This window comes from Deltaproteobacteria bacterium, from assembly GCA_022340465.1.
Classification (GTDB): Bacteria; Desulfobacterota; Desulfobacteria; order Desulfobacterales; family B30-G6; genus JAJDNW01.
The window spans coordinates 1-57,671 of the sequence record JAJDNW010000030.1 but is presented as its reverse complement, the minus strand read 5'-3'; the positions used below and the strand labels follow the sequence as shown (position 1 = coordinate 57,671).

Here is a 57,671-nt window from a genome sequence, read left to right as displayed (position 1 = left end):
CTGCCCCAAATAGTGCTCGTTGCCGCCCGGGTCTTGCACGACTACCCAGGCCCAGTCGTTGTCACCGAATGTTATGGCCATTTAAAAAGCCTTTCTTTAATTTAGCGCTTTAAAATAGTGTTTGATCTTCTCCACGGCCTTCAGGATATCCTCACCGTTCACGTCCAGGTGGGTCACCATCCGGATGGGATTCCCCGCGTTAATCAGAATGCCCTCCTCGAGAAGGAATGTCCGCAGTGACGCCGCATCCCCTTTTTCCATCCCGACAAACACCATGTTGGTCTGCACCTGGGCGGGGTCAATCCGTAATTCCTGCAGCTCGGATAATTTCCGGGCCAGAAGCAATGCATTCTCATGATCCTCCTGCAGGCGTTCCACATGCGCCTCCAGGGCCACAATGCCGGCCGCGGCAATGATGCCCGCCTGGCGCATGCCGCCGCCGAGCATCTTCCGCCACCGTCTCGCCTTCTTGATCAAGCGGTCGGAACCGCAAAGGAGGGAGCCTACCGGAGCCCCCAGCCCTTTGGACAGGCAGATGGATACGGTATCGAAATGGCGGGCGATGTCCGTAGCGGGCACCTTCTGCTTTACGGCCGCATTAAACAGGCGCGCCCCGTCCAGATGGGTCCCCAGCCCGAATTTTTCGGCGGTCGCTTTTGCCGCTTCAAGGTATTTCAGCGGAAGCACCTTTCCCCCCTGGGTGTTTTCCAGGCATAAAAGCCTTGTCCGGGCGAAATGGAAATCATCGGGTTTTATGACCTGGGCCACCTTCGCCAAGTCGATGGACCCGTCCGGTTCGAAATCGAGGGGCTGCGGCTGCACGCTGCCCAAAACCGCGGCACCGCCGGCCTCGAACCGGTACGTGTGCGCCTGCTGCCCGACAATATACTCGTCGCCCCTTTGGCAATGGCTGAGGACCGCCATCAGGTTGCTCTGCGTCCCGCTGGTTGCCAGAATGGCCGCCTCCTTCCCCAAAAGGTCCGCGGCCAGGGCCTCCAGGCAATTCACTGTCGGGTCGTCCCCGTAGACATCGTCCCCGACCTCGGCTTCGGCCATGGCACGGCGCATCGCCGCCGTGGGACGTGTCACCGTGTCGCTGCGCAGATCGATCCTATTGTAATTTTTCATTTTTTCTCATCAATCCATGTCCTAATATGAAAAATTATTACATTTCATATTTTTCCTTTAGGCGCTCCAACTCGGTTACATACTGATTCCGATACACCAAGGACCGCTGACTGCCTATTTCGTAGTAGGACACGTCGATAAATGGACGGATGTCGATACCGGACGGATTCAACATCTCGTCATTGGCCCGGTCCAGCACCAGCACCGCATAATAGCTCATCAGCACCCTGATTTTAGAATCACGGCGAAGGAGGTAACTTCTTCCTGCCAGCGTATTCAGAAAATACCCGCTGTATTGATACCACACCTCCAGCGAGGGCACTTTAACCGCTTTGTTGGAGCAGCGTTTTTCCGGAAGCGAGTAGATATAGAAGATGGCAATCACCGACTCGATGATGTCCTCCTCGTTTTTTATGATCTCTTCGATGATCCGGATGCGCTCCCTGCCCAGCACACGGTACAGGTGCGTCACATTGCGGATCAGGCTGACCAGATCCTCCATTTCCCCGGTCAACATCGGCGGTGAATCGGAAAGGGCCCGCACAACCTCGCGGAAAAGTCTTAGGGGACCGCCCGGACCCTTGTACTTCCCCATATACGGCTGCTTTTCCAGGTACTTGAAAAAAGTCATGATCTGCGCTTCCAAAGCCCCGCAGTCCACCTTGGTGTCGTAGGACAGGTATTCGGTTCTGTCACCGAATATCTCGGACAGCCTTTTCTCCGGCAGCTCGTCCGTGGACTTCCGGTTCAAGGCCTCGGCCATGGTGGAAACCTGCTCCTGGAGCCGGGCGAGCTTCTCGGAGCATGCGGCGCGCTCCTTGACCAGCGCCTGTTCCACCTTTCCGCGATGCCATTTTCCGATCACGCTGTATCCCAAAAATAAAATGATCCCCGCTATCAGAACCACAACGACGATTTTCACCGACTTTTCCATACGACACGTCCTCTCCCGATAACGGCCGGCCCTGGGGTGTGCGGACAAGACCCCTTTCGGGGTGCTGAAAGGGTCGACACCTCTGCATATATAAATTCTAAATCCAAATATCAAATGGCCTGATGACAAAAACTGAAGCCGAACCGCCGATACCCTACCTCTATGTTTGGCTCAATTGAATTTAGGTCATTCAATATTGTTCAGGATTTCGGATTTCGTGTTTGGGATTTTGCTATCCCTATTCCCGGCTCAGCCAGATATCCCCGACCTGTCCCGGAGAACCAGGATTTCAATACCCGGTTAAAAATAGGCTATCGCGTTTTGGATGTCAAATAAAAAGCCGCGATCTATTCTGTTGACATCATTGAAATAAAATTGATAAAATTCTTGTTTGGACTCGACGGGGAAGGGGTGAGCGATTAAAAAAAAACGCCGTCGCCCCTCAAGAGGCGATTGCACCGGAACAGCAGACACATCCCCTTCAAGCCTGTCGTGGGGATGTTTCATAGCGAAGGTTATACCCATGAGAATAGTTACCCGGCCGGACTTTGACGGTATCGTATGCGCCGTGCTTTTGTATGCGGCGGAGAATATCGATACGCCGGTCAAATGGGTTTCCCCCAACGACATGCAGAAATGCAGGGTCGACATTCGACGGGGCGATATCATCGCCAACCTGCCTTACAACGAAAAATGCAGCTTATGGTTCGATCATCATTTTTCCAACAAACTCAGGCATGCCGTTCCCGGATCGTTCCGCATCGCCCCTTCGGCCGCCGGAATCATCTTTGAATACTACCGAAACCGCTTGACGCATGATTATGCCGATCTTGTCCGTGAAACCGACAAGATAGACGCCGCGCAGTTGACGGTAGATGAGATCCGGCATCCTGAAAGGTATCCGTATATCCTGTTGTCCATGACGATTCACCCGCACCTCGAGCACGAAAAACCCTACTGGAATCGTTTGGTGGGCTTGTTGCGCAGCCGTACCATCGATGAGGTTCTTGACGACACGGAAGTCAGGAAGCGCTGCGACGAGGCTATCAGTGAAAATAAAACGTACCGGGCATTGCTCCAAAAATATACCGCCACCCGGCGGCACGTTGCGATTACCGACTTCCGACCCCTGGGGCAAACCCCCTACGGCAACCGGTTCCTGGTTTACTCCATGTTCCCCGAAACCTCCGTAAACGTTAAAATTGGCTACGAGGAAGCCGACAGGGAAACCGTGGTCGTCAAAGTGGGGCACAGCATCCTGAACCGAACCTGCAATGTCAATGTCGGACAGATGCTTTCCTATTTTGAGGGAGGCGGGCATAAGGGTGCCGGTGCATGCCGGTTTCGCCATGATCTATCGAATCAGTATCTTCCCCAAATAATTGATATTCTGATGGAAAACGATCCCGATGGCGGTCTCGTCGCCAAAACCCAACGGAGTGGACATGACCGCCGCCGGTGTGGAGACCGCCGTAAAAGCCGCTCCGCCGCCTGGAGCGAATCCGGCAAAACGGAGCGGCGCAAAGGGTCCGACCGAAGGACCGCCGGTGAACAACGTGCCGGATGGGAACGCACGGACCGATGGCAGAGCCGCCCTGTTGTCGAATAGCCGCCGATATTGTCAGAGACCCGGGCTTCAGACGCACGTTCCCGAGGCTGAAGCCCCGCATAAAAGATAAAGGAAGGTCCCGTGAAAAAAGAGATAGAAGAGATCCGCCCAAACCTGTTCAGGCTGCAAATCCCCCTGCCGGACAGCCCGTTGAAATACCTGAACGCCTACGTCGTCAAATCAAACCGTCGCAACCTGATAGTGGACACCGGTTTGAATCGCAGCGCCTGCTTGGCAGCCATGCAGGCAGGACTGCAAGCACTCGATATCGACATCCACGAAACCGATTTTTTCATCACCCACCTGCACGCCGATCATTTCGGCCTGGTGGCCAGGCTGGCGACTGAGGACAGCCGCATCTACTTCAACCGCCCGGATGCCGAATTGATCGAATCCTGGGAAGGCTTCGGCCCCATGATCGCCTTTGCAGGGCGAAACGGCTTTCCCCAGGAGGAGCTCAGGTCGGCCCTGGAGGCCCACCCGGGCCATAAGTTCGGCTCTTCCTGGGTTCCCGACCTGAACATTTTAAAAGACGGTCAAACCATCGACGTGGGAGACTATCATTTTCAGTGCGTGGAGACCCCGGGCCACACCCTGGGGCACACCTGCCTGTATGAAGCCTCGGAAAAGCTGTTTATCGCCGGCGACCACATGCTGATTGACATCACCCCCAACATTCAATGCTGGGATGACACGCATAATCCCCTTAAACTTTATCTGGAAAGTCTGGACAAGGTGTCTGGGCTGGCGGTGGATATTGTCCTCCCCGGCCATCGGCGCGTCTTCACCCATTTCCGGCAGCGCATCGGGGAACTGAAGCAACACCATCGGGAGAGGCTCGAGGAAGTGCTGGCAATCGCAGGCAATGGAACCCCACGGACCGCTTTTTCAGTAGCCTCGAAGATGAAGTGGGATATCAAGTCCGAATCCTGGGAGGCGTTCCCCGTCGCACAGAAGTGGTTTGCCACCGGCGAAGCCATTGCCCATCTGCGCTACCTCGAGGAAGAACGAAAACTGCAGCGTCACGAGAGTGAAGGCGTGGTCATGTTTGACCAAAACAGGTAGCGCCGCTGGCCGGCCCCAAACACTGTCAAATGATCAAGTTAAAACCCGCATATGTAGCGCAACGTTTCAACCCTGCCGTGCGCTTAGGCTATATAGCCGAGGCGCCCCCATCCACCATCAAGGTCTGCCCGGTGATAAAATCCGCGGCCCCGGAGCACAGGAACAGAATCGGGTGGGCCACCTCATCCGGTTCCGCGATTCTGCCCAGTGGAATGGTTTTGACAATCTCCCGGTGCATATCTTCATTCGACCAGAACGGCTCGCTGAACTTGGTCCGAACCATCGCCGGCGCCACGGCATTCACCTGAATATTGAAGGGCGCCAGTTCCTGGGCCAGCACCTTGGTCATCATTTCCATGGCGGCCTTGGCAATGCCATAGATCCCCATGGCGGGCGCGGACCTGTGCGCCGCCAGTGAGCTTACACTGACGATTTTCCCGCTTTTTTGCTCGCGCATGATCTGCCCGGCCCGCCTTGAACACAGAAACGCCCCGTTGAGGTTGGAATCGATGATTTTCTGCCACAGAGACGGGTCCGCGTCGACGACAGAGGTAATTATGTTCATGCCGACGTTGTTGATGAGGCCGTCAAGACGGCCGAAGGCATCCAGGGTGCGATCGAAGAGGCGGTCAACATCCTCGGCCTTGGCAACGTGCGCCGGCAGGGCAACCACGCGGTCCCCTCCGTTCAATTCGGCGACTGCCCTGTCGAGGCCCTCCTGTTTTCTTCCGCAAACGACAACCTTCGCATGCTGTGCCAGCAGCATCTTCGCCAGGACAAGCCCGATGCCCCGCGTCCCCCCGGTTACAACGTAAACATTATCCGCCAATCCATAGGTTATATCAGCCACGGCCGCCTCCTCCATCTGAATTTATGCCTCACTTTCCGCTTTTCGACAATCTGTCCTCCGGCATCCGACCGGTTGAGCGTTGAATTATGCGCCGTGTGATGGTAGCCTAGTAAGGGTTACCAGTCAACCGGCAAAGGAGAAAACCGGTAAGGCTCATCCGGCACTATCAGCCTCCCGTGACCATGTGCGGACACATCCACGAGCGCCCGGGTTTCAAGCGGCCGGGCAGAACAACCCAGGTCGTCAATCGTTCCATGGGAGGGGACGGCCAACGGGCCGTGCCGCATGCCATCGCTGGAGACATGCGACATCTGGCGGTAATATTTTTATAGTGTCCGCTTGACAATTAAAGGGGTTCTATTATTTAACCGCATTATGGAAACAAACAACTGCATACCGATCGTCATCGCTACCCGCAACCGGGGAAAGACCGCAGAAATAAGAGATCTTTTAAAGGATTTTCCCATACAGATCAAAAACCTGGATGATTTCGGCCCGATCCCTGAAGTGGAGGAAGACGGTGAGACCTTCGACGAGAATGCCTATAAAAAAGCGAGCGTTACCGCCAGAATCCTGGGGCTTCCAGCCATAGCCGACGATTCCGGCCTGATGGTCGAAGCCCTGAAAGGCGCCCCGGGCGTTCACTCGGCACGCTTTGCCGGTCCGGAGGCTACCGACCGGGAGCGCTGCCAAAAGCTGCTCGAGGCGATGCAGGACGAAGAGAACAGGAACGCCGCCTTCGCCTGCGTCATTTCCTTTGCCGTGCCCACCGGCCCGGCGTTGACCTACGAGGCCCGATGCGAAGGCGTGCTTACCCGAGAGCCGCAGGGTGAAAACGGTTTTGGCTATGACCCGATCTTTTTCTTTCCGCCGTTGCAAAAAACATTCGCTCAGCTCACCCGGGAGGAAAAAAGCCGTGTCAGCCACAGGGGCAAGGCCCTCAGGGAACTTGAGGAAGAATTCGACAAGGTGATGAAGTGGCTGGAAATCCACATGCCCGTGGATCAAAAATTCAACTGCATGGAGTGATTGTTACAGGAGAACACCTATGGAACGCGACAAGAGGGGCATCGATATAGTAAAACGTGTCGGCGGCATCCGCAATTACGACGACGCCATGGCATTTTTTAAGGACAGGCTGGACCCGGAGCATCTCATCCGGTTGAAACCGATCACCAACCCCGACATCCTCATCAACATTGCCAACGCGGCCGTCATGTGCGATCCGGACGCCGTTTTCATCAACACCGGCTCCGAAGAAGACCGCCGATTCATACGCAACATGGCATTGGAAAAAGGCGAGGAAGCCCCCTTGAAAATGAAGGACCACACCATCCACTTCGACCTGAAGGACGAACAGGGAAGGATTATCGACAGGACGTATTACATCGCCGACCCCGACGAGCAGATCAGTTCCCTGGCTAACCGCATGGAACGTGCGCAGGCCCTGGATGAAATCGGCCGGATCATGACCGGCATCATGCGCGGCATGACAATGGTGGTGGGCTTTTACATGCGCGGCCCGGTGGGCGCGCCCGTTTCGAATCCCGCCCTCGAAATTACCAGCTCGGCCTATGTTTCCCACAGCGCGGAAATCCTGTACCGCAACGCTTACGCCCAGTTCGATCAGGAAGTGAAACGCCTGGGTCACTTCTACACCAATATTCACAGCGAAGGCCTCAATCGGCCCGAAGACCTGCCCAGCGCACGCGTCTTCATGGACCGGCGGTACAGAACCACCTTCAGCTTCAACTGCACCTATGCGGGCAATACCCTGCTCTTGAAAAAAGGAAATCACCGTTTCTCCGTAGACAAAGCCGTCTATGAAAATAGGGGCGTCGAACTCTCCGAACACATGTTCATCACGGGTATCGATGGGCCCGGCGGACGCACAACATGGTGCACCGGCGCCGCTCCAAGCGGGTGCGGCAAAACGACAACCGCCATGGCCGGCACCCATTTCGTGGGTGACGATCTTGCCCAAATGTGGATAGCCGAGGACGGCGGCATTCGCTCCGTTAATCCCGAGTGCGGCATTTTCGGCATTGTCGAAGATGTCAATCGGGAAGGCGATCCCATGTTGATGGATATCCTGCGCAACGAAGGCAGTGAAGTGATCTGGTCCAACGTACTCATCGATGCCGACGGCGTGCCCCACTGGGTGGGTAACGGCGAAGCCCCACCGGACAAGGGCACCAATTTTCAGGGAGACTGGTATCGGGGTAAAAAAGATGCCGGCGGCAAAGAAATTCCCATGTCCCATCCCAATTCCAGGTGCACGGTCGCATCCACATCCCTGGCCAACTACTCGGAGATGGCGGAAAACCCTTCGGGGGTGGAAACGCGGGTGATCACCTACAGCGGCCGGGACAGCGACACCATGCCGCCTGTGTGGGCAGCTAAAAATCCCGACCACGGCGTCGTTATCGGCGCCTGCATCGTGTCGGCGGCAACCGCGACGGAAGTGGGCGCCACGGGCGTCAAAAGAGCACCGTGGGCCAATGCACCCTTTATACCCGGCGCGCTGGGAGATTATATGGACGCCCAGTTCAAATTCTTCAACAGCCCGAAACTGGCACCGGACAAAAAGCCTGTCATGGCGGGTTTGAACTACTTCCTCACCCACGAAGCGCGTGGCGGAGAATCCAAAAAACTGCTTGGCGAAAAAAAGGACGTGAAAGTATGGCTGGCCTGGCTTGAAAAAAAGGCCCACGGCGATGTAACCGTCATACCGACACCCATCGGTGACTTGCCAAAATATGAAGACCTCAGGGATCTCTTTGCCGGCATTATCGACAAGGAATACACTCAAGAGCTTTACACGCGGCAGTTTTCACTCTACATCGACAACATCGTCGGCAGAATCGACCTTCAGACGGAAGCCTACAGCAGGGAAGAAAATATTCCGGAAAAGCTGTTCGAAGTCCTGGAGGAACAAAAAAGTGGTCTCCTGGCGCTTAAAACGACGTACGGCCCCGTCGTGACACCGGAACAAATGATGAAGGGATGAGCGGGCACTGACTTCCCGCTCAACGCCATCATGGTTGCGAAGGATTTTGACACCGACGCCAGCAGCCATCTCAAATGCCGATCCGACCTGTCAAATCCGGGACAATGAAACCAAGCCGCTACCCCTCCATTCTGCAATCCGCCTTGAGCCCGCGCATGCTGGTCGCCCTGCTGATGGGGTTTTCTTGCGGGCTTCCCCTGCTTTTGACCATCACGGTCCTCCAGGCCTGGATGAAGGAGGAAGGTGTCGATCTGACGCTCATCGGTATCATGGGGCTGGTCGGTCTTCCCTACACCCTGAAGTTTCTGTGGGCTCCCCTTTTAGACCGCTTTACGCTTCCCCTTTTCGGCCGGAGAAGAGGCTGGCTCTTCCTATCCCAGTCGGCCCTCATGCTGTCCATTTCGACCTTGGGATTCACCAATCCCTCGAGGGCACCCTGGATGGTCGCGGCGGTGGCCTTTCTGGTAACCTTTTTCAGCGCCAGTCAGGACATTGTCGTCGATGCCTACAGGCGGGAGGACCTTTCCGATGAAGAGTTGGGCCTCGGCTCATCACTGTATGTCAATGGATACCGGGTGGGCATGCTGCTCGCCTCCGGCGGCGGCCTGATCCTGGCGGACCATATTTCCTACGCCATGGTATACCAAATCATGGCAGCCTGCATGCTTCCGGGAATTCTTGTCACGCTGCTGGCGCCTGAGCCGGAACTGCCTGAAGGCACCCCGCAAACCCTCGTTGAAGCCGTGATCGCCCCCTTGACCGAATACTTCGGCCGCCGGCAGGCCGTTTCGATTTTGGCCTTCATCCTTCTCTACAAAATCGGCGACACCATGGCGGCCGCCATGACCACGCCGTTTTACCTGGATATCGGTTTCACCAAGACCCAAATCGGTGCCGTGGTCAAACTGTTCGGTTTCTGGGCCACCATCGGCGGCGGCATCCTCGGTGGTGTGCTCATGCTGCGCACTGGTATCAACCGCTGCCTCTGGATATTCGGCATCCTGCAGGCGCTTTCCACATCGGGGTTCGCTCTGCTGGCGATGATCGGTAACAGCATCTCGGGGCTGTCCGCGGTGATCGCCTTTGAAAATCTCAGCTCCGGCATGGGGACGGCCGCCTACGCGGCCTACATGGCCAGCATCACCAACAAAAAATTTACCGCCACGCAGTATGCGCTTCTGAGCAGCCTCATGGGTATACCCCGCGTGCTGGCTGCGGCGCCTACCGGATACATGGCCAAACATTTCGGTTGGTTTGCTTTCTTTCTCCTATGTACCGGACTCGCCGTCCCGGGTCTTGTCCTGCTTGGCCGAATTGCACCGTGGAAGGCGGGGGGCGGCTCGTCACCCGACAGCTGAAACCGTGGCATATTTTCCATTTGCCTATCTGTCCGTGCCTCTGGTAGTATAAAAATAATACGGCATCTTTTGTATGATAGCGACGTAATCGCATTTTACCTCACAGGCCGGGAAAGCCTGAGAACTTCGGACAAGGCGACCTGCAATGCCCGATAACAAAAAAATCACACCCGCCGGGCGGCGTGCAATGATACTCCGGGAAAAAAGGCGAACACTGATGGGGCGTTCGCCGGAAAAGGCCGTGGAAGCGATCCTGAACGCCGAACGGCCGGTGGAGCTGGTGCATTCCTTTCCGGAGGAGGATCTCTACCTCCTGGTCAACGAAGTCGGCCACCAGGACGCGCTGCCCATCCTGGCCCTGGCGTCCGCCAGACAATGGGAATATATGCTGGACATGGACGTTTGGAAGGGCGACACGGTCGAACCGCTGGCAACCACCAAGTGGTTCAGCGTTTTGATGACCGCGGACCCCGACCGTTTTGCCCGCTGGTGTTCCCGTGAAAAAAAGGTGTTCACCGAACTTTTTCTCCAGCGCAATATCGACGTCGCCACCCGCGAGGAAGACCAGGATCCGGCCGACCTGGGCAAGGATTTCATTACCATTGACGACGTGTTTTATTTTCGGGTTAAAAACCTCCCGGCCGAATACGCCCCGGGGCCCGGGGCCGAATCCGATACCGAGGTCGAGTCCGAGGCCGATGCTGCTTACGAGCGACTCAAGGAGCAACGCGATACGTTTTTTCCGGAACTGCTTCAACGGATCGCCACGCACGACGTTCAACTGTATCGTGATCTTCTGCTGGAGGCTGCCTCGGTGATACCCGCCGAAACCGAAGAAGCGCTATACCGAATGCGCAATGTCAGATTGGCGGAAAAGGGCTTTTTACCACTGGAAGAGGCCGTCGGCGTTTACCAGCCCATCGACCCTCAGGACCTTCGCGGACGGCCGGTCAAATACATCGAGCGGGGGGGTGAGCCCTTGCTGTCCGCCCCTCTTTCCGTCGGCGCCCTTCTGGAAAAGGACGGCCCCTTTAGCAAAGCGCTGGCTGAAATCGACCGGAGCCGGGTCGCCATGCAGCTGCAGTCCGAAATTGCGGGTCTGTGCAACAGCATCATCGTTGCCGACGGAAAAACGATTCATACCCGGGAGGAACTCGGTGAGATCGTAAAAAAAGCCTGCGGATATATCAACGTCGGCCTCGAAAGCCTCGAAGACAACCACAGGCAGCTGATACAAACCTATCCGCTGGCGGATATTTTTCGTGTCGGCTTCGGACGGGCCCTGGCCCTGAAGTGGAAGGCAGATGCCTGGCAGCGGGGCAGCTGGTATGCTCGGGCAGGCCTCCCGCTGCATTTCTGGGGGGAAACGCTCATGGGGGTTGTCGGCGGGCTTTTGATTAAAAAACCGCTTTTCTTCGACAACTATGCCACCGGCACCGTTTACCGTGAGTTTCAAACCTGCGAAGACATCCGTCGTACCGAAGAAATGCTCGACAGAACCATATCTTTTGACAAGCTTTTCAGCCGGCTTTCCCTAGAAAAAATTTCCGGGCATGCCGGATCCCTTTTGAACTACAAGAACCTCCTTCTGACCCTTTGGACCGCCCACAGTCAGGGGCTGAAGGAATACCCCGCCGTCATTTCCACAGTGCCGTTGGATGTTTTCAAAACCTTTTTCGAGCAGCTGTGGGATATGACTTCCAACCCACCGACCATCAAACCCGCCCGAAAAAACGACTTCATGGGGTGGATCTCCTCTGCCAGCGGACTTTCGCGGGATACGCTGGCCCAAGAGCTGGGGAGCGCCTTCGAGGAACTCTTTCAGGAAATCGAGGAGAATTACGCCCGGGTATCGGCAAAGAACATAGACCCGCGTTTTATGCAGTTGTTCCGGGTGGCGGCGCCCTGAACCGCTTCGGCGAACCCACCCTCCGGCTGCCGTTTCATTTTTTTCCCGATTGCTTTACGGGTACGGACGGGAAAAGGGACGGGTTGGTGTGCGGCAGAAATTTGGCGGCGCTGAACCGGTTCATGAACTCCTGGTTCACGTTCAGTTCAAGATAGGTGATCCGGTTCCGTATCTCGTCGATTTCCTCCAGACTGTCCGGACTGGTCAGAAGCCGGGCGGCCCCTTCAAGCGAGCTGTTGCCCAGCACCTTGAAGGCCTGCCGGGGAAGATCGGGAAGCATCCCGATGGAAATGGCTGAAACCGGATCGATAAATGAGCCGAAAGTGCCGGCCACATAGAAGGTGGACAGGTCCCCCGGCAGCATGCCGACGGAATTCGTGATCGTCTCCAGGATGGTGTACATGGCCGCTTTGGAACGCACCAGGCTGTCGATGTCTGCCTGGCTTACCGTGAGATCCCGGCCGGTGGCCGACCGGTCGGCCGGGACAACCACCAGCGAAGGCACGCCGGCCACATCCTGCAACAGCTCACCGCAGACGGCCGGATCGAACTTTCCCCTGACGTCCAGCATTCCGGATAGAAACAGTTGGGCTGCCAGATCGATCAGGCCGGATCCGCAGATCCCCTTGGGCGGCGTGTCGCCGATGGTAGCAAGGTCGAATCCGCCTGCTTCCGGATCTATTCTCACTTTATCGATCACCCCCGGCCCCGCCATCATTCCCATGCGGGTCACGCCGCCCTCCAGCGCCGGGCCGGCCGCCCCGGCACAGGCGATCAGCCAGTTCTCGTTCCCCAGCACGACTTCCGCGTTGGTGCCCACGTCCACCAGAATGCCTGTTTCTTTTTGCCTGTGCATGCCCGCAAACAGTATTCCCGCAATGAGGTCTCCGCCGAAATAGCTGCCGATGTTCGGGTAGATAAATATTCTGCCGGAAGGGTTGACGGCCAGTCCCAGTTCCGATGCCCGCAGCATTCCCGGGCGGTTGGTTACCGGAATGTAGGGTTCCCGGATGATCCAGCGCGGCTCCAGCCCCATGAACAGATGGGTCATGGTCGTGTTGCCTGCCAGGGAAACCATGAAGATATTTTCCGCTTCCCTGCCGCATGCCCTGCAAAGACTCGCAATCTCCAGGTTCATCCCGTCGACGACGAGACGCTTGAGCGTCGACAACCCCTCCGGTTCCTCGGCATAATGGATTCTTGCCAGAATGTCCGGCCCGATGGCAATTTGAGGATTGTCGAAGGAGCGTTCGCCCAGCGATTCCCCAGACAGGAGGTTGACAAGTCTCAAAACAATCCGGGAAGTTCCCAGGTCCACGGCCAGTCCCATCGGCGGCCGAGAATCCCCGGGCGGGAAAAGTCCCGTCACCAGCCAGCCGTCGGCGTCTCGGGCCACAACACACCCGGCACTGTATTCCCATTCCCGCAGAAGAAAAGGCAGTTTTTTTAAAAGCGGCAGGTCGATCGCAACCGCACGCGATGCGAGCTTCCCCTTCAACCCCTCTATCAGCCGACCCCCATCGGATGTGTTGTCGGCCAGCGACGGTGGCTGCAGTTCGACGTGTGTGACCCAACCATCTCGAAAGACCGGTTTTTGCACCGCCATAACGCAATTCCTAAAAAGGTAAGCCCGAATAGTCCTAATGGATATTCGGGCTGGCTCCGTTGAAGCCTCATGTCCTCATTTTTTTCCGGCGGGCAACACCTCAACGTTGCAACTATGGGGTCATAACTCGAAAGTCATGTCGCTTCCCACCGCAAAGCACTCGAATGTCTTCCCCTGATCGGCAATGCGGCGCCGGCACACGGTAACGATCTCGTCCATGTCGTCATCCGAACGGTCCTGATTCAGGTGAAACAGCCCCAGCTTCTTCACATTTGCATGGATGGCCAAATTCAGCACATCGGCATAGGACGAGTGCCCCCACTCGATGTATTGCTCATACTCTTCGGGGGTGTATTCGGCATCGTGAATCAGGAGATCGGCGTCAGCGCAGAACTGCGCATAGGTCTCCTTGGTAAGGCCTTTGGGGTGGACATATCCCAACTCATTGTCCGTCAGGAAGACGAACGTTTTTCCGTCTTCTATAAACTTGTACCCGCGTCCGCCGTTCGGATGGCTCAGGTGGATGGGAACCACTTGCACCGAGCCGATTTCAAAGGATTCCGGACAGCCTTCCTCGTAGGTAAATTCGGCGCTCAGATCGGAATATTTGACAGGAAAATTCGGCGGTGTGAGAATCCTGGTGATCATTCTTTCCGCATACGAACCCGAGTAAGGGCACCGGAAGGTCTTTATGCGCGTTTCCCCTTCGTATAATGGTTTGAAAAAGGGCAATCCCATGAGGTGGTCCCAATGGGCATGGGTGAAAAGGAAGTTGAAGGTGTCGCAGGTTTCATCGATCAGCTTGTTTCCCAAACGCCTGATCCCGGTGCCGGCATCAACGATGATGATGTCATTACTGCGGGTTCGAATCTCGAGACAGGTGGTGTCGCCACCATACTTGATGTACTCTTTTCCCGATACAGGTATCGACCCTCTGGAACCCCAGCACGTAATAACCATTAGTTCCCTTTCGGTGTTCCTGAACGCGTTGAACGGCTTACAAGGTGATACGTCATCCTGTCATTGGATGCGGCCGAGATAGGTGTGCCATATTCCGCCGGTGTCCCATTTCTTGATAATTGCTACAGGCAGGCTTCCCAAGCTCCGTTCAATTTTTTCCGCCTGGCTGCGCAGAAGACCGGATAGAATGAAAAACTCGCCCGACAGGAACCCCGGATTTCTGATCAGGCGCTTCATGACATCGTAATGAATATTCGATATCACAAGATCACGCGTAAAGTCCATAAAATTTTCGGCATCCCCTTGCACCACCAACACCTGTTTATCCATACCGTTCAACACGACGTTGCGTCTAGTGGTGCGGGCAGCCAGCCGGTTCAGATCCACGGCAAGCACTTTTTTGCTTCCCAGGCGGACTGCCGCCAGGGCAAGCACGCCGGTTCCCGTACCTATGTCGAGAACGGTTTCCGGCACCTTCAGCCGACTGACCATGTCGAGCGCCTCGAGGCAGTCACGGGTGGTGGGGTGGGAGCCGGTTCCGAACACGACCCCCGGATCCAGAAGGACCTGCCCGGATTTCGGGAGGGATCCGGTACGGGATTCCGGCCGGCAGCAGGAAGATACGTCGTACCAGGGCGGGACGACGGTTATGCGCCCGACGCTGAACGGTGTGACAGGCTCTCCGTGCCAGTCGTCATAGGACATGTGAAATCGGTCCAGTACGGTGAGCTGCGGTTCGTTGTCAATCAGCCGGTCGACAACCGCTTCCGAAGGAGCGGAAAAAAAAAGAAATGCATGCCCGCCCTCTTCCCAGTTACCGATGAATTGATCCCCGAAGAAAGCATCACCGGCCCTGACGCATCCCTCGAGATAATAAATATAAAGATCCCCGTAAGGATTGCCTGCCGGATCATTCATGCGGGTGCTTGGGCAGCTGATCCAGGTACCAATCCATTGGCTCCAGCAGTTGGAATCCCATTGCCGTCAATTTCTTTTTGACGCGCCCCACATTGTTCGTCAGCAGATAGGGAAAAACAGCCCTTTTGTCTTCCTCCCAGTAGCGGGCCACCAGAATGCTTCCGAATGAAATGTTTTCTTCGGTGATGGCATCCACGATCTTTTTCATCTGTCCGATCTTCTCCTCCACCAGGATGCACAGCAGGGTCCCGGGCTCTCCGATGCCCAGAACGTTGGTAAAGGCTCTCAACAGGTCGCGGACGGAAATGATGCCTTTCAGCTTCCGGGTCTCATCCACCACGGGGAAAGCCCCCACGCGCTTCTGCTGGATCATCAGCAACGCATCCTGAATGGTATCCGCAGGAGAAATGGTAAGGGGATCCGCGGTCATGATATCCCGGATTTTGAGCGCTTCGACCTTCTCCCGCTCCGCGGCGCAATCGGCGTCCTTGGACAGGCTGTACGGGAGAACACTCCTGATGTCACGGTCGGTGACGATTCCCACGAGGGTGTGATTTTCATCGATAACCGGCAGGTGGCGGATCCCGTGTCTGGCCATTTTTTCCCGGGCATCGAAAATACTGTCGCCGCCCGTTATGGTTATTACCTCACTTGTCATTGACCTGCTGACAAACATGTCGTCCTCCAATGATATATGGTTGTTAGTCTATGAACGGCGTATGGTACATTCCCTGCAGCAAGTGAAATCGGTTCAAATCCCATCATGTTTGCACAGGACTTTTTGCTCCGGGTTATCCGGGCTGGATTCATGCTTCCAACAGTGCCTTCACATGATTGGCCGCCAGTTCCGGGAGCCGTTTGAGGCTGTAGCCCCCTTCCAGGACCGATATCAGCCGTCCCCCGGCGTATTCCGCAGCCAGTCTCAGAGCGGTTTCTATCAGCCAGGTGAAGGCGTCCGTGGACAGTTTCACATCCGACATGTCATCATCCACATGGGCGTCGAATCCGGTGGACACCAGGATGACCTCGGGTCGAAACCGTTCAAAGGCCGGCAAAAGGTCCCTTTTGACGTAATGAGCGTACTCTTCATCGCCGTGGCCGGGAAGAACCGGGGTGTTCTTGGTAAATCCCTCCCCCTCGCCGCTGCCTTGCTCGAATTCCCTTCCCGTGCCCGGATAGGAGAAGGATGGATGCTGGTGTATTGAGTAGTAAAAAACAGTCGGATCCTTTTCGAATATGTGCTGCGTGCCGTTGCCGTGGTGGACGTCGAAATCGATGATCCCCACCTTGCCGACATGCCATTGCTCTTTCAGGTAGGTTGCAGCGATGGCCACGTTGTTGAAATAACAGAACCCCATGGCCTCCCCGGCTTCGGCGTGGTGACCCGGCGGCCTGACCGCACAGAAAGCATTGTCGATCTCCTCTTTCATGAGCATGTCGGCCGCATTCATGACACCGCCGGCCGCCAGCAACGCGGTTTCAAACGTTTCCGTACACATGGTGCAGTCGGGCGTGTCCATGGTTTTCTGGCCCGCATAGCATACCTCTTCGAAACGGCGGATGTATTCGACGGTGTGCACCGCTTCGATCCAACGCAGGTCTGCCGGCCGGGCTTCTATTTTCAGGAGTTTGGGAAGAAACCCGGCCTCCTCTATGCCTCTGTAGATGGCCTGGAGCCGTTCAGGAACTTCCGGGTGGAAAGGGCCAGTGTCATGCAAAAGATAACGCGGATCAAATAGGAAACCTGTTTTTTTCATCTCTCACCCAGCCGGTTGTGGTCAATCAATAGGTTTGAAGATTGGAACGCTCAATCCAGGATGTCGTCGAATATCCTGTAAGCCGCTTTCACGGCCTCGTTCTCCTCGGGCAGTTCGATCGTAGGGCGCCCCTCCAGGTCGAATTCGTAAACGGTCGTATCTTCCGGTATGGTCCCCGCCAGAGACAGGCCACCCTTTTTAATGATGTCGAGAACGGCTTCAGGGGGATCCGCTTTGGACTGATTGATAACGAGAAAGCTCTTCCCCACACCGATATTCAGCTCCTTGCTGAGTTTATCGATTCTGAGGGCGGCTTGCAACCCCCGGCGGGACGTGTCCGCTACGATCAGCAGAACGTCCACGTTGCTGGTGGTCAACCGGCTGATATGTTCCATACCGGCTTCGTTGTCCATGACAACGTAGGGATAGTTACCGACCAGGCGTTCCAGAAAACCGGTCAGCAGTGTATTGGCTGCGCAATAACAGCCGGAGCCCTCGGGCTGCCCCATCACCACCAGATCGTAGCCCTCCTCTTCAACGACGGCCTGTTCCAGTTTCATGGACATGAAAACATCCTTGGTCATACCGCCGGGCACAATGCCCTTCTTCATCTCCTCCCTTGCATTGCCCAGCGTATCGCTCACTTCGAGCCCCAAAACCTCGTTCAGGTTCGCATTGCTGTCGGCATCCACCGCCAGTACGGGGCCCTTTCCCTTTTCCACAAGATATTTAATCAACATTCCGGCAACCGTGGTTTTACCGGTTCCGCCTTTGCCGGCCAGTGCAATAGAATACGCCATGTAACTCATATCCTTTCAGGTGGCTTTGTTACGCGATCTTCACCTTATTTCAGTATTTCAAATTTCTCAAAGATTCCATCTCAAAACGACCGTTCTTGAATTTATGGCAGTAGCCCGGTGCAGTCAAGTCCCTTTTGCGCAAGTCGCGCAGGTGCAATCCGCTTGCATTGCCTCCGGCCTTATGTTAGTTTTATTATTTGCGTAAAAAGTGGCAGAAAGCCGCATAGCGGCAAGAAAATCTAAGCGAGTTTCAACAGGAGGTAACCATATGGAATTTGAGCTCGACAAAACACAGAAGGACATCCAAAAGGCGGTCAGAGATTTCACCAAAGGCGAATTCGACAAGGAATTGGCTCTGGAATTGGACAGGAAACATGAATTCCCTAAAAAAATATGGCAGAAAGCCGGGGACCTCGGTTTGATCGGCGTCCACTTTCCCGAAGAATATTCCGGGCAGGGGCTCGGCAGCCTCGAGGATATCCTCGTCGTCGAGGAACTGTGCCGCGGAGACTCGACTATCGGCAGTGCGGTCGCCCTCTCCAGCTTCGCCTCGGAACTGGTCCTGCACTACGGCAGCGATGAACTCAAGCAGAAATTTCTGCCCCAGGTGGCCGAGGGGAAAATGCTTTCAGCCGGCGCATTCACTGAGCCCAATCACGGTTCGGATATCACCGCCATGGACACCACGGCCGTAAAAGAGGGCGACGAGTGGGTGGTCAACGGCGTGAAGACCTTTATCACCAACGGCGGCCTGGCCGGTTTTTATTCCGTCCTTTGCCAGACGGATCCCGAGGCCAAGCCTCCCTACAGGGGCTTGAGCGTCATTCTGGTCGAAGCAGAGTGCGAGGGGGTCAGCACCGCGGATGTAGGCGAGAAAATGGGCATCTGCATGATGGCCACCGCCGAGGTCACTTTCAAGGACGTACGCGTCCCGGCCGGCAACCTGATCGGCGAAGAAGGCAAGGGCTTCTACCACGTTTTGCATTTCTTCGACGAAAGCCGCATCCAGATAGCCGCCCAGGCCCTGGGAACCGCCCAGGGAGCCTACGACCGCGCCCTCGATTACGTCAAGCAGCGCGAACAGTTCGGCAAAAAAATAGCCCAGTTCCAGGTCACCCAGCACAAACTGGCCGATATGGCGACTAAAATTGAGCTGGCCCGCCTGATCACCTACAAAGCCGCCTGGAATTTCGACCAGGGAAGGATCGACCCCAAGCTGACGTCAATGGCCAAAATGTATGCTGCCCGAACCGCCGTGGAGGTGGCCGACGAAGCCATACAGCTTTTGGGCGGCTACGGCTACATGAAGGAATACGAAGTGGAACGTTTCTACCGTGACGCCAAAATCACGGAAATTTACGAGGGTACCAAAGAAATCCAGAAAAACACCATCGCCAGCGCGATCATAGGTAAGATAAAATAAATGTGTCTGTCCTGATGATCGATATTGCCCCTGTCCTGTCCAACTGGCGGCATATACGCCTTGTTTCGACAGGCAGGGGAAATTCAAGTTCTGAACGGGTTCACCCGGTCAAATGCGAGACGCATTGTTAAGGAGGTCGCCATGTTGGACTTTTTCAAAAAAAGCATGCTCACCGGTGTAGGCCTGGCCTTGAAAACCTGGGACGAAGTCGAGGCCTTGGGCAAAGAGTTGGAAGAAAAAGGTAAAATGCCCCGGGAAGAGGCTAGAAAATTCATCGAGGAACTCCAGAAACGCTACGAAGAAACCCAGACCAAACTCGAGGAGCGGGTGGAAAAAAGCGTGCGGGATTTTCTGAAAAGGGCGGACATCGTCACCGGAGACGATCTCAAGGCCCTCAGAAATGAGATCAGGGAGCTGAAAAAACTGATCGGCCGGGACGCGCCGCCGGAATGACAGAACGGCTGAATCGGGATACAGAAACCGGAACGCGGCGCAAGTTTTTGGTATTGGGTCACTTGAAATTGTTTGGGATTTAGACATTCGATATTGGAATTTCCGGTTTGCCCGGGTCGGGCTATAGAGAACTGAACTGCCTCGAACCTTTACCTTAGCGTGGGGTTTATGCTCAGCATAAGAAAAATAGGTGTCATCGGCCGGACCTATCGGAACCTGAACCGTTATTCACAGATTCTGGGGGTTCTGTTCAAATACGGATTCGGGGATCTTGTCGAAACCCTCAAGATCGACCAGTATCTGGAAATCGGCCTGCAAATGTTCTCCAGAAACAAGAAGGCCCGGATCGAAAAATCGACACGGGCGGAACGCCTCAGAATGGCGTTTGAAGAGTTGGGCCCCACCTATATCAAACTAGGACAAATCCTGTCCACGCGGCCCGATCTGGTGCCGCCTGATTTCATCAGTGAACTTGCCAAACTCCAGGACGAAGTCCCCTCTTTTCCCTTCAACGCCGCCAAAAGGATCGTCGAATCCGAACTGGGAAGCCCTCTGGAAAAAATATTCGCCTCTTTCGACGAAAAGCCGCTGGCGTCAGCGTCCATAGGCCAGGTTCACAAGGCCGCCCTGCTGGATGGCGACGTGGTGGCCGTTAAAGTCCAGCGCCCGGGAATCAAGAAGACCATCGAGGTGGATCTCGAAATCATGCTGCACCTTGCCACGCTGGCAGAGAAACACATCGAAGGGCTGTCCTTTCACCGCCCGGTTAAAGTTGTAGAAGAATTCGCCAAAACGCTCGAGAGAGAGCTGGATTACGGGATTGAAATCGCCAGTATGGAACGCGTCGCCAGGCAGTTCCTGGATAAACCCTACGTTTACATTCCGAAGGTGTACGGGGAGATCTCTACGGAACGGGTGCTGACCGCCGAATTCGTTAACGGTATCAAGGTGTCGCACCTGGAACGGCTCGAAGCCGGCGGTTACGACAAAAAGTTGATCACCCGGCGAGGGGCGGACATTTGTCTCAGCCAGATATTCAACCACGGGTTTTTCCACGCCGATCCCCATCCCGGCAATATTTTCGTGCTGCCCGGCAACGTCATCTGCCTGCTTGACTTCGGCATGGTCGGCTCCATCGACAGGAACACCAGGGAAAGTTTTGTCGAACTGGTGGACAGTATCGTTCGCCGGGATGAAACCAGGGCGGCCCACCAGGTGTTGAAGTTGACATCCTGGGAAGAAGAACCGGACGTGCGAGCTTTCGAAAGGGATGTCGCCGAATTCATGGGCCGGCACCTCTACAAACCGCTCAAGGAGATCAACCTCGGCAGGCTGCTGCAAAATCTTCTGGAACTCGCCGCGGTGCACCGTCTCAGAATTTATCCCGATATATTTCTCATGCTCAAGGCCCTGGCTACCGTCGAAAGTGTGGCCGAGAAACTGGACCCCGATTTCGACATGGTGGCCCAGGCGACGCCCTTTATCGCCAGGGTGAAATTAGAGCGGCTGTCACCCAAACGGATCGAAAGCGATCTGGTCAAACTGTTTTCCCTGTCCTACAAATTCGTTCAGGAGTTCCCAAGAGACCTCCTGGAGGTCACCCGGCTCATCAGACAGCAGAAGCTGTCTTTCAAACACGAACTCGAGGGGCTCGACCGGATGCTTTCCACCCACGACCAGATCAGCAACCGGATCTCCTTCTCCATCGTGATTGCCGCCCTGATCATCGGCTCGGCCCTCATCGTCATTTCCAACATCCCCCCCCTTTTTTACGGCATATCAATGATTGGCATCATCGGTTTTTTGGCTGCCGCCATCATGGGCATCTGGCTCCTGGTGGCCATTTTGAAAAAGGGAAGCCTGTAACCGGTCGCATGCCTTACGCCACCGTCCGGCATGCCGACCGATTGATGGTTGACATCGGAATTTGGTGCATTAGTTTAACATTTAATAGTTAAACATTGAGGTGATTGTGAGTGCAAAAACAAAAATACCGGCAACCCAGCGCAACGCACTGAACGCCTACACCAAGCTGATGCGCGCCACCGGCAGCGTCACCGCCGCCATGCACCGGCACTTGAAAGACGACGGTCTCACAGCCAGTCAGTTCGGTGTCTTGGAAGCGCTGTACCACTTGGGCCCCATGTGCCAGCATGAATTGGGCGCTAAAATTCTCAAAACAGGCGGAAACATGACCATGGTCATCGACAATCTGGAGAAACGGGGCATGGTGATACGTAAAAAGGATCCCCATGACCGGCGCTACCTGCGTGTCAGCCTGACGGAAAAAGGAAACGACCTCATCAGCAGGGTGTTTCCCCGTCATGCCATGATCGCCGAAAGCGTATTCGCAGTCCTCAACCCCCTTGAACTGGATCGGCTCGGCGGTCTCTTGAATTGTTTGGGCCGCACTGCAGCCGGCATGGTTGCAAATGAAAATAAATAACCCCATTGGTGAACAAGGAGGATACCCTATGAAAATTCTGATTATCTACTATTCGAGTTATGGTCATATCGACAAAATGGCCCGGGCGGTTGCCCAGGGCGCTTCCCAGGTGGATGGCGCCGAGGTGCTGCTGCGCCGGGTGCCGGAAACCCTTCCCCGGGAGGTGTTGGAAAAAACCGGCGCCCTGGAGGCGCAAGCCGCCTTTGCCGATGTACCGGAGGCTACCCTGGAGGAATTGGCCGGGGCGGATGCCGTCATTTTCGGCACCCCTACCCGTTTCGGCAACATGTGCGGCCAAATGCGGCAGTTCCTGGACTCGACCGTTCAGTTGTGGGCCAAAGGATCCCTGGTCGGCAAGGTGGGCAGCGTATTCACCAGCACCGGCACCCAGCACGGCGGCCAGGAATCCACCATCCTCTCTTCCCATATAACCCTTCTGCACCACGGAATGGTGATCGTCGGCCTGCCGTATGCGTTTGAAGGGCAGACGCGCGTGGATGAAATCACGGGCGGTTCGCCTTACGGCGCCTCGACCGTGGCCGGCCCAGCCGGTGAACGCACGCCCAGCGAAAACGACCTGGACGGCGCCCGTTACCAGGGCAAACACGTCGCAACCATTGCGGCCAAGCTGGCCGCTTAGGGCATTTGACTGCATACCGTCTCGCCTGGCGGACGCACCCCCTGCAGCTTGCTGCAGGGGGTCCTCGACAATCGAAACAGACCGACTCCTAACGGTAAAGATTCCCCTTGGGCTTGCTGCCCCCTCTCCAGCGGTTGACCATGGGGCGGCTTTACGTTATGGACTATGCCGGTTGTCGTATATATGTTCCGATACAAACGATGTCCAAGATAAGGAATACTTTTTCCGAAGCAGTAAGGCAGGCGAATAACATGACAACCGCTATTCAACAAATTTTCTAGGGAAAATCTTAGAAGCGTTAACCGAGGCACCGTGAAAAAAAACAGAAAAAATCCCGTGTCATTTCAAAACACCGCTATCGCCTTTAAAGATAAATCGAAAGGGGACCTGTTTTTATCCTTCGTGATATTCAGCCTGACAAAGAGTCCCTTCCTGGTAAAATTTCTGTCACGGGCGGTCAAATTGGCCCTGTCCATGGGACTGCCCGTGAAGCCGCTGATCAAGGCAACCGTTTTCAAACAGTTCTGCGGCGGCGAAAAAGAAACGGAATACGCAAAGGTGATCAAAAAGTTGGGCGCCGCCCACATCGGCTCCATCCTGGATTACAGCGTAGAAGGGGGGGAAGATGAAGCCGGTTTCGAGGCCACCAAATCGCAGCTGTTGAAGATAATCGAGAAATCCCAATCGAATCCGGACATCCCCTGCACCTGCATGAAAATGACCGCCATCGGCTTGCCGGCGTTGTTTCAAAAGGTCACCGCGCGCACCCCCCTGTCCAAACAGGAAAAACAGGCCTTCGAAAAAGTGGAAAACCGGCTCGATGAAATCTGCAAAGCCGCTTCCAGCTCTGGCAAACCCATCTATATCGACGCGGAGGAGAGTTGGATTCAGAAAGCCGTAGACGATCTTGCCGAAAAAATGATGGCCAGATATAATCAGGAAAACGCCATTGTATTCACAACGTTGCAACTCTATCGCTGGGATCGGATCGACTACTTTAAGCGATTGATCTCAGCCGCCAGATCCGGGTCCTATCGGCTGGGCATCAAAATCGTGCGTGGCGCCTATCTGGAGAAGGAACGCGAAAGAGCAAATGCGCTCGGGTATCCGTCTCCGGTAAACGCGACAAAAGCCGAAACGGATGCGGAGTACAATCAGGCCCTGCAGATATTTGTCGAAAACATCGACGTCGTGGAGATATGCGTGGGCACGCACAATGAACACAGCTGCACGCTGCTGACCCAGTACATGGCCGACCATCGCATCCCCAACGATCACCCGCACATCTATTTCTCTCAGCTCTACGGCATGAGCGACCATATCAGCTACAACCTGGCCGATGCCGGCTACAATGTCAGCAAATACCTCCCGTTCGGCCCGGTGGCCGCAACCCTGCCCTACCTGGTCAGAAGGGCGGAGGAGAATACAGCCATCGCGGGCCAGATGAGCAAGGAGCTCGAAATTATCACCAGAGAATGCCGTCGCAGAAAAAAAGCCAAACAAAAAAGGGCATGAAAATTTATTCGGCTTTGCGGAGGGCGTGCACGACGCCGTGGCACTTGCAGGCGGTGCTAACCAGAAAACTGCCGGTGTTGTTTAAAACCGTTTCCAGCGCAGCGTCTAACGCCCGCAGACGGTATCCACCGACCCCCGGAGCCAGCTGTTCGCTGACAATGCAGATCGATTGAAAGCCGGGCAGCACGAGCCTGGAAAGGGTTTCGTGGAGAACCCGGGGACGGGGTTCGCCGGTCACGGTACACAAGCCCTCCGGTTCGGGGCAATCATCCGGGCAGAGGAAATCCGCGTTGCTGACATAGAGCTGCCCCTCCGGCCCCCGAAAAGAATTCGGGAGCATGTCATCGAGTTCCCGGGGAACCGTCAATGCCTCGACGGCCATGTCGAGGTCCGGTTGATGGTGCAGCCACTCATAGGCCACGTGGATGGGCACCGCGGGAACAATCCAGTCATCGGGCGCCATACGCGCATGGGACGCAACCAGAAAGCGTATGGCGTCCATCGTCACCGCCCGGCCGCCGGCGGCCTGTATCCCTTGCACGGCAGCGGGTTCGCTATCCACCAGGGTCAAGTTCGCCGGGGGGAATACGGTTTGCAGACGCACAAAAGCGCGGCGGCCGAACCGCCCTGCGCCCAATATGCAGGCGTTTTGATACCGCCCGCCGCTCTCAACAGCAGTTGTCATCGTTCAGGCAGGCTTCCTGGGGGACCCTGAGGACATAGGTCCCGCCACCGTCATATTGACACTCTTTTTCCGGACATGAAAATTCCATCTTTTTCTACTTAAAATTTGAACCGCGGTTTACAACAACATTTTTCAGATCCTGTAAGCGGTTCATTATATTTGCGTAGATCTGATGTAAATTATAGTCATCGCTTGTTCGATGGCAAGCATCAATTGCCGCTTGCATGCCATTTCGGGAAAGGATGCGGGTGCCGAAAAAAGGCCAACTATCCGTGGTGCGGCCGACCGGAGCCCGTGGCGGAATTTGAAAAATATTATTCAACTCAGTTGAAGTTCCCTTGCGACTATGCTATCGAAATCCATCGTGATTTTTCAACGATTCCTCATAACCATAATATTTATAACTATTAGAAACAATTAAAGAACCAATCAATGTTCGCTTTGGCACGCATCGGGACCGCCGAGGGCCGCCGGAAACATATCCGTACGCTTCCAGCGGCATGCAGGAACGGGTGATGGGGACTGAAAAACAACCCAAACAATTTGACGCCATTCTGGTTGCCGGGGAGGGGGAAGACAGCCACCGCGTCTACCGGCGGCACAAAGCCTTTCTGAAGATCAAGGGCAAGTATATCATCCAGCGTGTCCTGGAAGCCATCCGGCAGGTCCCGGTGATCGGGGACATATATGTCGCCGGACCTGTGCCCAAACTCTCCGCCGTTTTTCAGGAAATCGGCCTGGACACGCGCACGCCGAAAGCCATACACCTCGTCGAGCAGCGGGCGAACCTTTTCGAAAATGCCTGGCACGCCTTTATAGCCTCTCTGCCGGCGCGTGGCGGGGGGGATTCCACGGTCGATCTGCATGCGCACAGGGATAAGGCGGTGTTGATCGTTCCCTGTGACGCACCGCTGATAACCCCCGATGAGGTGGCGCATTTCATCGCCCATAGCGAATTGGAAAACTACGATTACGTCATCGGGTTGACTCCGGAACAGGCCATGACCCACTTTTATCCTCAAGACGGCCGTCCGGGGATTAAAATGGCCTATCTCCACATGAAAGAGAAAAACTACCGCATCAACAACCTCCACATGGTCAAGCCCCTCAGGGTAATTCAGCGCAAGCACATCAACACCATGTATGCCTATCGCTACCAGAAAAATATCATTAACGCCATTCTTCTGGCGATCTATCTCATGGGCAGGGAACAACCCAAGAGCCTGCAGTATTTCGCCTGCCTCCAGCTCGCCATGGCTTGCAGTCGGCTCAACCTGCCGAAGCTGGCCGTTTTTTTCAGCCGGTGGGCACCGAAGGAGGAACTGGAAAAGGCCGTATCGGGGTTGATGAATACGCGTTTCCGAGGATTGGAGGTGCCCTACCCGGGCGCCGCCCTCGACATCGACAACGACAGGGATTTTCGCACCATGGAGGTCATGTTCGACCGGTGGAAGGCATACCTGGCGAAGCCGGTTCAGTAACCGCCTGTGCCAAGGCATGGCGCCCCATGCATAGACCCGTGGTCCCCGCCGTTGCCCGTCTTCGCCTTCGGCTGTGACGTGCGAAGACAGGCGGAATGCTTTTCTGGCAACCACGCTAACAGCTTGCCATGGCAGCGGAAATGTGTAAGCATAGTGACATCTTTGGAAGCCGCCCGCTGCGGGCGAAAGGGAATGCGCTCGCTGAAGCGGTTTAACGTAACTCAACCGAAATGGATGGTTTGCATGTTCACTCAAATTCTTTGCCCAACCGACTTGAAGGAACGTTCCGATCTGGCTGTCGCAAAAGCCGTGCAACTGGCCCATCAGTTCGGCTCAAAAATCACGCTGCTCAATGTTCACGAAGAGTTTATGGATAAGGAGGAGCGGGAAATGCTGCGCATCAGTGTCAACAAAATGAAGGAAAAATATAAGCACATCGCTTCCGATTCAAAAAAAGAGATGAGGGCCGTCATCCATAAGCTGCATGCCGAGGATATTGAAATCGACTATCTATTGCACAAAGGCAAACCGGACAAAGCCATCGTGGAGGTCGCTGAAAACCTGGCTGCAGATCTGATCGTCATGTGCACGGACGGAAAGGATAATCTCATGGATTTCGTTCTCGGCTCCACTACCGAACATGTCATCAACGCGTCCCCCTGTCCCGTTCTGGTCATCCCCAACAAAGCGTGAACCTCGACGTCGAGGACGAGGTCCGGGCTGCCGGTAGCAGTAGATATCCGGATCCGTTAAACAGGGTCCAGAGAGCCGAGGATTCCGGGGACCGAGTGAAACATAAGATGGGCTCATAGCTCATGGCACGCTATAAGCTATGCGCTATGCGCTTTTTTCCCCTTGACCCCTTGGCTCCTGGAATCCTTATAGGCAACCATTGAACACTCCCCGCAGCAAGCTTAAGGGGAATCTTCACCGTAAGGAATTCTATCAATTATGATTCGCTCGCTTACCCTGCAGCAAGCTGCAGGGAATGCGCTCGCTATCTCGGTTCAAAGACGGTTTTCAGACGGGGATGGATGCAACCGTACGCGTCCCCGGAGGATCCCCCAAAAGAACACGTTACCCCACATATGGAATTTCGGATGTCGTGCTTGGAATTTTATTACGCCCTCCCTGTAATCGTGCAGGATAGGGCGATCTAAGGCTCATCCCAGAATGCGCCCAACACCCTTGCCAGGTCTTTTCGGCCGGTTATATACGACGGCCGCCATTCAAAAGGAAACATGGACCTGTATCGCCGACTTGCATACCGCTTGTCGATCAAAAGCACCGCGCCTTTGTCCACTTCCGTGCGAATGACCCTGCCCGCGGCCTGCAACACCCGGTTGAATCCCGGAAAAACATAGGCGAATTCCCAGCCGGCCTGGCGGTGCATATCGAAGTATTCGCGAATCAGTTCCCTTTCGGGCGTGGGCGGAGGCATCCCCACGCTGACCACCACGGCCCCGGCCAGGCGGTCGCCCACAAGGTCGATTCCTTCACCGAAGGCCCCCCCCAATACGGCGAATCCAACGCATGTTTCCCGGTTTTCAAAAGAAAACTGCCTCAAGAAGTCTTCCCGCTCGTGCTCGCTCATGCCCGGCGCCTGGCAAAGAACCCTGATTTCAGGATTGGCCGGGATAAATTCGGCAGTCACCTTCACCAGGTAGTCGTAGGACGGGAAGAAGACAAGGTAGTTGCCCCGCTTGGCATTGACGAAGGCGCTGATCGTTCCGGCAACTTTCCGCCTGGTCACGTCACGCTGCGCGAACACGGTAGAGATCCCCCCGGCAACGGAAAGCGAAAAGTTTTTTTTTGGAAACGGCGACGGCAGGATCAACTCCCCGGTCTTCTCCCCACCACCGAAAATTTCCTTGAAATAGTCCGTGGGCGTCAGCGTGGCCGAAAAGAAAATCGTGGCACTTATCGCCGCCAATGTCCGCTGCAGGTATAAAGAGGGGTCGATGCAGAAAAAATTGAGGAGGAAGTTTCGACCGGACATGTCATAGCAGGCGGCATAGCGTTCGTCGAACATCTCGGACACTTTCAGGAACCGGGACACGCTGAAATGCAGCTCGAGAAGCGCGTCGCGAAAAAGCGCCTTTCTGTCGAGCGACAGCCAGGCGTCGCTCTCCCTGACGAGTCGCCGCAAAACGGCCAGGAGGTCTTCCGGCGCCTCCCGGGTGGAAAGGAAATCCAGTTCGGCATGGGCCGCCCTGAAGGCGTCCATCCATTCAACCACGGCCCCTATGAGCGCCTCGAGCTGCGGCAGGGCCCCGGCTGTCTCCCTGGCCGTATCCTCAAACAGCCGCCGTTCGATACGGGCCGAGAACATGTCCCTGGACCGTTCCACCAGGTTGTGCGCCTCGTCCACCAGAAAAAGGTAGGCCTCCTCCACCGTCTGAAAGAAGCGCCGCAGGTAGGACTGAGGATCGAAAGCGTAGTTGTAGTCGCAGACAATGCCGTCGGCATGCAGCGCCAGGTCCAGGGAGAACTCGAAGGGGCAGACCCGGTGCTGCCGGGCCACGGTTTCCACAAGGTGCCGGTTCAGCAGATCATTCCCGAGGGCGTAAGCCAGGGCATCGTCGATACGGTCGTAATAGCCCCTGGCAAATTCGCACTCCTCGCCGTTGCAGGCCGCCCCGGGATTGAAGCAGATTTTTTCCTTGGCGGTCAGCGTCAAACACCTGAAGCGCAACCCCCGGCCATGAAGAACGGCAACCGTTTCCTCGGCCACCTGTTTGCCGGTAGTCCGTGCCGCCAGGAAAAAAATCCTGTCGACAAGCCCCTCGCCCAGGGCCTTGATGGCCGGAAAAACCGCCGCCATAGTCTTGCCGATCCCCGTGGGGGCCTGCACCAGCAACTGCCGTTTTTCCCGGACGGCGCGAAAAATCTCGACAGCCATCCGCCGCTGCCCCCGGCGATAGGCGGCAAAGGGGAAGTCAAGCGCCTGGATGGACTGCCCGCGTAGAGACCGCCATGCGCTGTCCGCATCGACCCGATCCAGGAAGAGGGAGAGGAGCGCATCGAAGAAGCTTGCCAGCTCATCGAATTCGAAATCCCGGCGGATTTCAATGACGGCATCCGAACCGAGCCGGACGTAGGTCAGACAGGTAGCCACACGGCTCAGGTTGTGGCGTACGGCGTGCATGTAGGCATATACCTTGAGCTGAGCCCAGTGCCGGGGATTCTGCCGTTCTTGATGCACCGCAAGATCGCGCGCCGTGCTTTTGATCTCCTCCAGAACATCCCCGTTCTCCTGGTGAAGGATGCCGTCTATCCTGCCGCTGATCTCGATGGTGCGGCCGCGCACTTCGGCGGTGTGCGCGATGGCCACCTCACGCTGGTACGATGCGGGCCTCATATCCTGGATGCGCTGGTGGGCGCGGGTGCCCGCCACCGCCCGGTCGGAAGCGGCGAAGGTGCCGGACAGATCCTGGCCGCGGACAAACGTTTCCACCAGGAAACGCACGGAAACACTGAAATGCCTTTCCGGAGACGTATTGGGTTCTGCTAAAATTTCCATATAACTTGATGCCATTTGTGCTTTGCACGTCATTTACTCAGCGTCATTAGGGCTTCGCCCGATATTTGCGCTGACGCGCGTTATGACAACCAAAACTGTCAGATGTTCGACGTTGGATGTTGGACGTTTGATGTTCAATGTCCATCATTGCAGTGTTTCCACTCTGTCCACGGTCAGTGTTACCGCCCCCCAATCTTCCTCAACCCTGCCGTAAAGGATGTACGGCCGGTTGCGTTCCACCATGCGGCAAAAGCGGCGGTATGCCCGGGGGAAAAACGTCGTTTCCACAATGCCGCCTTCGTCTTCGAAGGTCAAGAACTCCATGGCGTCCCCGTGCTTGGTCTGCACCTTTTTCCCGGTGATGAGCCAGCCGGCAAAGCAGACGCGCCGGCCCACGTACCGCCCCAGGTGCACAGCCTTTACGGACCGCAGTCTTGCGAGAGCAGCCCTGTAAAGGGTCATGGGGTGGCGGTCGCACAGAAAACCAAGCACCGCGAATTCCCGCCGCAAACGCCGGCGCTCGTCCTGCGGCGGGAGAACCGGCAAAGAAGGCGGGCTGCCGGCGTCGCTGAAAAGCACCCCGTTCGACGACCTTTCCGAACGCGCGTTAAGCCATTGGGCCAGCACCCACATGAGCGTTCCCCGGTTTCCCCCGCTGCAGAACGCGTCCATCGCCCCGCCGTCGATCAAGGCCCGCGCCTCGGCCTCATCCGGGCGCACCCGTTCCAAAAAGTCGTTCAGGCTCTCAAACGGCTTTTCCCGCCGGCGGGCAACGATGCGTTCCCTGCACCCCGCGGAGAGGCCTTTGAGGGAGAGCAGGCCGACCCGTACGGTGCGACCGACGCCCTTCCAGGCAGTATCGCTCCGATTGACATCGGGTTTGCGGATGGCAAGCCCCAGTCGCCGCGCTTCGGAAACATAGGCAAACGTGCTGTAAAAGCCGCCCTGGTTGCTGATGACCGCGGCCATGAATTCCGCCGGGAAGTGGACCTTGAGATAGGCGGCCTGGAAGGAAACGCGGGCGTAGGAGGCGCTGTGCGGTTTGCAAAAGGAGTAGCCGTTGAAACTCATCATCATCGTCCACATCTCCTGGATCTTCTTTTCTTCAACGCCGCGTTTTCCGGCACCCTTGTGAAACCGCCCGTAGTAGTCCCGCAACTTGTGCTCGCGATCCTTCTTGGACATGATTTTGCGCAGCCCGTCAGCCTCGGTATGCGAAAATCCGGCCACCGACACGGCCGCCCTGGACACGTCCTCCTGGTAAACCATGATGCCGAAGGTCTCATCCAGCACGTCCGCCAGAAGCGGGTGTATCGGGTCCCACCCCCCGCCGTGGAGGCGCCGGACATATTCCCGGATAAACTCGTTGGCTGCCGGGCGGATGATGCTGCTGTGGATGACCAGGTGGTCGAAATCGCCCACACCCGCTTTTTTCTGCAGGAGCCGCATGGCCGGGCTTTCGATGTAGAAGCAGCCCATGGTGTGCCCGTTGGCCAGGGCTTCCTGGGTGGCGAAATCATCCTCCGGCTCCCAGCCGGATTCATCGAAAGAGACGCCGTTCGCGCGTACATTGTTCAGGGCGTCGCGGATGACCCCCAGGCTGCGGTTTCCCAGAAGGTCGATCTTGACCAGGCCGGCATCTTCCGCCCCCTCCTTTTCCCACTGGATGACGGGTACGCCCTTGGGCGCCCGCTCCAGAGGGACATATGCGTCGATGGGCCCGGGGGTGATGACCACCCCGCCGGGGTGCACGGATATATATCGGGGGATGCCTATGATGCGCTGGGCGAGACGTATGACTGCCGGCCATGGGTCCGGATAGTCCAGATGGCCTGACTCGGGCCGGTTCTCGAGACTTTTCGCCAGCTCGGCATCTGCTTCCCGGACACGAAAATGGCGGGGCAGGCGCTTGGCTATCCTGCCGATCTCCCCGGCAGTCAGGCCGTAAACTTTGGCCACTTCCCGCAGGGCCATGCGCGGCTGAAAAAACACGTGGCTGGAAACCATGGCCGCATGGCCCGCGTGCTCTCGCAACACCTTCTCCAGAATGGCGTCGCGCTCGTCCCAGGAAAAATCGATGTCCAGGTCCGGCGGGTCCTGCCGTCCGGGGTTCAAAAAGCGCTCGAAGTAGAGGTTGTGCTTGAGTGGACAGACATTGGTGATCCCGAGGCAGTAGGAAACAATCGAGGCGGCGCCCGATCCCCTGCCGCAGGTGCGCGGGCTGTCTCCCACGATACGCTGCACAACCAAAAAATAGGCGGCAAACCCCATAGCGGCAACAATGCGTAGTTCGTGCTCGATCCTTTCCACCACGGGCTCCGGCAGCTCCTGTCCATAGCGTTCGACGGCTCCGGCATAGACCGCTTCCCTGAGGCAGGCGTCGCTGCCCCGCCCGCCCTCGTCATGCCAGGGCGGCAGCACCAACCCGAAATCGGGCCCCCTGAAGACCAGCCTTTCCGCTATTTCCCGGGATGCCCGCAGAGCCGCAGGGCAGACGGCAAAACGTTCTGCATACGCAGCCGGATCTGCAAGATACGCATCGGGCGGTGCCAACTCCCCGGCCTGCAGGCCGGACAGGACGGTGTTGCGGTCAATGGCCCGCAACAGGCGATGGACGGCATGCTCCCCGGGATGGAGAAAAAAGCTGCCCGGCGTCGCCACCAGGGGAACCCCCAGACGTTGCGCCGCGCTGCGCAGCGGGTGGATGCCGGCGAGCGGCCGGCGGGGCATGTCGGCGGCAACCGTAACCCCGGCGGCGTGCCATGCCGCCAGCAGGCCGGCATCCTGCGCCAGCACCACCAGGCCTTCGGCCATGGCCGGCAGATCGCTTTTCAGAGCGAAGGCTTCGACCATGTGCCGGCGCGTCAAAAGGCGGCACAGGTTGCGATACCCGGCATCGTTCTCCACCAGGCAGACGGCCCGCGCCCCGGTCGCGGGATCGCTCACCTCCGCCCCGATAATGGGTTGCAGACCCTCCCGGCGGCAGGCGTTGATAAACGGCCACATGCCGTAGAGATTGTTCCTGTCGGTCAGGGCCAGACGCTCGTACCCCATCCGGACGGCCGCCCGGCACAACCGCTTCACGGAATTGACGCCCCACATCAGGGAGTAGTGGGATTTGACGTTTAAGGGAACCATGCAGTCGTTTTAGATATTCGATATTGGAATTTCCGGTTTATCCGGGTTGTTAATGTAAAACGATACGTTACGCCGCCAACGTACGCCCCACCCTAATCACATCCTTTCCGAAACGGCCCCGCACGCGGTCGATGGCGGCGACGATGTCGTCCTGGCGTTTTCGCTTGAGCCGCTCCTCCGGAAAAAGCGGCAGCTGGGCCGGCGGGAACACCAGCCGGTCGCACACAAGGCGCATGTGGCGGATGCGCACCCGGCGAAACCGGGCCAGGTTCAACGCCCGCCGGGCCGCCTCGAAAAGCAGCGGATCACCGGCCGTCGCCGGGCTCACCTTCGATTGGCGGGTGCAGCGAATGCCGTCCGAGTAGTCGAGCGTTACGCTGATGCGCCGGGCCGCACGCCGCTGCCGGCGGAGGTTTGCGCCGGCGCTTTCCACCATGCGATAAAGAGCGCCCTCCAGTGGTGCACGCGCATTGGTGTCCTCGTCAAAATCGTGGTCGCAGGCGACCACCGGCCGTTGCCGGCCCGCCGGCAGCACCGGGGAGGGGTCGACCCCCCGCACGGTCTCGTACACAAACCGGGCGCGGCGCCCGCAGGGAATCCGCAGGTGTGCCAGGTGCAGCGCCGCGACCTGGGACACCCGGGTGAAGTTAAACGCCTCCAGGCGCTGCAGGTCATCCGCCTCGATGCCGGGCACGAGCCGCAGCGGCAGGGGGGACAGGAAAAAGGCTTCATCGCCGGCGCCCACGACACACTCGCCCGTGGGCTTCACCACCCGCGTGGCCACCTTGGCCACCAGCTTGTTGGGCGCCAGCGACCAGATGGGATCCAGGCCGAGGTCCGTCTTCACCCGCCGGCGCAGCCGCCAGGCGACATCGACGGGCGGTCCGAAAAGCCGGCTCGTCCCGGTGATGTCTATGAAAAGGTGCCCGTCCACATCGCCGGCTTCCACCAGCGGCGAATACGGCAGGGCCTGCTTGAACAGCGCCCGCATGGCCCGTTCGTAGCGGTCCGGCCGCGGCGGAAGAACAAAAGCGTCGCGGCACAGGCGCCGGGCCGCACGCAGGGGCATGTGCTTGTGCACACCGCATTGGTAGGCCTCTTCGCTCATGTCGTACACCACCGACCGGGCCGAGCCCCCGGGGGCGACAATGACCGGCCGCCCTTTAAGCCCGCTGTTCACCACCCGCTCGACCGCCACGGCGAAGTCGGCGACGTTCAGATGAATGATGGATCGATCCATAATAATAAATTTTAGCGTAATCTTTAAAAAATCGCCGGGATATTTAGAATCAACGTGTTGTTGCCCGCACACTGCATCCGCTGGGAAGAACATGTATTATAAGCCCTGCGCCGCCAGCAGGCGAAGCATGGCGAGGGCATTTTTAGGCGCCTGGGCCCGGACATGGTTGTTGAAAAAAAGCAGTCCGCTGCGGGCCTGCCCGGCCATCTGCTCGATCTTTTCCGCCGTCCATTCGCGCAGTTCGGCCTCGGTGTAGTCGTAGTTGAACTGCTTCTGCATGTTGCCGGAACGCCACCCGCGGGCATTGCGTCCGTGGAAGCGCACGTAAAAAAGATCCGGGCTGGTGACGATGGCCAGCCGGGGGAAAATATCTCTCACATCGGGGGCGTCCACCGACACCAGTGCCGTTCGACGCCGCTCCAGCCCCACGAAAACCCTGTCGGTTGCCCAGGACGCATGCCGGAACTCCACGGCCGTCCGCAGGCCCTCGAGCGCATCCAGAAGTTCGGCCAGGTATTGCCGGTTGCCGGGCGTCCGCCGGAATGAAGGCGGAAACTGCAGCAGCACGGCGGCGAGCTGTCCGGACTGTATGAGGGGGGCAATGCCGTCCCGGTATTGGGCCGCGTGCACCCGCCACTGGTCGGGGTCGATCTCGTGGGTCAGGTAGCGCGTCAACTTCGCGGCGAAATGAAAATCGGGCGGAACTTGCCGGATCATCCGCTCGATCGCCGGCGCCCTGGGCATCTGATACCAGGTATAATTCAGCTCGGTAACCGTAAAGCGCCGGGCATAAGCGGAAAGCATCTGTCCCGGCTTCGTGTCCGGGGGATAAAACCCGGCGTCGAGCCACTCCGCGTACGAGTAGCCGCTCGTGCCCACCCGGATGGAGCAGGGGTATCTTGACATCAGCGGATCCCCCTCTTCCCGCGCTGTATGCCGACAACCCGCCCCTGGATCAGAATTTCGTCGAAGGCATAGCGCACGGGTTGGTAGCGCGGGTTTTCCGGGCGCAGCTCGATGCAGTCCCCGTGCAGAAAAAACCGTTTGACCGTCGCCTCCTCGCCGCGGATCAGCCCGACCACGATCTCCCCGTTCCGGGCGTACTGGCGCGGTTCGCAGATGGCCAGGTCGCCGTCCAGAATGCCCGCCCCCTGCATGGAGTCCCCCTGGATGCGCAGGGCGAAGAGAAGCTGTCCCCGATAGAGATCGGCGTCCAGAACGATGCTGCCCGCCCACTCTTCCTGGGCATACATGGGCAAACCGGCCGTCACCCGCCCCACCACCGGAATTTCGCGCCAGCGCTGGAGGCCGGCGGTTTCGCGGATGCGGTTCAGCACATGAATCGTCCGGCTGTAGCGCCCTTCCCGTCTGACATACCCCTTTTCCTCCAGGGCTCTCAGACGCTGCGCAACGGCGGCGTGGCTTACGCCCAGATCGGCGGCGGCCTCCCGGAGGCTTGGCGACCGTCCCTCCCGGTTGATGACCTGCTGCAGGTACGTGAGCAGGTGCATCTGCTTGGTTGTCAACTTGATCCGCATGCCCCCCTCCCGCAAAAACCACAAATGAACCCAACGAGCTCAATAAACTCAACAAACTCAATGAAACCAACGAAACCAAGCATACGCCGCCAAAATGTAAATGTCAATGTAAAGGTTAATGTAAATAAAATTGCCGCGGCGACGTTTGGAAAGTGTCGCCCATACCCCCGCCATAAGGACGCATTGAAAAAGGAATAAAATCGTGGCATAGAAAGAGGCATGGCGGACGCATCGACAAATCGGGCGCGCAACGGCAATCCGGCAACGTCCCATGATTCGCTGCTCATGGGGCTGTACCTCCGCAACCTTGGAGCCAACCTGTTCAGCTTCGCGGCCATCATGCTTCTGAACGCGTTTACTCCCCTGAACTTCTTTAAACTGAGAATCGACTTTTTTCTGTTGCAGGGAGGCTGGGCGATCCTTCTGTTGTTTTTTATGGCCGCCAGCCTGCTGGTGCTGGCGCTGCAATACTGGTTCCAGCTCCCGATTGTGAGAATGGCGGCAGCGCTCAACCAAAACCACGGCATCGGCACGGTCCTGCAGGACAAAGCCCGGGCACGGCTGCTCAACCTTCCCTTCATCATCGCCGTAATCGACCTGTCCATGTTTGTCATTGTCCCCCTCACGGTCATGACGACCCTCGATTTTTTCGAGGGCATCTCCTTCGAAATAGGCCTGTTTCTGTTTTTCCGAACCTTCATGCTCGGTATGATCGCCGCCTGGCTGTCGTTTTTCCTCATCGAAGATTATGCCCGCCGAAAGCTGGTGCCCCTGTTTTTCCCCAAAGGGCGGCTCACGGCTGTTTCCGGGACGATCAGGCTCTCCGTCCTGAGGCGGATCCGGCTGCTCAACATGGCCGGGACACTGAACCCCCTGGTGCTCCTGCTTGTCACCGTTGCGTTCATTGCGTGGGAGGTCGAAGGGACGGATATCTCGGCAGTAATGCTGAGCCGGGAAATCCTCATCTTCACCCTGCTGTTGAGCGCCGTCTTTCTGGGCATCGTTATCAGACTGAACAGCCTGGTGAGCAACTCGATCGTGCTGCCCATCAAAGACATGCTGCGTGTCATTAAAGAGGTAAAAAAAGGCGACTTCAACCCACGGGTGAGCGTCGTCTCCAATGACGAAATCGGCGTTCTCGGCGACACCGGCAACACCATGATCCGGGGGCTTGCCGACAGGGAACGCATCCGGGACAGTTTCGGACGCTATGCCACTCCTGAAATCAGGGATCGCATATTGAGCGGGGACATCCCCGTGGACGGCGAGCTGCGCACCGCAACGCTCCTGTTTTCAGACCTCCGCGGCTACACGCCCTATGTGGAAAAAAACCCGCCCGAGGAGGTGATCAGAAGCACGCGCTCCTATTTCACGGCCATGCAGCATGCCATCCGCCGGCACAACGGCCTGGTGCTCCAGTTTGTAGGGGATGAGATCGAGGCGGCCTTCGGCGTGCCCATCGAAGAGCCCGGCCACGCGGACAAGGCCGTTTTCGCCGCCCTGGAAATGCGCGATTATTTGGATCGACTGAACGGTCAGCGGCGTGAGGAGGGGAAGCCGCCTTTCAGGCACGGCATCGGCATCTGCACCGGTCAGGTGTTGGCGGGCATCACGGGAAGTGAAGACCGGCAGTCCTACACCCTCATCGGCAGCACCGTCAACCTGGCCTCCAGAATAGAACAAATGACCAAAGTGATCGGCTGCGATATCCTGATCAGCGAAGCGACCGTGGCCGGCCTGACCAAACCCTTCGACATGCAGCCGGAAAAACCACAGACCCTCAAGGGGTATTCGAAACCGGTAACGGTGTACCGCCTGCTATGAGGTTGACCTCATCGCTGCAACGTTGAGGGTGAAAATACGTGCTGCAGACCCCGGTGCCGGACAACTATGCTGTTGACAGCCTGCAACACATTTGAGAGTAGAGACCCATGAATAAAGATAGATGCAATATCCGCCTCATATCGGAAGACAGAGAAATTTCAGCCGAAAAAGGACAGAACCTTCTCGAAGCGCTAGTGGGCTCGGGCGTGCTGCTGCGGGCCGACTGCGGCGGCCGTGGCCGCTGCGGCAAATGCAAGATCCGGGTAGTTGCACCCCCGCAAATCGGTGACGGCGAAATGCCCGACGAATCCGGGGTTCTCACCCGGGAGGAAATCGATGCCGGCTACCGATTGGCCTGCCGGACCGAAATCACGGGAGACATGGCGGTCGATATTCCCGAATCCTCCCTGCTGGCACCCGAAGTCGCCCAGAAAGGTCCCACGGCCCTGCCGGATGTGATCCCCGTTTCGCGGGTCTCGTCGTGGCCCTACGGTATTGCCGTCGATCTGGGGACAACCACCATCGCCCTTTACCTGTGTGACTTCAATAGCGGCCGGGTTGTTGCCTCCATATCGTTGAGAAACCCCCAGGTAATGCTCGGCGACGATGTCATGAGCCGCATCACCGCGGTTTCACAAAATGCCGGAGCCCTGAAGCGTCTGCAGAAAATGGCTGTTCAGGCCATGGAGTGGGGTGCCGCCTCCCTATGCCGTTCGACGCAGACAGACCCGGCAGGCGTCGGAACAATGGTGATCGTGGGCAACAGCACCATGCTTCACCTGTTTCTCGGTGAAGATCCCACTTCCATCGGCGTATTCCCCTATGACCCCCTGTTCAAGGAGGAACGGGTGGTGCGGGCGGGCGATTTGGGCCTCAGGTTCAACCGGGATGCGGAAGTCCGCACCCTGCCGCTCATATCGGGCTTTCTCGGCGCCGACATCGTCGGTGCCGCCCTGGCGACCGACATGGAAAACAAAGCCGAAGGCACAATGCTGGTGGACGTGGGCACCAACGGGGAGCTCATCTTCATTGGAAAAGACGGCTTTGCAGCCACCTCCTGTGCCACGGGGCCGGCATTCGAGGGCGCCTCCATTCGTCACGGCATGCATGCCATATCCGGGGCTATCGATGCTGTCCGGGTCGACCGGAAAACAGGCAGAGCCGAATGCTCGGTCATCCAGAAAAATCCCAGGCAGCCTAAAAAAATATCCGGATTGTGCGGGTCAGGGGTTGTCAGCGCCGTGGCGGAACTATACAGGGCCGGCCTCATCCTGAGCGACGGCCGCTTCAATATGGAAAACCATCCCGATCTTTTTCAATATGAAGAAGAACTGCCCGAATATATTCTCGCATCCGGAGCTGAAACCTTGTCGGGCAGGGCCGTGACACTGGCCCAGAAAGACATCCGGGCCATTCAGCTGGCAAAAGGGGCCCTCTATGCGGGCATTCAGATGCTCTGCAGAGAAAAGGGGTACGAACAGCCCGGGCGGCTGTTGATTGCCGGCGCCTTCGGAAGCTACATCGAAAAAACGGACGCCCTGGCCATCGGCATGTTTCCCGCTCTCGATCCGGACGCCATTGAAATCGTGGGCAATGCAGCCGGCGCCGGTGCGGTCCTCACCCTGTTTGACGAGGGCTACCGTCAGAAAGCCCTTGAGCTGTCCCAGCAGACCGAAGTGCTCGAACTGGCTCTGCACCCTGACTTCCAGGAGATCTTTATCAAGTCGCTTGCATTCCCATGAAACCACTCGTCCGCAAGGCGTGGCCGTGCGGCCGATTGCTGTTATATTTGCCTAAATTGAGCGATTTTCGGGTTTGCCGCAGATGCAAGGAAAATGTCTTTTCGCTATAGTGGTCTATGCGTGATGACATTTGACACCGCAGGTGCGGTGAACCCGGAAATCCCGAAGGGTTACAAATTTTAAGAATTCAAACAGATTTAATCCGTTGAAGATATTTTTATTTTGATCATTCTTAAAATTTGAAACGCTCAACTTAGGATTTGCACTGTCTCCCCCGGCTCCGGCACTACCACGTCGAACCCGTTGTCCTTCAGGTGCTCGGCAAAGGAGAGGGTTTGCTCCTCTTCGCCGTGGACAAGCGCTATCCGCTTGATCTTCAGGTTCGACGTTTTCAGAAATCGAAGCATCTCGTTTCTGTCGGCATGTGCGCTGAAGCCGCCCAGTTTGACCACATGCGCCTTGAGCGGGTATTCCTTGTTCAGTATTTTGATTATCGGCGCTTCACCCGAGCGGCCCGCTTCCGCATATGCCGTGCCCTGTTCCAGCATCCTGCGACCCAGCGTGTGTGCCGCCATGTAGCCGACGATAAGTACGGTGTGCTTCGGGTTGTGTATCTTGTAGCGCAGATGGTGCAGAATGCGTCCCGCTTCACACATACCCGAGGCCGCAATGACGATGTGGGGCGTTTGCTCCCGGTTCAACGCCATGGACTCCTCCACCGACCCCACGAAACGGAGCTCCTTCATGCGAAACGGATTCCGCCCCTGCATCAGAAAGGTTTCATGCGTTTCTTCGTCGTAGGTTTCCGGGTGTTCACCGAAGACTTTGGTGATTTTGGTCGCCAGGGGGCTGTCCACGAAGATAGGCACCTTCTGAACGGCCCCCTCATCGTAGAGTTCGTGCAGCGTGTAGAGAAGCTCCTGGGTGCGCCCGTAGGCAAAGGCAGGGATCAGAACGGACCCGCCACGGTCGAATGTCTCGGCCAGCACGTTTCTCAATCCCGGCTTCAGGTCCTGGACAGGCTCGTGCAAGCGGTTGCCGTACGTGCTTTCCATAATCATCAGGTCCACATCCCGGTCCACTTCGTCGAAGTCGGTTTCAGGATCCTGAATGATCGGCTTGTGGAAGCGCCCAATGTCTCCGGAGTAGCACACGGTGAGGTCCCGGCCCTTTTCCTGCGCTCTGATGAGGCTGATGGCCGATCCCAGGATATGCCCGGCATCATATTGCGTTAAAACGACGTTGTCCCCGATGTCGACGGTATGCCGGTAAGGAATGCCGTCAAAACATGTCAGCGCCTGCTCCGCCTCGGGCATCGTATATAGAGGCTCCACGTTTTCGAGTTTGTATTTCTTGATCAAATCGGCGACGACTTCCACATCGATCTGATGCCCGCTTTTTTTCAACACCTGCCTGATATCCCTGCTCGCGCCCCGTCCTCTTTTTTTTCCTGTGGAAGCATTTTTCATGTGCGTGAGATGGGACCTGACGGTTTTGTAGTTCAGGTAGGCGGCGTCGGACTCCTGAATGTGGGCGGCGTCCAGCAGAAGATATTCACAGGCGTCGGCAGTGGCACGGTTGCAGACGACGCGCCCGGCGAAACCGCTCTTCGCCAGCACCGGGATTCTGCCGGAATGATCGATGTGGGCGTGAGAAAGTACCAGGTTGGTTATGCTGCCGGGATCTACCTGCATGGTCCGGTTTTTTTCGAAGGATTCCTTGCGGCGTCCCTGAAACATGCCGCAGTCCAGCATGATGCGGTCATGATTCACCGACAGCACGTGCATCGATCCCGTCACTTCCCTCACCGCTCCGTAAAATGTCACTTCCACGATTCAGATCCTTTCTCCTAGCGGCGCAGCCGCGGTTCCTATTTTTCCCCGAGATGCACCGGCTGGAAACATGCCCGGGCCCGCTTGTCGAGTCCGGCATAACAGGTTACCCTATTTAGTCGACAGGTTAATAGCGGCGCAGCCGCGGTTCCTATTTTTCCCCGAGATGCACCGGCTGGAAACATGCCCCGGCCCGCTTGTCGAGTCCGGCATAACAGGTTACCCTATTTAGTTGACAGGTTAATAGCGGCGCAGCCGCGTTTCATAATTTTTGCTCCGCAAAAATTATTATTCGAAGGACATGAGATACGTCCTCAAATTTGCCTTCTGATTTTTAATGCCAAGCTTTTTCCGGATGCTGTCCCTGTGGGACTCTACGGTCCTCGTGGAAAGGTTGAGCAGGCCGGCGATCTCTTTGGTGGTTTTCCCGTGCTTCACCAGGTTGGCGATTTGAATTTCGGAAGGGGTCAGATTCAGATAACGCGTGGAGAGCGTCTTGGCGAACGGTGAAACGATATCGTTGAGGTTGGAGGACAAAATTTCAAGAAATGTCTTTTGCCGCTCATCCAACCGCGTCCCCGCCAGCTTCTCCAGAAAAGGCTGCACCATCTCCTTGATGTTGTAAATCACCTTTTCTTCCAGTTCGTTTTTATCTTCTTCCCTTCTTTTCAGCAACACTTTCAAAGCCGTGTTCATCTCTTCCAGATTCTCGGTTTTTAGGCGCAGTTCCCGGGTGCGCTCCTCCACCCGCTGTTCCAGCATATCATGGGCCTCCTGAAGTTTTCTTTCCATATCCCCTTTGTGGAGCGCGATTTCAATGGCGGCCAGTATCTGCCGTTCCTGAATCGGCTTGAGTACATAGCCGAAGGGGCCTATGGGTTTGGCCCGTTGAATCATTTCCTCATCGGCGTAGGCCGTCAGGAAAATCACCGGAATTTTCAGGGCTGCATTGATTTTCTCGGCTGCGGAAATCCCGTCGAGTTCTCCGGGCATCACGATATCCATCAGCATCAGGTCCGGTTTCAGCTCCATGGCCATCTCTACCGCTTGAACTCCCGAAGTCGCTATCCCGATGATGTCGAATCCCTTGGTGGATAGAAATTCCTCCAGTTGGGTTGAAATGATCACTTCATCGTCCGCAATAATGATTCTGTTCACAAGCATGTTGCGTCCACCGCCCTTTCACCAGGCTGATATGCCTGAATGACCCAGGCACCCATAAACCGGTTTTGAAACCGCTTCTAAACATCGCGTACTTTTTGGAACAATTTCCAGTCGACCTGAAGCCTGTTTTTAACCACGGAAGCCACGTGGCCGTCAAAGAAAAAATGCTCCACCAGGTAAGACGCTTCCCCATACTCGAGCCCCAGATGCCCGGCATCGGGAATCTCCACGACACGGCAGTCGGAAAGCCCCGCCATGCCTGAACCCGCGGCTTTCAGCACCGCCTCTTTGGCCGTCCAGTATCTGAAGAACACTTCCGCGGGATCGACCGCTGCAAGGCGCCATTCCCGCTCGCCGGCCGTTTTACGGATCAGGCCATCCGATACCTCCTTGACGGCCTCGATATCGATGCCGGCCGCCTGCCTGCTTATCACCGCCCCCACATACGCCGGCTTGTGGGTCAGCGACCAGTGGTGGCCGTCAAAGGGAACAGGTGCCCCGTTGGGCTTCTTTTCCAGCGGCCCCAGTTCGACACCGCTTTCGACCGCACAAATGCGCAACGCCTCGCGCGCCTGAGCACTCAGCGCCCGGACCCTTTCCCTGATCGGCAGGCGCCGCACCCTGTCGGGAACGGCCAGAATAACGGGGGTAATACATCTGCCGATGCCGGGAGTCATCCTGCCTCACCGCGTTCCTTCTTCATGCGGATCACTTCCTCGTAAACCTTTTTTTTGGAAATGCCGTAGCGTTCGGCAATCTTTTTGGAAAGGGCCGACACGCCCGTCTCGCCGGCGTCAAACTCTCCGACGACAATCTCGCGCAGGGCTTTTTGCGACACGTCTTCACTCTTTTTTTTCCCCTCCACCAACAGCGTGCACTCGCCCTTGAGCGCCTTTTTCCGTTGAATCGCCCCGTGGATGTCGCTCAGCGTACCGCGAATGAACTCTTCAAACGGCTTGGTCATTTCCCGTGAAAGTACGGCCCGCCTTTCCCCCACGATGTCGGAGAGATCCGACAGAAGACCGGCCAGCCTTTTAGGGGACTCGTAAAAAATGAGCGTCCTGTTTTCCTCGGCGAGTCCCTGGAGAAAAGCGATTCTCTTCGCGGGTTTGCGGGGTGGAAAGCCCAGGAACAGGAATGTATCGGTGGGTAGCCCGGAAACGCTGAGCGCTGCGACCGCGGCCGAGGGGCCCGGAATGGGCACCACCCGGATGTCAGCCGCGACAGCCTCCGTGACCAGGCGGTATCCGGGGTCTGAGAGCGTCGGTGTACCGGCGTCGGACACCAGGGCGATGGACAATCCGGTAGAAAGTTTAGCGATCAGCTCTTCCGTCCGCCGGTCTTCGTTGTGCTCGTGCAGAGAGATAAGGGGGCGGTCGATGCCGTGGCCGGCGAGGAGCCGGCGCGTGTTGCGCGTGTCTTCGGCCGCTATCAGATCGACTTTGCCGAAGGTTTCCAATGCCCTCAAGCTGATATCCCCGGGATTCCCGATCGGCGTGCCGACCACGTACAGCCTCCCCGGAAATTCGGTGGTCGATCGGGTGTCAGCGGCCTTATTCATGCCGCCCACATTACCCCAATTCACCTTCGTAGCGCAAGGTATAGTTGCCCTGGCCCCCGCCGACAATTATAATAGTCAATAATTCGAAGGTTTCGTTCGAATGTGTCGATACTGTCCGAAGTAATACGGGAATTTGTTATTTCTTTCTATTTAGACGCCCGGATTTCAGCTTTCTGTCTAATATCGTTCATATCAATCTTCCTTTTATTGAACACTCCCCGCAGCAAGCTCAAGGTGAATCTTCACCGTAAGGAATTCTATCAATTATGATTCGCTCGCTATCTCGGTTCAACCGTAGCTGTCTTGCTTTGAGAGCGTTATTTTCACCCGCTTTGAAGATGCTGCCGCCGCAGCTAAATTGACTTTCCTCAGTTTTTTCTTGATAAAAGTGAATACATTTTGCCGATAAGTTTGAGAGGCAATGACGGGTAATATTTATACGGCTTTCTTGGTTGACCGGATAAAACCACCTGAATGGATCCGGAAAGGGATAGCATGATAAAGCCCCAATTTCAGCGTCGCAACCTCGAGGTTTATGCAACCTTGGGCTTGTTTATACAAGGCTGTTGTGCTTATTAAAAGATGGTCCTATAAACCAGAACAAGGTAGGCCTCTCATCCGAGGGGTGATACGGTACCGGCCGTAAAAAACACAAACATCCATTTCAAGCATGAGGTAGCCTGCTATGAAACACGGTATTTTCACCCTGTGGCTTACGGTTTTTCTTTTGCTGACCGTATCCTGTGCGGCCCCGTCCGCAAAACATGGCGCAACGGCCCCGGCCCCGCCTGAGTGGACCGTTACCGGCAGCCGGCCCGACTTTCCGGCCGACCTGCATATCAACGGTGTCGGCAGTGCCGAAATCAAATACAACGACACGGCTGCAGCCCAGGCGGCTGCCGACTCGAGGGCGATTGCCCAGGTGGCCAAGCAGATCGAGGTCGTCATCCAGCAGCAATCCTCCAGTTTCGAACGCGAGGTGTCATCGGCAGCGGGTGAGTCCCTGAATCAGAAGGATATATGGGAAAAAACCGCCGCTTATGTGAAGGTCAAGGTGGAGGGGGCCCGTATCGAGGACCGTTACCACGACAAAGCCGGCAACCGCATCTACTCATTCGCCTCGCTGGACCGCATGGCCAGGGGGAGCAGCATATCGGAGCAGATATCCGTTCTGGAGGCCAACGCGGCGACCCTGATCGCCGAGGCAGAAAAAAGCGGGCAGTCCCTTGCCGGGGTCCATCGGGCGGTTGCCGCCTACGGTCTGGCCTTTAAAAAGCTGATCCTTGCAGTCAGGAAAAACCAGTATCTGAATGTCATTGCCCCGGAGCTTACCCACAGGAACCTCTCCACCGCCTTGTCAAGTGCCCAGGAAGACGCCACCCGCTTGATGGCCGGTTTTTCGATTCAAAAACTCGAGGGAGACCACCAGCATGGCATCGTCGGCGGCAGCCTGCGTGACCCCCTGCGGGTGAAGGTGTTGTACGACAACGCGCCGGCGCCTGATGTCGGCATAAGGTTCGTCTGGCTCGACGGTTCCGGCAACCTTGACCGGAGCACCCGGTCGGACAAGGCCGGAATAGTGGAAACATCCGTCAGCAACCTGGGGCCCACCGGGAAGCGGCTCAACAAGATCAAGGCCGTCATTAACATCTACCCCTCCGATCCCGCCATTCAGAAGGAGTTGGAAAGCGTTGTCGCGCCGGCCTATGCCCTTTTTACCTATGAGCTGCCGCCGGTGGAAGAGGTTCGCGTCGCCGTGGTGATCAACGAATACAACCTGGGCACCCAGAGGCACGCTTCGTATCTTGAAAACGGCATCGTGCAGTCGCTTGAAAAGCTCAAGCTTCAAGTCGTCAGGAAGATCCCCCGCTCCAGCATGCCGGATGCATACGACATAGGAGGCGGACCGGGACTGAACAAAAAGCTGCAGGGGTTGGCCGGAATCGCCGATATCGCCATCGTCGGCGAAGTGAAAGCCACCCTGCTGGACACCAGCGCCGGTTCGGGTCTCATCTTCGCGCGATCCCGCGCCGTCGTTTCCATCTTCGACCTGTCAACGCAAGAAAGGGTGGGTGGGGCAGACCTTTCCCTGAAGGAAGCGGGCCCCGACCGGGACGAGGCGGGCCGCCGCAGCCTCGAAAAAATATCTTACCAGGCCTCCGATGCCGTGGAAGCGGAAATCGAGCGCCTCCTCTTCGGAAAGCAAAAGGACTGATGCCAACGGTTCGTTGGAATCAATCCTTTTGTAAACTGTCAAAAAATTCCCCGGGGACTTCCACCTCCATTTCAACTTCCACGGCGCCGTCGGGCATTTCGTTTTTGCCGATGACCCTGGCCCCCCTCAAATAGGAATTGACGTTGATGGAAACGGCATCGCTCTCGGTCATATAGTCCTTGACCTTGGTCTGGGCACTCACTTTGGCCCCTTCGATTTCCTGAGCAAGGTTGCGCATGGCATCCGCTTGGGCCGCCCGCGCCGCCATTGTCCGTGCCAGGGTGGGATTGGTGTGTTTGGCGGAGGGAACGCCGATACCTTTGGCGCGGAAAATTCTCGCTTTCGATTTTTTCCTGGTGGGTTGGGGCAGCGGGGCCGCATACAGGGATGCCAGCCTCGCGCTGCGGTCCGCCTCCACATCGATGGACGTCAGCAGTCGACCGGAGGCGATGTCGACCACTTTCGCATTGAAATAGTAGGCTTGTCCCAATTCCGAAACCGTCCCCGAAATGATGGCTTCGGCACCCAAAAGCTTGCCGAATTCCCGGGTGGACGATTCGTCCACAAAGGCGGACACCTGGAACTGCTGCTCCTCGATGACCTTGTCGATCAGTGCCCTTTCAAGAACCTGAAACTGTCCCGACCGCGTCAGATAGGGCGTCAGTCTCTCGGCAACATTGCGCCCCAGTTTGGACACCTTGCCGTCATCGTTGACGAAATCGGCAACGGCGATCACCATCTTTTCATTTGCCGCGGCCCCGCCACCGGCCACGTTGGATGTTTCCTCCGATGTATAGCTTTCACTGGAGGTAACCGACCGGCCGCCGTCTCCGTCTTGGGATGCAATTTCCCTGTCCAGTTCGTCCATGACGTCGTCGGCACGCTCGCGGGTCTCTTCCTCCGGTGTTTTCTGAGCACCGCCTGTGGTGCCGGTGCCGACTGTTGCCGAGAAGCCATCAGACACCTTCAGCCTGTAGAGTTCCTCGTTCAAGGAATTCCCCAGATAATCCACGACATCGGTAAAGCGTGCAAAACGGGGCGTGCGCTTCTCCGCAGGCCGGGTCACCGTCTCGGACATTTCCCGGTTATTTTTTTGAGGGGACGAGGCGCATGCAGCCATAATCAGCGCCAGAAAAATCGAAAAAAGGATGGATAGTGCCTTCACCGTGCCTCCCGATCAATATTTGGCTGTATTTACAATGATATTAATTAGTACCAAAAAATCGCCTGTTCAGTCAATCCTTTTGATGTATGCCTTTTCAATTGACCTCACCGTTGCAACTATGAAGGTTGACTTCAATTGCATTTAATACTATTTTATAAGGGCGGCGGCTGAGCAATCTTCCTTGGGATATCGATTCCCTTTACACATGGACCCGCCCGGGTCCGTGATTCGCAATTAAAGGAGACGGCTGGTGACGACAAAACGCTTGGTGGTATGGTTTTTTACGTTTTTTGTAATTTATGCCGGCTGGCTTGGCGCTCCGAAAACGCTGGCTTACTCCCCCAAACAGATCTACCAGAAAGCCGGACCGGGGGTTGTTTTTATTTTTGCTTCCAAAGGAGGCAGCAAGGGCAGCGGCGGCACCGGCTCCATTATCAGCAAAGACGGCCTCGTCATAACCAATGCGCACCTCTTCAAACCGCAAGGCTCCACTCAACTCCTGACGGAGATCTCCGTTTTCCTGAAACCCGAACGTGTCACCGGCAATCATAAAACCGACCTGGCCAACGGTTACAGGGGAAAAATTCTGGCGTACGACATTCCCCTGGATCTGGCGCTCATCAAAATTATCGGCTTCAACACACCGTTGAAAACCGTCAATTTCGCCGATTCGGAAAAGGTGGACATCGGTGAACAGGTTTACGCCATCGGCCATCCGGAACAAGGAGGTTTATGGAGCCTTACCAGCGGTGTCATCAGCGCTTACTGGTCCAACTACGGAGGCGTTTCCGGCAAAAATCTCTTCCAGACGGATGCCAGCATCAACCGGGGTAACTCCGGCGGCCCCCTCCTGGACAGTTCCGGTGACATGATCGGAATCAATTCCATGATCGCTCGCAAGGCAGCGGACGGCCTCACCATAACGGATGTCAATTTTTCCATCCGCTCCAGCGTCGCCCTCAACTGGCTCAAGAAAGAGGGATACCGCTTCGCGGCCGTACAGCCAGAGCCGGATGAAAGCGCCAAGCAACCCAATGCCGCGCCGGCCGTACCCCAAAAAGTGACGACGACGCCGGTGGAACCGGAAGAGAAAGCCACGAGCATGCCCGAGACGGCTGCAGCTCCCCCCGAAAAGGAAGCGGAGCCGAACGAGGGAAAAAAAGAGCAGCCCGAAGAACCCGCCCCCCTTGTCAAGCAGGATGAAAAGCCGGTGCCGTCTCCAAAAAAATCCGAACCCGGCAAGGCGGATCAAGCCCAGCCGATTGAAAAGGAGCCGGCAGATGATCTGATCGCTCAAAACCCGAAAGAGGGAGAAATTCTGACCGAGAAAAAACCCTACCGCATGGATGAGTTGCTCGAAGGGATGCGGGAGATGGAAGATATGATGGATGAAATGAAGAACATGATGGATGATTTCAAAAAAAGGAGAAAAAAATGAAAACAAAACATGTGTTGACGCTTGGCGTTCTGTTGACGGTTGGACTGTTCCTCATGGTGGGATGTTCATCGACTCCCAAAATGAACGCGCCTGAGATGCCCGAGTGGGTTTACAAAGGCAGCGGTGCATTTGACGTTGAAAAGGGGCAGGTTTTTTACGGCGTGGGCATAGCCTCGGGTATCAGCAACAAGGCCCTGCTTTTCTCCACGGCCGACAACCGGGCGCGTGCCGAAATCGCCAAAACCCTCGAAACCTATGTGGCGGTGCTGGCCAAGGATTACATGGCCTCCACCACGGCCGGGGACATGTCCGCCTCCTCGGAAGAGCAGCACGTGGAGCAGGCCCTGAAAACTTTTTCGAAAACGACCCTCCACGGTGCTACCATCGTCGACCACTGGCAGGATCCCGATGACAAAACCATGTACTCCCTGTGTGAACTGGACCTCATGGCCTTCAAGGAAGCCCTGGACAACTACAAGGAACTGGACTCCAAGGTGCGCGACTATGTCAGGAACAATGCCGAAAAGATGCACGGTGAACTGGAGAAAATGGAGAACAAATAATAAATCCGCCTGAGACGCATTTGTGAACCGCGGCTGCGCCGCTTTTAAAAAGTAAGCGTCCGCCTGCCTTTGGCCGGTGGGTGCTTACTTTTTTTTATGATCAGCATATTGCCGTCATAGGTCAGAATGCCCAGCATGATGGCGCACACCAGGCGATAGATATCCACGTCGTAGTAGCGGCCGTCGGCTATGGGGTTAGGCACCAACGGGTCGGCCACCCGAACGCGGCGGCTCTCCTTATTGTAGCCCGACAGGACCACGAAGTGTCCACAGGAGTCGCCCCTAACGTCGTCGTACACCAAGCCGCCATTGTGCTCTCGTTCACGGGGGCAGTCATAGAGATAGGTGGCACTCAATCCGGTGAGAATGGGAATACCCGCTTTGAGGTATTTACGAATCAAGGCCGGAGTGAGCACCCTGAACTGGATGCGACCACCCAGGGCCAGGTATTCCAGATAAGCATGGGTAACTTCCTCAAAACCGGGCAACCCCTTTTTGTCAAGCAACTGGGCTTCCAGTTTTCGTGCCATCTGTCGTGAACCGATATCACGCCATGTCGGGTCGAACACGGTCAAATTGTAAGGCAGAATGGTCGCGCCATAGCCCCGGCGTATGGCGTGGATGGCCAGGTAGACTGCCAAGGTGCCGCCCTTCTGCCACGGTGATACCCTCGCAATGACGTCATCCAGCTCGATTGAGTCGCCGTAGTACCGATAAAGGGCGTGCAGACAGGTGGGGCCACAGGTGGTGACATCCGGCTGCCTGCGTATGTCGAAACTCAAGCTAGTGGTCATAATGATTTCGATGCGATATAAAATAGATACATTAACATCTTTCCGAATAAAAACGGCACTTGAATAAGAAGGCTGCTACTTCGTTTAGTGGCCGAACACCTCAATTATAGAAGCCGCAAAATATTGGGGCGGTGTCATTTTGGAAGTTCTTAGATTTCGGGGTTCTCGTAAAGTTTCGCAAAATATTGCTTCGTTTCGTCTTTTGCGTCAATGGGCGAGGACGACGCTCCACTTTCAGTCATGGAGTCACCACCCTTAGCGATCAAGAATTTGGAATCGTTCGGCTTTTCAACTTCAGGTTCTTCCCCCTTCGTGTGAAATTCATTCAAGGGCTCAATCCGCAAATCTCCGGGTGCCGAGGGGATTCTGAATTGATAGGGTGCCTTTAAAATAACAAGGTCTGATTCGTTTCCCAATTCATCTACAGCCGCGACTCCAAATTCCACAGGATCACCTTTGGGTGAAAAGCCTTCCACTTCATCCGGCAGTACCACCTCAGTAACATTGCCCAAATCCGCAAAAGGGGAGTCGTATCCCACCTCTCCGGCCTCTGCCCAATAGATCCGGTACCCAACTACTTGCTGGGATTCCGAAGCGTTCCAGCGCAGTTTGCGTTTTTTTAACTTGGCCATCCCTACCTCCTGTATCGACAGATCTATAAACGATTCTGAAAACTGCGAAAAAGTATATTGTCGGTCTCTTCCCGATAAAGCGCTGCAATGGAATTGTCACTGTCATCTTCCCCGGTCATTTCCTCATTTATTAACGCGACTACTTCCTGGCTCCATTGCTCAATTTCACTGGCGGCCTTGCTACCGGGTGCGAACTGCATCACCGACACACCGTATATCATGGCATCGATATAGGCCACCCTTTGACACAACTCTGTTTCAAAGACGGGCCTGTCAAATGTGCCCAAGGCCTGACGCATCTCTCGACCGACTCGGGTGCCCGGGATCTTCCGGTTGATAAGGAGCCTGACCTTATTGTTAAGCCGCACCTCCGGTTTGGTGCTCATCCGGTCCAAGATCTCCTTGCAGGACCATAGATCCAGAGAACTCGGAGTCACTGGCAAAATGACCAGGTCTGAGGCCCTAATAACGGCCTCCACTTTTTCAACCGCCACTGGTGGCGCATCGATAAGGACATTATCATAGGCGCTTTCCAAAGCCGCGATGTCGCCCTGGGTCAATTCATCTGGACGGTACAAGACCTCAAATGCCTGGTTATTCTCGATGCCACGCCAGGTGGCGGCACTGCCTTGGGGATCGGCGTCTATCAGTACCAATCTAAGGTTTCTCCTGACCAGGCTAGAGGCCAGATTGATTGCCGTGGTGGTTTTGCCGACTCCGCCTTTTTGATTAACGAAACTTATGATCATGATGGGCTATCCTCTCCATAAAGGATTACTAAAGCGAAGCACTTTTTTAACGCAATTTCAAAAACAACGGGATGTTTCAGGCAAACAGTCTGTTGCACATATCGTAAACGGTCCAAAATACCTACAACTCAAGGTAGAAATTGTCAATCCCTTTCCACACCATATAGCGGCCATCGACATTAAACAAACAATATGTTGTATGAATCTTCAATTTTCACGCCTCTGGACGCTGTTTTAGAAATCAGATGGCACCCCACCACCACAATCAGGAAAAAAACCGCCGTATTCATGTAGGAGAATTTTAGGGACAGGTACTTTATGTTTTTAATCTGCAAGAAATCTCTAGCACTTTAAAAATGTTCGTTAATTCATGATACCATATTTTTTCAAATTAATTTTTATATAGGTCCAATGCAAGACGATATGAACTGCGGTTAAAATTATGAACATCAGTGCAGCCCACTCATGAATAGCAATGAAAAAATGCCTTAAAGAAACCAAAAAACTGCCCCGCACTTCATACCCTCTCGGCAAAACAAGCCAATTTAGCAAGCCAGTAAAAGTTAACGCCACAAAGAGGATGAAGCACATTACATTGACAACCCAAAGCTTTGAAGTTCTTTCATTAGACATCTGTCACCCTTCAATAATTCGTGTTATTTTCATAGAGATTAAAAGACTGGCTATAACAAAAAGGACTTCTCAGAATGCCGTATACCCGAACATCAGAGAAGCCCGTTGAATGCCACATCAAGCAACGCTTTTTTTAGTTTAACCTCCTCTGATCTCTGGCCTCTGATTAATTGGCGCCCTTTAGCACGGCGACCCCCTGACCCAGGCGGGATGTCAACTCATCTTCAATCGAATCCAGGCCTGATATCCGACGGCTGTTTTCAGCCAAGGGTTCCTTTGTTTTTTCAGCAATGGCATCGTTGAGGCTTTTTTCGAATGCGCCTGCCCGCTTTTTAAGCTGTCTACCCATGGCGTCTTTCAGCACGTCGTCAATATTCGAGGAAAGGCTGACGCGGTAATCGTCGATGTTGCCCTCGATGTCAGCCTGCACATTAAAGGCAGAAATGCCTAACAGAGCCTTTTGAAGGGTCTGCGCTAGTTGTCCTTCACCAAAATAATTGGCGGTTGCGATGCTTGCCGAAGAAACATCAGCTTGGAGCTGCGCATCGATACGGCCTTTGACCACTGCCACTGCAAGCTCCAGGTCAGCCAGTCCTTTTTCAAGGTAGACGGGCTGCTGTTTGTTCTTTTCACCAACCTTAAGCCCCTCGACTACCGCCGTAACCCTGTCGGACGCCTTTGAGGGGTCGACGTGGTTCAACACGCCATCGATGTTTACCTTTTGCAGGTCCTGAAGGTTTTGACCTGAAAATGAAAAAATAAGCGGTTTCCCCAAAAAAGCCTGGAAGGGTGTCAGGTTTTGGATTTCACCGGAAATGTCTCCATACGGGATGGTGGCGGAAACCTTGGCCAGACGCACCAGGAAGGGCGGGGGTTGATTGTCGGTGGCAAAATGAACGTCCACGCCTTTACTTCGGGCAGGTTGTACAACTTTTTGATTTTCCGGAGTCGCGGGCCGCATTTCCAGAAGGGGTTTGATGATGTGATACCCATCGAGAAACAGTTTCAGATAGCGGCCGGCTTTGTCGCCGAAAAGCATCTGTGTGATATTGACGGCCCCTTGGGATGACAGACTGTATTTGTCCCGGAGACGCCGAAAGTCCTCCGCGGGCAGGTTCTTTAACCGGGCAGCCTGCTTTTTCAGGGATGCAAGCTCCTTCTCGAAATCCTTTTCAGCTTTTTTCAGTTCCTGCAGGTCCTGGTTGACGTCATCGTATACGGCTTTGGCTTCTCCGGTTGCGGCCAGGACGCCCGTAATGCTCTTTTTGGCGCTGCTGACTTTGTCGAGCCTTTTTTCATACTGTTCGAAAGTGTCCTGGTCCGGCAGTTCGTCCAGGCGCTTCTGCCATTTTTCCTTGAAATCATCAAGGCCTCTTTTTAGTTCTTTGGCAGCTATCACGGTCCGGAGTTCCTCTCTTGAGAGGATTTCCTTGACGTCCGGCACGGCCAGGGACGGCATTTTAAAGGCATCGGACGTTGTGTCCCCTGCCTGCTCCGACGTTTCTGAAGAGGGTTTCCTTTGGGCAACAACGCCCGACGTTTTACGGCTTGTATCGAAGCGTAAATTATCCGCAGTCATGAGGCTGACGATCAGCTTGCGCCGCAACAAGTGGCTCGCTTCGATGGATAGGCCGATGCTGCCGGCTTCCAGGATGTTAGTCATGGGCTGTTTGGGGTTGGTGATTTGAAGGTCTTCCAGTACCAAACCAAGCGGGGCAAGTTTAAGATCAGCCTTGCCGAGCTCGACCTTGGCTCCCACCAGCCGGGTGCCGCCTTTTTCGATCCAGCCCTTAATAAGGTTGTCGATCAGCAGCCACCAAAAGCCAACCAGGATAAAGACGACCACACCAAATGCTATCAGGCCAGGCCAGCGGATCCATTTTTTCATGCTTTTCCTCCCCAGGCCGTAGCCGATTCGTATATTTCATAAAATTTAGATGCTTTGAGGATTTTGACGATTTTGAATTTTCGGATCCGTTCAAGGATGTGTTGACGATATTTGCGGATGATCACATTGAGGCCAAAAAACAGCGGAACCGCAAGCAACAGCGACACCAGGATGCTTCCCATGACAATGGAGTTGTTGAATCCCTCCATACGCCAGAGTACCTGCCCGTAAAGTACGGTCCAGAGCCCTTCAAGGCCAGGGAGGGTCAGCACCCATAGGCCCAGTTTGTGGAAGAGGGGATCCAGCAGAAATGCCGCTCCGGAAAAAACAATAAATCCGAGTATGAAAGAACTGACATTGACCCTGATGAGAAAAACCAGGAGCAGAACCAACAAGTTGTGCAGGCTGTAAAACGGCGTAAGTCCGGCTATCATGGAGAGGCAAACCGCCAGACTGATCTGGCCGGGTTCGTTTTCCGAGTTCAACACCTTCAACAGTTTGGCAATAGCTTCAACCATGGCAGCGACCTTTCGTTAGAAACATTCTATTGTATTTAGGCCCAGCTCTTCTTTCTCAACAATCGTGGTATCACAAGTTCGACACCGGCTTCGAAAACACAAGACCAATGATTGTGTTATCTGTAATTATGGAGATTTCCTAAGGTAATCAGCCTGCCAAAACATCTGTGATATTTGCGCATTTTTGGCACGGAACAACCTCCATATACCGGTACAGATAGTATTTTAATCACAATTTTGTAAAAAAGGGAGAGTTACTTTTCTCGAGTGCCCCAGCAACTTTTTATCAGGGCCGTACACGCAATCGCCAATTTTATTTCACCATATGCTTCCAAGGGCTACGGTAATGGCTTCCCCATTAACACCACTGGATTCTTCAGAAGCCAGAAAGGCGATCACCTCGGCCACTTCTTCGGGTGTTACCACCCGGCCCGCGGGATAGAGCGCAGCTCTTTCCGCCCACACCTCATCCGGGGTGACACCGCGCTGCTCAGCTTCGGCTTGGGCAGAAATCTCAGCCATTTGTGTTCGTACCCAGCCGGGTAGCACAGCGTTGGACGTTACGCCATGCGGCCCGGCATCCTGTGCAACTGAACGCATCAGGCCTAAAAGGCCGTGTTTTGAACTGTTGTAAGCACTGCTGGCGTATTCCGCAACTTGACCTGCTGTCGAACTCGTAAATACAAGCCGACCGTATTTCTGCTCAATCATATCTTTGACAACTAGCTTTGAGAGAAAATAAGGTCCATCCAGATTGATTTGCATCGTTTCCCGCCAGAGTGCCGGATCCTGCTCCCAGATCACACGCTCAAGAGCCGAACCAATACCATGATTACACACTAGAATTTCAACTGGACCCAGGCGATCATGCGTCTCCTTCACCGCGAGTGAACAACCTTCAGGTGTACCCAGATCAGCGACAACATATTCGAGACCCAGCGTCTGTAATTCATTCTCGCTGCGCGCAACAGCCATTACCCTTGCGTCTCGTGAGGCAAGCAGTTCAGCCGCCACCCGCCCAATTCCACGTCCAGCACCCGTAACCAACGCCACACGTCCTGCTACTCCCGGCATAATGCAATCCCCATTCGACCCTTAATTAGAGTTTCCAATTATCAATCCTCCAATTTTAAACCGCATTATAATTAGTCTTGATTGACATCATAAACAGTATAACCTGATTTAAGAATAATATCGATATTCTTCTATGATTTATTGGATTTGCACCGGAATCAAAATTTCGTTTCTTCTCATAAACCATGGCATAAAAGGTGGATCGTATCGCGCCCACACTGGAGCTCCGATAATTTCCCAGCCTTTTGTGGATATCCAGTCCATCAGTTTGTTTTCATGGTCCATATATCGTTTTTTTCCCCACGTCCCCGAATAACGAAGAACTGCGACTGTTTTCTCTTTCTCCTTCTTCAACGCAATCCGGTCATCATCAGGAATTGGCAGCGCCTCCATTGTATAAGCGGATGGCATCATGAATGCTATTCGCCAGCGACCATTCTCCTGTGCTTGGCTGACTGGGGCAGTCATGGCAATTTTTTCGGATGCCGGCTTCTGGCTGACGGGTGCAGTCATTGAAATGGATGCCTTCTTTCGGTTTTTTCCGCCGATATAATCCGCCAAACGTCTAAAGCCTTCACTTCCAACCGCTTCGAAGTCGCCTTCCACGTAGGTCTCTGCCACGATATAGGCTGAATATTTACGTAATTCGAAGTTGCCTTCGGTTGCTATCACACTATAGGAAGGCTTTTCTATTGCCATAGCTTGTGGTCCCATTGAAATGATTGAAGCTGCCATTAAAATGCATAAGAATATCGTATGCTGAAATTTGTAACTCATAGCATTGATCCAGGCTTGGGACAGTCTTTGGAACGAGAAATTTCACAATTGAACGCTCCCCGCAGCAAACGCAAGGGGAATCTTCACCGTAAGGAATTCTATCAATTATGATTCGCTCGCTTACCCTGCAGCAAGCTGCAGGGAATACGCTCGCTATCTCGGTTCAACATTAGGCATTTCAAAATATTATCTCTTTGCATCTATCACTTGATTATAGGCTTAAGCCACCTCTCACTCTAAAAATACGCGAATGTTCTTCAAACTATAAACTGGAATGAGGGGGAAAAGGACCGGCACTGTACGAATGTATTTCTGGTATGCTGTCCGGTCCCCATATCGTTTGTCTTGCGTATTCTCCAAACGTCTATTCGACCCCATCATGATCAACACGATACACACCTATCAGCCACATTTAATTTACATTTTAATTTGCCTGAAATAGTACACCCTGTAAGGTTCGACTCGTGACCGGCAGTACAAATATCATTGGGATTATCATTACCAAACGCATTCATTATCGGCTCTCTTTATATCAAATTAACGATTTTGAGAGAATATAATCGTTTTGGATATCGGATCCTAAAGCAAAGGTTGCGTTACCGATGATTTGAAACCCCATTTTGGTATAAAATGCATTTCCTCTGTTGTTTTTCTTCCAGCTGCTCAACCAGATTGATTTATAATCTTTTTCGCGGGCATAGTTTAAACAAGCCTTCATCAAAGCTGGACCTATACCGCAACCTAAATATTCTTGCACAGAATAGAGTCGGGCAAGTTCAATAGATGGGATTTGGTTTACACAATCCGGTGGAACGCCCTGGTTTAGTTTAGCGTATCCCACCCATTGATCGTTCAAATTGGCTATGAAAAAGGTGGAAGCACTATCAAGGATTTCTGATCTAATCTGATTCTCCGTAAATGAACGAGCAACATAATTTTCAAAATTCTCTTTATCATTCAGTTTGGCGAAGGCCCCTCTAAAGGTTTTTTCAGCCAGTTTAGATAAAGAATTAGCGTCGAAGGGTTCTGCAAGTTGTATGATTAGCTTTTTGTTCATATTTGTTGGAGCTATACGTCATAAAAGCTGTTTTATATAATTATTTAGGCGGGTTATGG

At 55.4% G+C, this 57,671-nt stretch carries 49 protein-coding genes (1 of these 49 running past the window's edge); 19 read left to right on the top strand and 30 right to left on the bottom strand.

Translation table 11 applies throughout. From position 1 onward, the window contains the following. The 3 genes in view from LJE94_05680 to LJE94_05670 are tightly spaced (at most 37 nt apart) and all read right to left on the bottom strand, a layout consistent with a single transcriptional unit that may run on beyond the window. Positions 1-81, bottom strand: the 5' portion of a protein-coding gene (locus tag LJE94_05680; protein MCG6909599.1) for a hypothetical protein. It extends 219 nt beyond the left edge of the window; the window shows 81 of its 300 coding nt (coding positions 1-81); it begins with the start codon at positions 79-81; the stop codon falls past the left edge of the window. A 15-nt stretch (positions 82-96) separates the two neighbouring features. Beyond that, positions 97-1,128: a low-specificity L-threonine aldolase gene (ltaE, locus tag LJE94_05675; GenBank protein MCG6909598.1), complete on the bottom strand. Its 1,032-nt coding sequence runs from the start codon at positions 1,126-1,128 to the stop codon at positions 97-99. Between the two features lie 37 nt (positions 1,129-1,165). Beyond that, on the bottom strand, positions 1,166-2,062 hold the full coding sequence (locus LJE94_05670) for a hypothetical protein (GenBank protein MCG6909597.1): 897 nt from the start codon (positions 2,060-2,062) through the stop codon (positions 1,166-1,168). Positions 2,063-2,585: 523 nt separating this feature from the next. Here LJE94_05670 and LJE94_05665 point away from each other — a divergent pair. Both LJE94_05665 and LJE94_05660 read left to right on the top strand, forming a co-directional pair. After that, positions 2,586-3,671 (top strand): exopolyphosphatase, encoded by a 1,086-nt coding sequence (locus LJE94_05665; GenBank protein MCG6909596.1) that lies wholly within the window; start codon positions 2,586-2,588, stop codon positions 3,669-3,671. Positions 3,672-3,752: 81 nt separating this feature from the next. Beyond that, positions 3,753-4,736, top strand: a complete 984-nt coding sequence (locus tag LJE94_05660) for an MBL fold metallo-hydrolase (GenBank protein ID MCG6909595.1) — start codon at positions 3,753-3,755, stop codon at positions 4,734-4,736. An 88-nt stretch (positions 4,737-4,824) separates the two neighbouring features. On the opposite strand, the gene LJE94_05655 is transcribed toward LJE94_05660, so the two are convergent. Continuing rightward, a complete protein-coding gene (locus LJE94_05655; protein MCG6909594.1) occupies positions 4,825-5,586 on the bottom strand; it encodes an SDR family oxidoreductase in 762 nt (253 codons plus the stop codon). 375 nt (positions 5,587-5,961) lie between these two features. Here LJE94_05655 and LJE94_05650 point away from each other — a divergent pair, with 375 nt between their 5' ends. The 4 genes from LJE94_05650 to LJE94_05635 all read left to right on the top strand — a co-directional run bounded on the left by LJE94_05650 (position 5,962) and on the right by LJE94_05635 (position 11,863). Beyond that, positions 5,962-6,615: an XTP/dITP diphosphatase gene (locus LJE94_05650; protein MCG6909593.1), complete on the top strand. Its 654-nt coding sequence runs from the start codon at positions 5,962-5,964 to the stop codon at positions 6,613-6,615. A gap of 19 nt (positions 6,616-6,634) precedes the next feature. After that, on the top strand, positions 6,635-8,596 hold the full coding sequence (locus LJE94_05645; protein ID MCG6909592.1) for a phosphoenolpyruvate carboxykinase (GTP): 1,962 nt from the start codon (positions 6,635-6,637) through the stop codon (positions 8,594-8,596). A 104-nt stretch (positions 8,597-8,700) separates the two neighbouring features. Beyond that, a complete protein-coding gene (locus tag LJE94_05640; GenBank protein ID MCG6909591.1) occupies positions 8,701-9,954 on the top strand; it encodes an AmpG family muropeptide MFS transporter in 1,254 nt (417 codons plus the stop codon). Positions 9,955-10,099: 145 nt separating this feature from the next. Further along, entirely contained in the window at positions 10,100-11,863 is a 1,764-nt protein-coding gene (locus LJE94_05635) for a DUF6178 family protein (protein MCG6909590.1), read from the top strand. Positions 11,864-11,897: 34 nt separating this feature from the next. Here the strand turns inward: LJE94_05635 and LJE94_05630 are convergent, their stop codons facing one another. The 6 genes from LJE94_05630 to LJE94_05605 all read right to left on the bottom strand — a co-directional run bounded on the left by LJE94_05630 (position 11,898) and on the right by LJE94_05605 (position 17,904). Then, positions 11,898-13,469 carry an ASKHA domain-containing protein gene (locus LJE94_05630; protein ID MCG6909589.1) on the bottom strand — a complete coding sequence of 524 codons (1,572 nt, stop codon included), beginning with the start codon at positions 13,467-13,469 and terminating at the stop codon, positions 11,898-11,900. 120 nt (positions 13,470-13,589) lie between these two features. Next, on the bottom strand, positions 13,590-14,429 hold the full coding sequence (locus LJE94_05625) for an MBL fold metallo-hydrolase (GenBank protein MCG6909588.1): 840 nt from the start codon (positions 14,427-14,429) through the stop codon (positions 13,590-13,592). Positions 14,430-14,489: 60 nt separating this feature from the next. Next, positions 14,490-15,347 carry a 50S ribosomal protein L11 methyltransferase gene (locus tag LJE94_05620; GenBank protein MCG6909587.1) on the bottom strand — a complete coding sequence of 286 codons (858 nt, stop codon included), beginning with the start codon at positions 15,345-15,347 and terminating at the stop codon, positions 14,490-14,492. Continuing rightward, a complete protein-coding gene (locus tag LJE94_05615) occupies positions 15,340-16,005 on the bottom strand; it encodes a CBS domain-containing protein (protein ID MCG6909586.1) in 666 nt (221 codons plus the stop codon). Before LJE94_05615 ends, LJE94_05620 begins: the two co-directional genes overlap by 8 nt. A gap of 148 nt (positions 16,006-16,153) precedes the next feature. Next, entirely contained in the window at positions 16,154-17,104 is a 951-nt protein-coding gene (locus LJE94_05610; GenBank protein ID MCG6909585.1) for a histone deacetylase, read from the bottom strand. A 50-nt stretch (positions 17,105-17,154) separates the two neighbouring features. After that, positions 17,155-17,904, bottom strand: a complete 750-nt coding sequence (locus LJE94_05605) for an AAA family ATPase (GenBank protein ID MCG6909584.1) — start codon at positions 17,902-17,904, stop codon at positions 17,155-17,157. A 268-nt stretch (positions 17,905-18,172) separates the two neighbouring features. Between LJE94_05605 and LJE94_05600 the strand changes: the two genes are divergently transcribed. The 6 genes from LJE94_05600 to LJE94_05575 all read left to right on the top strand — a co-directional run bounded on the left by LJE94_05600 (position 18,173) and on the right by LJE94_05575 (position 24,381). Further along, positions 18,173-19,327, top strand: a complete 1,155-nt coding sequence (locus LJE94_05600) for an acyl-CoA dehydrogenase family protein (protein MCG6909583.1) — start codon at positions 18,173-18,175, stop codon at positions 19,325-19,327. A 141-nt stretch (positions 19,328-19,468) separates the two neighbouring features. After that, positions 19,469-19,780 (top strand): phasin family protein, encoded by a 312-nt coding sequence (locus tag LJE94_05595; GenBank protein MCG6909582.1) that lies wholly within the window; start codon positions 19,469-19,471, stop codon positions 19,778-19,780. 168 nt (positions 19,781-19,948) lie between these two features. Further along, the gene (locus LJE94_05590; GenBank protein ID MCG6909581.1) at positions 19,949-21,646 is read left to right on the top strand and encodes an AarF/ABC1/UbiB kinase family protein; all 1,698 of its coding nucleotides are present in this window, start codon (positions 19,949-19,951) and stop codon (positions 21,644-21,646) included. A gap of 106 nt (positions 21,647-21,752) precedes the next feature. After that, complete coding sequence (locus tag LJE94_05585) at positions 21,753-22,226, top strand: MarR family transcriptional regulator (protein ID MCG6909580.1); 474 nt, start codon at positions 21,753-21,755, stop codon at positions 22,224-22,226. A 28-nt stretch (positions 22,227-22,254) separates the two neighbouring features. Beyond that, the gene (gene wrbA, locus LJE94_05580; GenBank protein ID MCG6909579.1) at positions 22,255-22,866 is read left to right on the top strand and encodes an NAD(P)H:quinone oxidoreductase; all 612 of its coding nucleotides are present in this window, start codon (positions 22,255-22,257) and stop codon (positions 22,864-22,866) included. A gap of 312 nt (positions 22,867-23,178) precedes the next feature. Beyond that, positions 23,179-24,381: a proline dehydrogenase family protein gene (locus LJE94_05575; protein MCG6909578.1), complete on the top strand. Its 1,203-nt coding sequence runs from the start codon at positions 23,179-23,181 to the stop codon at positions 24,379-24,381. 4 nt (positions 24,382-24,385) lie between these two features. Here the strand turns inward: LJE94_05575 and LJE94_05570 are convergent, their stop codons facing one another. After that, a complete protein-coding gene (locus LJE94_05570; protein MCG6909577.1) occupies positions 24,386-25,066 on the bottom strand; it encodes a hypothetical protein in 681 nt (226 codons plus the stop codon). Between the two features lie 515 nt (positions 25,067-25,581). On the opposite strand from LJE94_05570, the gene LJE94_05565 reads away from it, so the two are divergent. Together LJE94_05565 and LJE94_05560 are read left to right on the top strand one after the other, a co-directional pair. After that, positions 25,582-26,547: a nucleotidyltransferase family protein gene (locus LJE94_05565; protein ID MCG6909576.1), complete on the top strand. Its 966-nt coding sequence runs from the start codon at positions 25,582-25,584 to the stop codon at positions 26,545-26,547. Between the two features lie 243 nt (positions 26,548-26,790). Continuing rightward, entirely contained in the window at positions 26,791-27,240 is a 450-nt protein-coding gene (locus LJE94_05560) for a universal stress protein (protein ID MCG6909575.1), read from the top strand. 463 nt (positions 27,241-27,703) lie between these two features. On the opposite strand, the gene LJE94_05555 is transcribed toward LJE94_05560, so the two are convergent. The 5 genes from LJE94_05555 to lexA all read right to left on the bottom strand — a co-directional run bounded on the left by LJE94_05555 (position 27,704) and on the right by lexA (position 35,986). Beyond that, on the bottom strand, positions 27,704-30,070 hold the full coding sequence (locus LJE94_05555) for an ATP-dependent DNA helicase (GenBank protein ID MCG6909574.1): 2,367 nt from the start codon (positions 30,068-30,070) through the stop codon (positions 27,704-27,706). A gap of 144 nt (positions 30,071-30,214) precedes the next feature. Beyond that, positions 30,215-33,208 carry a DNA polymerase III subunit alpha gene (locus LJE94_05550; protein MCG6909573.1) on the bottom strand — a complete coding sequence of 998 codons (2,994 nt, stop codon included), beginning with the start codon at positions 33,206-33,208 and terminating at the stop codon, positions 30,215-30,217. A 67-nt stretch (positions 33,209-33,275) separates the two neighbouring features. Further along, positions 33,276-34,541 carry a hypothetical protein gene (locus LJE94_05545; GenBank protein MCG6909572.1) on the bottom strand — a complete coding sequence of 422 codons (1,266 nt, stop codon included), beginning with the start codon at positions 34,539-34,541 and terminating at the stop codon, positions 33,276-33,278. 3 nt (positions 34,542-34,544) lie between these two features. Beyond that, complete coding sequence (locus tag LJE94_05540) at positions 34,545-35,354, bottom strand: DUF72 domain-containing protein (GenBank protein MCG6909571.1); 810 nt, start codon at positions 35,352-35,354, stop codon at positions 34,545-34,547. Beyond that, positions 35,354-35,986 carry a transcriptional repressor LexA gene (gene lexA, locus LJE94_05535; GenBank protein MCG6909570.1) on the bottom strand — a complete coding sequence of 211 codons (633 nt, stop codon included), beginning with the start codon at positions 35,984-35,986 and terminating at the stop codon, positions 35,354-35,356. The genes LJE94_05540 and lexA overlap by 1 nt, the downstream gene beginning before the upstream one ends. Positions 35,987-36,205: 219 nt before the next feature. Between lexA and LJE94_05530 the strand changes: the two genes are divergently transcribed. Next, on the top strand, positions 36,206-37,810 hold the full coding sequence (locus LJE94_05530; GenBank protein ID MCG6909569.1) for a HAMP domain-containing protein: 1,605 nt from the start codon (positions 36,206-36,208) through the stop codon (positions 37,808-37,810). 107 nt (positions 37,811-37,917) lie between these two features. Continuing rightward, positions 37,918-39,552 (top strand): ASKHA domain-containing protein, encoded by a 1,635-nt coding sequence (locus LJE94_05525; GenBank protein MCG6909568.1) that lies wholly within the window; start codon positions 37,918-37,920, stop codon positions 39,550-39,552. 248 nt (positions 39,553-39,800) lie between these two features. On the opposite strand, the gene LJE94_05520 is transcribed toward LJE94_05525, so the two are convergent. The 4 genes from LJE94_05520 to rsmI form a co-directional block, all read right to left on the bottom strand. Beyond that, entirely contained in the window at positions 39,801-41,384 is a 1,584-nt protein-coding gene (locus LJE94_05520) for an MBL fold metallo-hydrolase (protein ID MCG6909567.1), read from the bottom strand. A gap of 288 nt (positions 41,385-41,672) precedes the next feature. Further along, on the bottom strand, positions 41,673-42,548 hold the full coding sequence (locus tag LJE94_05515; protein ID MCG6909566.1) for a response regulator: 876 nt from the start codon (positions 42,546-42,548) through the stop codon (positions 41,673-41,675). A 77-nt stretch (positions 42,549-42,625) separates the two neighbouring features. Beyond that, positions 42,626-43,225, bottom strand: coding sequence for a 4'-phosphopantetheinyl transferase superfamily protein (locus LJE94_05510; GenBank protein ID MCG6909565.1), 600 nt, complete (start codon positions 43,223-43,225; stop codon positions 42,626-42,628). Further along, on the bottom strand, positions 43,222-44,109 hold the full coding sequence (gene rsmI / locus LJE94_05505) for a 16S rRNA (cytidine(1402)-2'-O)-methyltransferase (GenBank protein MCG6909564.1): 888 nt from the start codon (positions 44,107-44,109) through the stop codon (positions 43,222-43,224). The genes LJE94_05510 and rsmI overlap by 4 nt, the downstream gene beginning before the upstream one ends. Before the next feature lie 685 nt (positions 44,110-44,794). On the opposite strand from rsmI, the gene LJE94_05500 reads away from it, so the two are divergent. Then, a complete protein-coding gene (locus LJE94_05500) occupies positions 44,795-46,324 on the top strand; it encodes an LPP20 family lipoprotein (GenBank protein ID MCG6909563.1) in 1,530 nt (509 codons plus the stop codon). 19 nt (positions 46,325-46,343) lie between these two features. On the opposite strand, the gene LJE94_05495 is transcribed toward LJE94_05500, so the two are convergent. Further along, positions 46,344-47,489, bottom strand: coding sequence for a CsgG/HfaB family protein (locus tag LJE94_05495; protein MCG6909562.1), 1,146 nt, complete (start codon positions 47,487-47,489; stop codon positions 46,344-46,346). A 250-nt stretch (positions 47,490-47,739) separates the two neighbouring features. Here LJE94_05495 and LJE94_05490 point away from each other — a divergent pair, with 250 nt between their 5' ends. Continuing rightward, positions 47,740-48,927, top strand: coding sequence for a trypsin-like peptidase domain-containing protein (locus LJE94_05490; GenBank protein MCG6909561.1), 1,188 nt, complete (start codon positions 47,740-47,742; stop codon positions 48,925-48,927). Then, entirely contained in the window at positions 48,924-49,490 is a 567-nt protein-coding gene (locus tag LJE94_05485) for an LPP20 family lipoprotein (GenBank protein ID MCG6909560.1), read from the top strand. The genes LJE94_05490 and LJE94_05485 overlap by 4 nt, the downstream gene beginning before the upstream one ends. Before the next feature lie 44 nt (positions 49,491-49,534). Here LJE94_05485 and LJE94_05480 read toward each other — a convergent pair whose 3' ends face one another. The 9 genes from LJE94_05480 to LJE94_05440 form a co-directional block, all read right to left on the bottom strand. Then, positions 49,535-50,284 (bottom strand): C39 family peptidase, encoded by a 750-nt coding sequence (locus LJE94_05480; protein ID MCG6909559.1) that lies wholly within the window; start codon positions 50,282-50,284, stop codon positions 49,535-49,537. A gap of 149 nt (positions 50,285-50,433) precedes the next feature. After that, positions 50,434-50,916 (bottom strand): hypothetical protein, encoded by a 483-nt coding sequence (locus LJE94_05475; GenBank protein MCG6909558.1) that lies wholly within the window; start codon positions 50,914-50,916, stop codon positions 50,434-50,436. Between the two features lie 23 nt (positions 50,917-50,939). Beyond that, a complete protein-coding gene (locus LJE94_05470; protein ID MCG6909557.1) occupies positions 50,940-51,665 on the bottom strand; it encodes an AAA family ATPase in 726 nt (241 codons plus the stop codon). Positions 51,666-52,028: 363 nt separating this feature from the next. Further along, on the bottom strand, positions 52,029-52,298 hold the full coding sequence (locus LJE94_05465; protein ID MCG6909556.1) for a DUF4405 domain-containing protein: 270 nt from the start codon (positions 52,296-52,298) through the stop codon (positions 52,029-52,031). A 166-nt stretch (positions 52,299-52,464) separates the two neighbouring features. Continuing rightward, positions 52,465-54,186 carry a TIGR03545 family protein gene (locus LJE94_05460; GenBank protein ID MCG6909555.1) on the bottom strand — a complete coding sequence of 574 codons (1,722 nt, stop codon included), beginning with the start codon at positions 54,184-54,186 and terminating at the stop codon, positions 52,465-52,467. Next, positions 54,183-54,704, bottom strand: a complete 522-nt coding sequence (locus tag LJE94_05455; protein MCG6909554.1) for a TIGR03546 family protein — start codon at positions 54,702-54,704, stop codon at positions 54,183-54,185. The genes LJE94_05460 and LJE94_05455 overlap by 4 nt, the downstream gene beginning before the upstream one ends. Before the next feature lie 318 nt (positions 54,705-55,022). Next, positions 55,023-55,778 (bottom strand): SDR family oxidoreductase, encoded by a 756-nt coding sequence (locus LJE94_05450; protein ID MCG6909553.1) that lies wholly within the window; start codon positions 55,776-55,778, stop codon positions 55,023-55,025. A gap of 138 nt (positions 55,779-55,916) precedes the next feature. Next, positions 55,917-56,555, bottom strand: coding sequence for a heme-binding protein (locus tag LJE94_05445; protein MCG6909552.1), 639 nt, complete (start codon positions 56,553-56,555; stop codon positions 55,917-55,919). A 532-nt stretch (positions 56,556-57,087) separates the two neighbouring features. Further along, positions 57,088-57,612: a GNAT family N-acetyltransferase gene (locus LJE94_05440; protein MCG6909551.1), complete on the bottom strand. Its 525-nt coding sequence runs from the start codon at positions 57,610-57,612 to the stop codon at positions 57,088-57,090. Between the last annotated feature and the right edge of the window lie 59 nt (positions 57,613-57,671).

Bases quoted from the DNA above. Each gene is read 5' to 3' on its own strand.
- LJE94_05620 (MCG6909587.1), bottom strand. From the start codon at position 15,347: ATGAATGATCCGGCAGGCAATCCTTACGGGGATCTTTATATTTATTAT.
- LJE94_05650 (MCG6909593.1), top strand. From the start codon at position 5,962: ATGGAAACAAACAACTGCATACCGATCGTCATCGCTACCCGCAACCGG.
- LJE94_05480 (MCG6909559.1), bottom strand. From the start codon at position 50,284: ATGACCACTAGCTTGAGTTTCGACATACGCAGGCAGCCGGATGTCACC.
- LJE94_05475 (MCG6909558.1), bottom strand. From the start codon at position 50,916: ATGGCCAAGTTAAAAAAACGCAAACTGCGCTGGAACGCTTCGGAATCC.
- LJE94_05485 (MCG6909560.1), top strand. From the start codon at position 48,924: ATGAAAACAAAACATGTGTTGACGCTTGGCGTTCTGTTGACGGTTGGA.
- LJE94_05510 (MCG6909565.1), bottom strand. From the start codon at position 43,225: ATGACTCCCGGCATCGGCAGATGTATTACCCCCGTTATTCTGGCCGTT.
- LJE94_05525 (MCG6909568.1), top strand. From the start codon at position 37,918: ATGAATAAAGATAGATGCAATATCCGCCTCATATCGGAAGACAGAGAA.
- LJE94_05455 (MCG6909554.1), bottom strand. From the start codon at position 54,704: ATGGTTGAAGCTATTGCCAAACTGTTGAAGGTGTTGAACTCGGAAAAC.
- LJE94_05560 (MCG6909575.1), top strand. From the start codon at position 26,791: ATGTTCACTCAAATTCTTTGCCCAACCGACTTGAAGGAACGTTCCGAT.
- rsmI (MCG6909564.1), bottom strand. From the start codon at position 44,109: ATGAATAAGGCCGCTGACACCCGATCGACCACCGAATTTCCGGGGAGG.
- LJE94_05625 (MCG6909588.1), bottom strand. From the start codon at position 14,429: ATGGTTATTACGTGCTGGGGTTCCAGAGGGTCGATACCTGTATCGGGA.
- ltaE (MCG6909598.1), bottom strand. From the start codon at position 1,128: ATGAAAAATTACAATAGGATCGATCTGCGCAGCGACACGGTGACACGT.
- LJE94_05515 (MCG6909566.1), bottom strand. From the start codon at position 42,548: ATGCTTGTGAACAGAATCATTATTGCGGACGATGAAGTGATCATTTCA.
- LJE94_05670 (MCG6909597.1), bottom strand. From the start codon at position 2,062: ATGGAAAAGTCGGTGAAAATCGTCGTTGTGGTTCTGATAGCGGGGATC.
- LJE94_05550 (MCG6909573.1), bottom strand. From the start codon at position 33,208: ATGGTTCCCTTAAACGTCAAATCCCACTACTCCCTGATGTGGGGCGTC.
- lexA (MCG6909570.1), bottom strand. From the start codon at position 35,986: ATGCGGATCAAGTTGACAACCAAGCAGATGCACCTGCTCACGTACCTG.
- LJE94_05470 (MCG6909557.1), bottom strand. From the start codon at position 51,665: ATGATCATAAGTTTCGTTAATCAAAAAGGCGGAGTCGGCAAAACCACC.
- LJE94_05555 (MCG6909574.1), bottom strand. From the start codon at position 30,070: ATGGAAATTTTAGCAGAACCCAATACGTCTCCGGAAAGGCATTTCAGT.
- LJE94_05595 (MCG6909582.1), top strand. From the start codon at position 19,469: ATGTTGGACTTTTTCAAAAAAAGCATGCTCACCGGTGTAGGCCTGGCC.
- LJE94_05610 (MCG6909585.1), bottom strand. From the start codon at position 17,104: ATGAAAAAAACAGGTTTCCTATTTGATCCGCGTTATCTTTTGCATGAC.
- LJE94_05640 (MCG6909591.1), top strand. From the start codon at position 8,701: ATGAAACCAAGCCGCTACCCCTCCATTCTGCAATCCGCCTTGAGCCCG.
- LJE94_05545 (MCG6909572.1), bottom strand. From the start codon at position 34,541: ATGTTCTTCCCAGCGGATGCAGTGTGCGGGCAACAACACGTTGATTCT.
- LJE94_05590 (MCG6909581.1), top strand. From the start codon at position 19,949: ATGCTCAGCATAAGAAAAATAGGTGTCATCGGCCGGACCTATCGGAAC.
- LJE94_05465 (MCG6909556.1), bottom strand. From the start codon at position 52,298: ATGTCTAATGAAAGAACTTCAAAGCTTTGGGTTGTCAATGTAATGTGC.
- LJE94_05630 (MCG6909589.1), bottom strand. From the start codon at position 13,469: ATGGCGGTGCAAAAACCGGTCTTTCGAGATGGTTGGGTCACACACGTC.
- LJE94_05615 (MCG6909586.1), bottom strand. From the start codon at position 16,005: ATGACAAGTGAGGTAATAACCATAACGGGCGGCGACAGTATTTTCGAT.
- wrbA (MCG6909579.1), top strand. From the start codon at position 22,255: ATGAAAATTCTGATTATCTACTATTCGAGTTATGGTCATATCGACAAA.
- LJE94_05440 (MCG6909551.1), bottom strand. From the start codon at position 57,612: ATGAACAAAAAGCTAATCATACAACTTGCAGAACCCTTCGACGCTAAT.
- LJE94_05530 (MCG6909569.1), top strand. From the start codon at position 36,206: ATGGCGGACGCATCGACAAATCGGGCGCGCAACGGCAATCCGGCAACG.
- LJE94_05500 (MCG6909563.1), top strand. From the start codon at position 44,795: ATGAAACACGGTATTTTCACCCTGTGGCTTACGGTTTTTCTTTTGCTG.
- LJE94_05645 (MCG6909592.1), top strand. From the start codon at position 6,635: ATGGAACGCGACAAGAGGGGCATCGATATAGTAAAACGTGTCGGCGGC.
- LJE94_05450 (MCG6909553.1), bottom strand. From the start codon at position 55,778: ATGCCGGGAGTAGCAGGACGTGTGGCGTTGGTTACGGGTGCTGGACGT.
- LJE94_05445 (MCG6909552.1), bottom strand. From the start codon at position 56,555: ATGAGTTACAAATTTCAGCATACGATATTCTTATGCATTTTAATGGCA.
- LJE94_05460 (MCG6909555.1), bottom strand. From the start codon at position 54,186: ATGAAAAAATGGATCCGCTGGCCTGGCCTGATAGCATTTGGTGTGGTC.
- LJE94_05635 (MCG6909590.1), top strand. From the start codon at position 10,100: ATGCCCGATAACAAAAAAATCACACCCGCCGGGCGGCGTGCAATGATA.
- LJE94_05665 (MCG6909596.1), top strand. From the start codon at position 2,586: ATGAGAATAGTTACCCGGCCGGACTTTGACGGTATCGTATGCGCCGTG.
- LJE94_05565 (MCG6909576.1), top strand. From the start codon at position 25,582: ATGGGGACTGAAAAACAACCCAAACAATTTGACGCCATTCTGGTTGCC.
- LJE94_05600 (MCG6909583.1), top strand. From the start codon at position 18,173: ATGGAATTTGAGCTCGACAAAACACAGAAGGACATCCAAAAGGCGGTC.
- LJE94_05570 (MCG6909577.1), bottom strand. From the start codon at position 25,066: ATGACAACTGCTGTTGAGAGCGGCGGGCGGTATCAAAACGCCTGCATA.
- LJE94_05605 (MCG6909584.1), bottom strand. From the start codon at position 17,904: ATGGCGTATTCTATTGCACTGGCCGGCAAAGGCGGAACCGGTAAAACC.
- LJE94_05540 (MCG6909571.1), bottom strand. From the start codon at position 35,354: ATGTCAAGATACCCCTGCTCCATCCGGGTGGGCACGAGCGGCTACTCG.